The 52,422-nt window shown below is 67.9% G+C and carries 59 protein-coding genes and 2 tRNA genes; 51 read left to right on the forward strand and 10 right to left on the reverse strand.

Annotated elements, in window-relative coordinates:
- The first annotated feature begins 15 nt into the window (after positions 1 to 15).
- The 5 genes from ABZX96_RS18270 to ABZX96_RS18290 all read left to right on the forward strand — a co-directional run bounded on the left by ABZX96_RS18270 (position 16) and on the right by ABZX96_RS18290 (position 2,486).
- Positions 16 to 88, forward strand: a tRNA-Met gene (locus tag ABZX96_RS18270).
- 85 nt (positions 89 to 173) lie between these two features.
- Positions 174 to 338, forward strand: a complete 165-nt coding sequence (gene rpmG, locus ABZX96_RS18275; protein WP_004571794.1) for a 50S ribosomal protein L33 — start codon at positions 174 to 176, stop codon at positions 336 to 338.
- An 87-nt stretch (positions 339 to 425) separates the two neighbouring features.
- A complete protein-coding gene (locus ABZX96_RS18280) occupies positions 426 to 926 on the forward strand; it encodes a MaoC family dehydratase N-terminal domain-containing protein (RefSeq protein ID WP_355545465.1) in 501 nt (166 codons plus the stop codon).
- 1 nt (position 927) lies between these two features.
- Entirely contained in the window at positions 928 to 1,362 is a 435-nt protein-coding gene (locus ABZX96_RS18285; RefSeq protein ID WP_355545468.1) for a MaoC family dehydratase, read from the forward strand.
- 68 nt (positions 1,363 to 1,430) lie between these two features.
- Positions 1,431 to 2,486 carry a UDP-N-acetylmuramate dehydrogenase gene (locus ABZX96_RS18290; protein WP_355545471.1) on the forward strand — a complete coding sequence of 352 codons (1,056 nt, stop codon included), beginning with the start codon at positions 1,431 to 1,433 and terminating at the stop codon, positions 2,484 to 2,486.
- 153 nt (positions 2,487 to 2,639) lie between these two features.
- On the opposite strand, the gene ABZX96_RS18295 is transcribed toward ABZX96_RS18290, so the two are convergent.
- Together ABZX96_RS18295 and ABZX96_RS18300 are read right to left on the reverse strand one after the other, a co-directional pair.
- Positions 2,640 to 3,698, reverse strand: a complete 1,059-nt coding sequence (locus ABZX96_RS18295; protein WP_355545474.1) for an adenosine deaminase — start codon at positions 3,696 to 3,698, stop codon at positions 2,640 to 2,642.
- Positions 3,699 to 3,892: 194 nt separating this feature from the next.
- A complete protein-coding gene (locus ABZX96_RS18300) occupies positions 3,893 to 5,131 on the reverse strand; it encodes a pyridoxal phosphate-dependent aminotransferase (RefSeq protein ID WP_355545476.1) in 1,239 nt (412 codons plus the stop codon).
- Positions 5,132 to 5,311: 180 nt separating this feature from the next.
- Here ABZX96_RS18300 and ABZX96_RS18305 point away from each other — a divergent pair.
- From ABZX96_RS18305 to tuf, 15 genes are all read left to right on the forward strand, one after another.
- Positions 5,312 to 5,384, forward strand: a tRNA-Trp gene (locus ABZX96_RS18305).
- A gap of 107 nt (positions 5,385 to 5,491) precedes the next feature.
- On the forward strand, positions 5,492 to 5,788 hold the full coding sequence (secE, locus tag ABZX96_RS18310; RefSeq protein ID WP_355545479.1) for a preprotein translocase subunit SecE: 297 nt from the start codon (positions 5,492 to 5,494) through the stop codon (positions 5,786 to 5,788).
- A 72-nt stretch (positions 5,789 to 5,860) separates the two neighbouring features.
- Positions 5,861 to 6,763, forward strand: coding sequence for a transcription termination/antitermination protein NusG (nusG, locus tag ABZX96_RS18315; protein ID WP_355545482.1), 903 nt, complete (start codon positions 5,861 to 5,863; stop codon positions 6,761 to 6,763).
- 168 nt (positions 6,764 to 6,931) lie between these two features.
- Positions 6,932 to 7,366 carry a 50S ribosomal protein L11 gene (gene rplK / locus ABZX96_RS18320; RefSeq protein WP_355545485.1) on the forward strand — a complete coding sequence of 145 codons (435 nt, stop codon included), beginning with the start codon at positions 6,932 to 6,934 and terminating at the stop codon, positions 7,364 to 7,366.
- Between the two features lie 110 nt (positions 7,367 to 7,476).
- Positions 7,477 to 8,193 carry a 50S ribosomal protein L1 gene (gene rplA, locus ABZX96_RS18325; RefSeq protein ID WP_355545488.1) on the forward strand — a complete coding sequence of 239 codons (717 nt, stop codon included), beginning with the start codon at positions 7,477 to 7,479 and terminating at the stop codon, positions 8,191 to 8,193.
- A gap of 154 nt (positions 8,194 to 8,347) precedes the next feature.
- On the forward strand, positions 8,348 to 9,250 hold the full coding sequence (locus tag ABZX96_RS18330) for a hypothetical protein (protein WP_355545491.1): 903 nt from the start codon (positions 8,348 to 8,350) through the stop codon (positions 9,248 to 9,250).
- 341 nt (positions 9,251 to 9,591) lie between these two features.
- On the forward strand, positions 9,592 to 10,143 hold the full coding sequence (rplJ, locus tag ABZX96_RS18335) for a 50S ribosomal protein L10 (RefSeq protein WP_355545494.1): 552 nt from the start codon (positions 9,592 to 9,594) through the stop codon (positions 10,141 to 10,143).
- An 81-nt stretch (positions 10,144 to 10,224) separates the two neighbouring features.
- On the forward strand, positions 10,225 to 10,611 hold the full coding sequence (gene rplL / locus ABZX96_RS18340; protein ID WP_355545497.1) for a 50S ribosomal protein L7/L12: 387 nt from the start codon (positions 10,225 to 10,227) through the stop codon (positions 10,609 to 10,611).
- A gap of 631 nt (positions 10,612 to 11,242) precedes the next feature.
- Positions 11,243 to 14,725 (forward strand): DNA-directed RNA polymerase subunit beta, encoded by a 3,483-nt coding sequence (gene rpoB / locus ABZX96_RS18345; protein WP_355545499.1) that lies wholly within the window; start codon positions 11,243 to 11,245, stop codon positions 14,723 to 14,725.
- A gap of 158 nt (positions 14,726 to 14,883) precedes the next feature.
- Positions 14,884 to 18,783, forward strand: a complete 3,900-nt coding sequence (locus ABZX96_RS18350) for a DNA-directed RNA polymerase subunit beta' (protein WP_355545595.1) — start codon at positions 14,884 to 14,886, stop codon at positions 18,781 to 18,783.
- 288 nt (positions 18,784 to 19,071) lie between these two features.
- The gene (locus ABZX96_RS18355; protein WP_355545597.1) at positions 19,072 to 19,548 is read left to right on the forward strand and encodes a DUF1707 and DUF4190 domain-containing protein; all 477 of its coding nucleotides are present in this window, start codon (positions 19,072 to 19,074) and stop codon (positions 19,546 to 19,548) included.
- 537 nt (positions 19,549 to 20,085) lie between these two features.
- On the forward strand, positions 20,086 to 20,457 hold the full coding sequence (gene rpsL / locus ABZX96_RS18360) for a 30S ribosomal protein S12 (RefSeq protein WP_003948652.1): 372 nt from the start codon (positions 20,086 to 20,088) through the stop codon (positions 20,455 to 20,457).
- A 2-nt stretch (positions 20,458 to 20,459) separates the two neighbouring features.
- Positions 20,460 to 20,930, forward strand: coding sequence for a 30S ribosomal protein S7 (rpsG, locus tag ABZX96_RS18365; RefSeq protein WP_242583584.1), 471 nt, complete (start codon positions 20,460 to 20,462; stop codon positions 20,928 to 20,930).
- A gap of 39 nt (positions 20,931 to 20,969) precedes the next feature.
- Positions 20,970 to 23,090 carry an elongation factor G gene (gene fusA, locus ABZX96_RS18370; RefSeq protein WP_355545502.1) on the forward strand — a complete coding sequence of 707 codons (2,121 nt, stop codon included), beginning with the start codon at positions 20,970 to 20,972 and terminating at the stop codon, positions 23,088 to 23,090.
- A 158-nt stretch (positions 23,091 to 23,248) separates the two neighbouring features.
- Positions 23,249 to 24,442 carry an elongation factor Tu gene (gene tuf / locus ABZX96_RS18375; RefSeq protein ID WP_355545504.1) on the forward strand — a complete coding sequence of 398 codons (1,194 nt, stop codon included), beginning with the start codon at positions 23,249 to 23,251 and terminating at the stop codon, positions 24,440 to 24,442.
- Between the two features lie 139 nt (positions 24,443 to 24,581).
- On the opposite strand, the gene ABZX96_RS18380 is transcribed toward tuf, so the two are convergent.
- Positions 24,582 to 25,775 (reverse strand): protein TolB, encoded by a 1,194-nt coding sequence (locus ABZX96_RS18380; protein WP_355545507.1) that lies wholly within the window; start codon positions 25,773 to 25,775, stop codon positions 24,582 to 24,584.
- Positions 25,776 to 26,005: 230 nt separating this feature from the next.
- On the opposite strand from ABZX96_RS18380, the gene ABZX96_RS18385 reads away from it, so the two are divergent.
- Together ABZX96_RS18385 and ABZX96_RS18390 are read left to right on the forward strand one after the other, a co-directional pair.
- Positions 26,006 to 27,343 (forward strand): ATP-binding protein, encoded by a 1,338-nt coding sequence (locus ABZX96_RS18385; protein WP_355545510.1) that lies wholly within the window; start codon positions 26,006 to 26,008, stop codon positions 27,341 to 27,343.
- 35 nt (positions 27,344 to 27,378) lie between these two features.
- Positions 27,379 to 27,846, forward strand: a complete 468-nt coding sequence (locus ABZX96_RS18390; RefSeq protein ID WP_355545513.1) for a hypothetical protein — start codon at positions 27,379 to 27,381, stop codon at positions 27,844 to 27,846.
- A 139-nt stretch (positions 27,847 to 27,985) separates the two neighbouring features.
- Here the strand turns inward: ABZX96_RS18390 and ABZX96_RS18395 are convergent, their stop codons facing one another.
- The 6 genes from ABZX96_RS18395 to ABZX96_RS18420 form a co-directional block, all read right to left on the reverse strand.
- Positions 27,986 to 29,602 carry a M4 family metallopeptidase gene (locus tag ABZX96_RS18395; RefSeq protein WP_355545516.1) on the reverse strand — a complete coding sequence of 539 codons (1,617 nt, stop codon included), beginning with the start codon at positions 29,600 to 29,602 and terminating at the stop codon, positions 27,986 to 27,988.
- Between the two features lie 528 nt (positions 29,603 to 30,130).
- Positions 30,131 to 30,610: a hypothetical protein gene (locus ABZX96_RS18400; protein ID WP_355545519.1), complete on the reverse strand. Its 480-nt coding sequence runs from the start codon at positions 30,608 to 30,610 to the stop codon at positions 30,131 to 30,133.
- Positions 30,611 to 30,635: 25 nt separating this feature from the next.
- Positions 30,636 to 31,802 (reverse strand): polymorphic toxin type 44 domain-containing protein, encoded by a 1,167-nt coding sequence (locus ABZX96_RS18405; protein ID WP_355545522.1) that lies wholly within the window; start codon positions 31,800 to 31,802, stop codon positions 30,636 to 30,638.
- Between the two features lie 21 nt (positions 31,803 to 31,823).
- A complete protein-coding gene (locus ABZX96_RS18410) occupies positions 31,824 to 32,327 on the reverse strand; it encodes a hypothetical protein (protein ID WP_355545525.1) in 504 nt (167 codons plus the stop codon).
- A 121-nt stretch (positions 32,328 to 32,448) separates the two neighbouring features.
- Entirely contained in the window at positions 32,449 to 33,039 is a 591-nt protein-coding gene (locus ABZX96_RS18415; RefSeq protein ID WP_355545528.1) for a Uma2 family endonuclease, read from the reverse strand.
- Positions 33,036 to 34,526: a hypothetical protein gene (locus ABZX96_RS18420; protein WP_355545531.1), complete on the reverse strand. Its 1,491-nt coding sequence runs from the start codon at positions 34,524 to 34,526 to the stop codon at positions 33,036 to 33,038. The genes ABZX96_RS18415 and ABZX96_RS18420 overlap by 4 nt, the downstream gene beginning before the upstream one ends.
- Positions 34,527 to 34,921: 395 nt before the next feature.
- On the opposite strand from ABZX96_RS18420, the gene panD reads away from it, so the two are divergent.
- The 3 genes from panD (at position 34,922) to ABZX96_RS18435 (ending at position 37,358) form a co-directional block, all read left to right on the forward strand.
- Positions 34,922 to 35,347, forward strand: coding sequence for an aspartate 1-decarboxylase (panD, locus tag ABZX96_RS18425; protein ID WP_355545534.1), 426 nt, complete (start codon positions 34,922 to 34,924; stop codon positions 35,345 to 35,347).
- A gap of 281 nt (positions 35,348 to 35,628) precedes the next feature.
- Positions 35,629 to 36,198 (forward strand): DUF4365 domain-containing protein, encoded by a 570-nt coding sequence (locus tag ABZX96_RS18430; protein ID WP_355545537.1) that lies wholly within the window; start codon positions 35,629 to 35,631, stop codon positions 36,196 to 36,198.
- Entirely contained in the window at positions 36,195 to 37,358 is a 1,164-nt protein-coding gene (locus ABZX96_RS18435; RefSeq protein ID WP_355545540.1) for a hypothetical protein, read from the forward strand. The genes ABZX96_RS18430 and ABZX96_RS18435 overlap by 4 nt, the downstream gene beginning before the upstream one ends.
- Positions 37,359 to 37,363: 5 nt before the next feature.
- Here ABZX96_RS18435 and ABZX96_RS18440 read toward each other — a convergent pair whose 3' ends face one another.
- Positions 37,364 to 37,813: an ATP-binding protein gene (locus tag ABZX96_RS18440; RefSeq protein WP_355545542.1), complete on the reverse strand. Its 450-nt coding sequence runs from the start codon at positions 37,811 to 37,813 to the stop codon at positions 37,364 to 37,366.
- 244 nt (positions 37,814 to 38,057) lie between these two features.
- Between ABZX96_RS18440 and ABZX96_RS18445 the strand changes: the two genes are divergently transcribed.
- From ABZX96_RS18445 to ABZX96_RS18570, 26 genes are all read left to right on the forward strand, one after another.
- Complete coding sequence (locus ABZX96_RS18445) at positions 38,058 to 38,843, forward strand: helix-turn-helix transcriptional regulator (RefSeq protein ID WP_355545599.1); 786 nt, start codon at positions 38,058 to 38,060, stop codon at positions 38,841 to 38,843.
- Entirely contained in the window at positions 38,840 to 39,049 is a 210-nt protein-coding gene (locus ABZX96_RS18450; protein ID WP_355545544.1) for a DUF397 domain-containing protein, read from the forward strand. The genes ABZX96_RS18445 and ABZX96_RS18450 overlap by 4 nt, the downstream gene beginning before the upstream one ends.
- A 152-nt stretch (positions 39,050 to 39,201) precedes the next feature.
- Positions 39,202 to 39,807 (forward strand): Uma2 family endonuclease, encoded by a 606-nt coding sequence (locus ABZX96_RS18455; protein ID WP_355545546.1) that lies wholly within the window; start codon positions 39,202 to 39,204, stop codon positions 39,805 to 39,807.
- Between the two features lie 471 nt (positions 39,808 to 40,278).
- Positions 40,279 to 40,587, forward strand: a complete 309-nt coding sequence (rpsJ, locus tag ABZX96_RS18460) for a 30S ribosomal protein S10 (protein ID WP_003948644.1) — start codon at positions 40,279 to 40,281, stop codon at positions 40,585 to 40,587.
- Between the two features lie 14 nt (positions 40,588 to 40,601).
- Positions 40,602 to 41,246, forward strand: a complete 645-nt coding sequence (gene rplC, locus ABZX96_RS18465; RefSeq protein ID WP_355545549.1) for a 50S ribosomal protein L3 — start codon at positions 40,602 to 40,604, stop codon at positions 41,244 to 41,246.
- Positions 41,247 to 41,254: 8 nt separating this feature from the next.
- Positions 41,255 to 41,905 (forward strand): 50S ribosomal protein L4, encoded by a 651-nt coding sequence (gene rplD, locus ABZX96_RS18470; RefSeq protein ID WP_355545552.1) that lies wholly within the window; start codon positions 41,255 to 41,257, stop codon positions 41,903 to 41,905.
- Positions 41,905 to 42,240, forward strand: coding sequence for a 50S ribosomal protein L23 (gene rplW, locus ABZX96_RS18475; protein ID WP_355545555.1), 336 nt, complete (start codon positions 41,905 to 41,907; stop codon positions 42,238 to 42,240). Before rplD ends, rplW begins: the two co-directional genes overlap by 1 nt.
- A 39-nt stretch (positions 42,241 to 42,279) precedes the next feature.
- Positions 42,280 to 43,116, forward strand: a complete 837-nt coding sequence (gene rplB / locus ABZX96_RS18480; protein WP_355545558.1) for a 50S ribosomal protein L2 — start codon at positions 42,280 to 42,282, stop codon at positions 43,114 to 43,116.
- 12 nt (positions 43,117 to 43,128) lie between these two features.
- Positions 43,129 to 43,410: a 30S ribosomal protein S19 gene (gene rpsS / locus ABZX96_RS18485; RefSeq protein ID WP_014178772.1), complete on the forward strand. Its 282-nt coding sequence runs from the start codon at positions 43,129 to 43,131 to the stop codon at positions 43,408 to 43,410.
- A 44-nt stretch (positions 43,411 to 43,454) separates the two neighbouring features.
- Positions 43,455 to 43,802, forward strand: a complete 348-nt coding sequence (rplV, locus tag ABZX96_RS18490; RefSeq protein WP_009327087.1) for a 50S ribosomal protein L22 — start codon at positions 43,455 to 43,457, stop codon at positions 43,800 to 43,802.
- Positions 43,802 to 44,629, forward strand: coding sequence for a 30S ribosomal protein S3 (gene rpsC / locus ABZX96_RS18495; protein WP_355545562.1), 828 nt, complete (start codon positions 43,802 to 43,804; stop codon positions 44,627 to 44,629). Before rplV ends, rpsC begins: the two co-directional genes overlap by 1 nt.
- Positions 44,630 to 44,634: 5 nt before the next feature.
- Entirely contained in the window at positions 44,635 to 45,054 is a 420-nt protein-coding gene (gene rplP / locus ABZX96_RS18500; RefSeq protein WP_355545565.1) for a 50S ribosomal protein L16, read from the forward strand.
- Entirely contained in the window at positions 45,054 to 45,278 is a 225-nt protein-coding gene (gene rpmC / locus ABZX96_RS18505) for a 50S ribosomal protein L29 (protein WP_355545568.1), read from the forward strand. Before rplP ends, rpmC begins: the two co-directional genes overlap by 1 nt.
- Positions 45,278 to 45,559: a 30S ribosomal protein S17 gene (rpsQ, locus tag ABZX96_RS18510; RefSeq protein ID WP_019888756.1), complete on the forward strand. Its 282-nt coding sequence runs from the start codon at positions 45,278 to 45,280 to the stop codon at positions 45,557 to 45,559. Before rpmC ends, rpsQ begins: the two co-directional genes overlap by 1 nt.
- 99 nt (positions 45,560 to 45,658) lie before the next feature.
- Positions 45,659 to 46,027 (forward strand): 50S ribosomal protein L14, encoded by a 369-nt coding sequence (rplN, locus tag ABZX96_RS18515; protein WP_003998823.1) that lies wholly within the window; start codon positions 45,659 to 45,661, stop codon positions 46,025 to 46,027.
- A gap of 3 nt (positions 46,028 to 46,030) precedes the next feature.
- Positions 46,031 to 46,354 (forward strand): 50S ribosomal protein L24, encoded by a 324-nt coding sequence (rplX, locus tag ABZX96_RS18520; protein WP_065963007.1) that lies wholly within the window; start codon positions 46,031 to 46,033, stop codon positions 46,352 to 46,354.
- Positions 46,354 to 46,914 (forward strand): 50S ribosomal protein L5, encoded by a 561-nt coding sequence (gene rplE / locus ABZX96_RS18525; RefSeq protein WP_242583626.1) that lies wholly within the window; start codon positions 46,354 to 46,356, stop codon positions 46,912 to 46,914. Before rplX ends, rplE begins: the two co-directional genes overlap by 1 nt.
- Before the next feature lies 1 nt (position 46,915).
- A complete protein-coding gene (locus ABZX96_RS18530; protein ID WP_004571834.1) occupies positions 46,916 to 47,101 on the forward strand; it encodes a type Z 30S ribosomal protein S14 in 186 nt (61 codons plus the stop codon).
- A gap of 266 nt (positions 47,102 to 47,367) precedes the next feature.
- Entirely contained in the window at positions 47,368 to 47,766 is a 399-nt protein-coding gene (rpsH, locus tag ABZX96_RS18535) for a 30S ribosomal protein S8 (RefSeq protein WP_355545574.1), read from the forward strand.
- A 22-nt stretch (positions 47,767 to 47,788) separates the two neighbouring features.
- Positions 47,789 to 48,328 (forward strand): 50S ribosomal protein L6, encoded by a 540-nt coding sequence (gene rplF / locus ABZX96_RS18540; protein ID WP_355545576.1) that lies wholly within the window; start codon positions 47,789 to 47,791, stop codon positions 48,326 to 48,328.
- A gap of 3 nt (positions 48,329 to 48,331) precedes the next feature.
- The gene (rplR, locus tag ABZX96_RS18545; RefSeq protein ID WP_355545578.1) at positions 48,332 to 48,715 is read left to right on the forward strand and encodes a 50S ribosomal protein L18; all 384 of its coding nucleotides are present in this window, start codon (positions 48,332 to 48,334) and stop codon (positions 48,713 to 48,715) included.
- A gap of 46 nt (positions 48,716 to 48,761) precedes the next feature.
- Complete coding sequence (gene rpsE, locus ABZX96_RS18550; RefSeq protein ID WP_355545580.1) at positions 48,762 to 49,367, forward strand: 30S ribosomal protein S5; 606 nt, start codon at positions 48,762 to 48,764, stop codon at positions 49,365 to 49,367.
- Positions 49,367 to 49,549: a 50S ribosomal protein L30 gene (gene rpmD, locus ABZX96_RS18555; RefSeq protein WP_355545582.1), complete on the forward strand. Its 183-nt coding sequence runs from the start codon at positions 49,367 to 49,369 to the stop codon at positions 49,547 to 49,549. Before rpsE ends, rpmD begins: the two co-directional genes overlap by 1 nt.
- A gap of 1 nt (position 49,550) precedes the next feature.
- The gene (gene rplO, locus ABZX96_RS18560) at positions 49,551 to 50,006 is read left to right on the forward strand and encodes a 50S ribosomal protein L15 (RefSeq protein ID WP_355545584.1); all 456 of its coding nucleotides are present in this window, start codon (positions 49,551 to 49,553) and stop codon (positions 50,004 to 50,006) included.
- A gap of 202 nt (positions 50,007 to 50,208) precedes the next feature.
- Positions 50,209 to 51,522 carry a preprotein translocase subunit SecY gene (secY, locus tag ABZX96_RS18565; protein WP_355545585.1) on the forward strand — a complete coding sequence of 438 codons (1,314 nt, stop codon included), beginning with the start codon at positions 50,209 to 50,211 and terminating at the stop codon, positions 51,520 to 51,522.
- On the forward strand, positions 51,522 to 52,175 hold the full coding sequence (locus tag ABZX96_RS18570; protein ID WP_355545587.1) for an adenylate kinase: 654 nt from the start codon (positions 51,522 to 51,524) through the stop codon (positions 52,173 to 52,175). Before secY ends, ABZX96_RS18570 begins: the two co-directional genes overlap by 1 nt.
- The last annotated feature ends 247 nt before the right edge of the window (positions 52,176 to 52,422 follow it).

Genomic DNA, 52,422 nt, shown 5'->3' on the forward strand with positions numbered 1-52,422 from the left:
TGCTCCTCGCATCACAGCGGTGTAGCTCAGTCGGTAGAGCAAGCGGCTCATAATCGCTGTGTCACCGGTTCAAGTCCGGTCACCGCTACTCACAGTAGCCGATTGTTGGGTCGGTCCTTCGATCGGCTACTCTTTTATGCGTTCATCCGTCCGTACCGTCAAGGAGCACTCACGTGGCTGCCACCGACGTCCGCCCGAAGATCACGCTGGCCTGCGTGGAGTGCAAGGAGCGGAACTACATCACCAAGAAGAACCGGCGCAACGACCCGGACCGTCTTGAGATGAAGAAGCACTGCCCCCGCTGCAACGCGCACACCGCGCATCGCGAGACGCGATAAGTCAGGCTCGTTCACGAGGCCGCCCCCACTTCTGGGGGCGGCCTCGTAGCGTTATCACTGCACCAGTTTCAGGGAGGTTGCGAGCACATGGCGCTCGACCAGTCCTTTGTCGGGCGGTCCTACCCGCCCACAGCCCCTTATGAGGTCGGCCGGGAGAAGATCCGCGAATTCGCCGAGGCGATCGGCGACACGAACGCGGCGTACACCGATCCCGAGGTGGCCAGGGCGCTCGGGCACCCGGATGTGATCGCGCCGCCGACTTTTGTGTTCGCGATCACTTTCAAGGCCGCGGGGCAGGTCGTGGAAGATCCGCAATTGGGTCTGGATTACGACCGGGTGGTGCACGGCGACCAGAAGTTCTCCTACACCCGGCCGGTGCGCGCCGGTGACCGGCTGCGGGTCACCACGACCATCGAGGCCATCAAGTCCATGGCGGGCAACGACATCCTCGACATCCGGGGCGAGGTGCACGACGAGGCGGGCGAGCACGTCGTGACCGCCGTCACCAAGCTGGTGGCCCGGGCCGCCGAGCCCAAGGCGGACGAGGCCAAGGCGGACGAGCCGGCCGCGAACACCGGAGGTGCCTGAGATGGCCGCGAAGATCTCCTATGACGCCGTCGAGGTCGGCACCGAGCTGCCCGCCATGACGTTCCCCGTGACGCGCGCCACGCTGGTCCGGTACGCGGGCGCCTCCGGCGACTTCAACCCGATCCACTGGAACGAACGTTTTGCCAAGGAGGTCGGCCTCCCGGACGTGATCGCGCACGGCATGTTCACCATGGCCGAGGCCGCCCGGGTGGTCACCGACTGGACGGGTGACCCGGGTGCCCTGGTCGACTACGGCGTGCGCTTCACCAAGCCGGTGGTCGTGCCCAACGACGACGAGGGCGCGGTCATCGAGGTCAGCGGCAAGGTCGCGGCCAAGCTGGACGACGAGGCCCGCACGGTCCGGGTCGACCTGGTCGCCATGAGCGCGGGCCAGAAGGTGCTGGGCATGTCCCGCGCCGTGGTCCGGCTCGCCTGATCCACGGGCCCGGGTGCACGGGGGCGGTCCCGCCGGAGCGGCGGAACCGCCCCCGTACCCTTGTGCGCGTGCAGGAACTCCACGACGCGCCCCTGGCCCCGCTGACCACCTTCCGCCTCGGCGGACCGGCGACCCGCCTGGTCACCGCCACCACGGACGACGAGGTGACCGCGGCCGTCCGCGCGGCGGACGACGCCGGGACGCCGCTGCTGCTGATCGGCGGCGGCTCCAACCTCGTCATCGGGGACAAGGGCTTCGAGGGCACCGCCCTGCGCATCGCCACCCGCGGCTTCGAGCTCGACGGCACCACTCTGACGCTGGCCGCGGGCGAGAACTGGTCGGACGCGGTGGCCCGCACGGTCGCGGCCGGGCTGGCGGGCATCGAGTGCCTGGCCGGTATCCCCGGGTCCGCCGGTGCCACGCCGATCCAGAACGTGGGCGCGTACGGGCAGGAAGTGTCCTCGACCATCAGTGAAGTGATCGCGTACGACCGGCGGGCGGGCGAGACCGTCACCATTCCGAACGCGGAGTGCGGCTTCGCGTACCGCCACAGCCGCTTCAAGGCGGAGCCGGACCGGTACGTCGTCCTGCGGGTGCGCTTCGAGCTGGAGGACGCGGACGGGCTGTCCGCGCCCCTGAAGTACGCCGAGACCGCCCGCGCCCTGGGCGTGGAGGCCGGCGACCGGGTGCCCGTCGCCGCCGCCCGCGAGACCGTTCTGGCGCTGCGGGCGGGCAAGGGCATGGTGCTGGACCCGGAGGACCACGACACCTGGTCGGCCGGCTCGTTCTTCACCAACCCGATCCTCACCGGCGAGGAGCACGCCGCCTTCGTCCGCCGGGTCCACGACCGGCTCGGCCCGGACGTCACGCCGCCCGCCTACCCGGCGGGGGAGGGCCTGGTGAAGACCTCCGCCGCCTGGCTCATCGACAAGGCCGGGTTCGTCAAGGGCTACGGCACCGGCCCGGCCCGCATCTCCACCAAGCACACGCTCGCCCTCACCAACCGGGGCGCGGCCACCACCGAGGACCTGCTCGCCCTGGCGCGCGAGGTGCGCGACGGGGTGCACGCGGCGTTCGGTGTCACGCTCGTGAACGAGCCGGTGATGGTCGGGGTCGGGCTGTAGGGGGCGTCTGTCTGCCGATGCCGTCCTGTGGGTTGCTCGGGCGGGCGTCTGTCTGCCGACGCCGTCCCGTGGGCGGCCCGGACGGTCGCCCATCCGCCGGAGTCGCTGCCAGGTGGCCCGTCCGCCGACGTCACCCCCAGGCGTCCCGGTCGGTCAGCCGGCGCCCGGCGGCTCCGCCAGCCAGGCGTCGATGCCCGTCAGGAGCCGCGCGCGGACGTCCTGGGGCGCCCGTGAGGCGCGGACGGACTGGCGGGCCAGTTCGGCCAGCTCCGCGTCCGTGAAGCCGTGCGCGGCGCGCGCGAGCTCGTACTGGGCCGCCAGCCGCGAGCCGAACAGCAGCGGGTCGTCCGCGCCCAGCGCCATCGGGACGCCCGCCTCGTACAGGGTGCGCAGGGGGACGTCCTCGGGCTTCTCGTAGACGCCCAGCGCCACGTTGGACGTCGGGCAGACCTCGCAGGTCACGCCGCGATCGGCGAGGCGGCGCAGCAGTACGGGGTCCTCGGCGGCCCGCACGCCGTGCCCGACGCGGCCGGCGTGCAGGTCGTCCAGGCAGTCCCGGACGCTCGCCGGGCCGGCCAGCTCGCCGCCGTGCGGGGCCGCCAGCAGGCCGCCCCGGCGAGCGATGGCGAACGCGCGGTCGAAGTCGCGGGCCAGGCCCCGGCGCTCGTCGTTGGAGAGCCCGAAGCCGACCACGCCCTGGTCGGCGTAGCGGACCGCCAGCCGGGCCAGCGTGCGGGCGTCCAGGGGGTGCTTCATCCGGTTGGCGGCGACCAGGACCCGGATGCCCAGGCCGGTGTCGCGGGACGCGCTCCGCACCGCGTCCAGGATGATCTCCAGCGCCGGGATCAGCCCGCCCAGCCGGGGCGCGTACGAGGTCGGGTCGACCTGGATCTCCAGCCAGCCGGAGCCGTCGCGCACGTCCTCCTCGGCGGCCTCGCGGACCAGCCGCCGGATGTCGTCGGGGGTGCGCAGGCACGAGCGCGCGATGTCGTAGAGCCGCTGGAAGCGGAACCAGCCGCGTTCGTCCGTGGCGCGCAGCTTCGGCGGCTCGCCGCCGCTGAGGGCGTCCGGGAGGTGGACGCCGTACTTGTCGGCCAGTTCCAGGAGGGTCGCGGGCCGCATCGACCCGGTGAAGTGCAGGTGCAGGTGGGCTTTGGGCAGGCGACGCAGGTCTCGTTCGGCGGCCTCGCCGCGATCAGGAACACGCTCCATCCCAGGATCTTGCCGTACCCGCCGGGCCCCTCGGTAGGGCGTTTCCCGAACGGGGGCCCGTACGAAGGTGTGGTCGAAAGCCGCCGAGCAGGGCGTTCGGCGGCCGGGAGAGGGCGCGAAAACGCCCGAGGGTCCCCGGGCTCCGGGGACCCTCGGGCGGGCCGCAGACGGCGTGTGGCCGGTCCGTCGCGGACCTACGCCACGGCCTCCGCCAGCAGCTTCTGGATGCGGGACACGCCCTCGACGAGGTCCTCGTCACCCAGCGCGTACGAAAGCCGCAGGTAGCCCGGCGTGCCGAACGCCTCACCCGGGACGACCGCGACCTCGGCCTCCTCCAGGATCAGCTCGGCCAGCTCCACGCTGGTGCGCGGGCGACGACCGCGGATCTCCTTGCCCAGCACGCCCTTGACCGACGGGTACGCGTAGAACGCGCCCTCGGGCTCGGGGCACAGGACGCCGTCGATCTCGTTCAGCATCCGCACGATCGTCTTGCGGCGCCGGTCGAAGGCGACCTTCATCTCCTCGACGGCCGTCAGGTCGCCGGAGACCGCGGCGATGGCCGCCGCCTGGGCCACGTTGGAGACGTTGGAGGTGGCGTGCGACTGGAGGTTCGCCGCGGCCTTGATGACGTCCTTGGGCCCGATCGCCCAGCCCACCCGCCAGCCGGTCATCGCGTACGTCTTGGCCACGCCGTTGACGACGATGCACTTGTCGCGCAGCTCGGGCACCACGACCGGCAGCGAGGAGAACTCCGCGTCGCCGTAGACCAGGTGCTCGTAGATCTCGTCCGTCAGGACCCACAGGCCGTGCTCGGCGGCCCAGCGACCGACCGCCTCGACCTGCGCGCGGGTGTAGACCGCGCCGGTCGGGTTCGAGGGGGAGACGAACAGCAGGACCTTGGTGCGGTCCGTGCGGGCCGCCTCCAGCTGCTCCACCGAGACGCGGTAGCCGGTCGTCTCGTCCGCGACGACCTCCACCGGCACGCCGCCCGCCAGGCGGATCGACTCCGGGTAGGTCGTCCAGTAGGGGGCCGGGACGATGACCTCGTCACCCGGGTCGAGGATCGCCGCGAACGCCTCGTAGATGGCCTGCTTGCCGCCGTTGGTCACCAGGACGTTCGCGGCCTCGACCTCGTAGCCGGAGTCGCGCAGCGTCTTCGCGGCGATCGCGGCCTTCAGCTCGGGGAGGCCGCCGGCCGGGGTGTAGCGGTGGTTCTTCGGGTCGCGGCACGCCTGGACGGCCGCCTCGACGATGTAGTCCGGCGTCGGGAAGTCGGGCTCGCCCGCCCCGAAGCCGATCACCGGGCGCCCGGCGGCCTTGAGGGCCTTGGCCTTGGCGTCGACGGCGAGGGTCGCGGACTCGGAGATCGACCCGACGCGGACGGACACCCGCCGGTCGGCGGGGGACTGTGCGGGAGGAGTAGCAGCGCTCATGGGGGCATCGTCCCAGACCGCGCGAGGGCCCGGCACACGGGTTTGCGGAGGTCTCGAAGAGCTTCCTGTTCGACGCCGGGCCCAGGACCACGTACACTCGCTGACCGTTGGCCCCAACAGGCGATCATCGTCCGCTCCCTTAGTGCGGCCGGGCGGATGCGGTAGGTTGGGGAACCACAAAGGGTCGTAGCTCAATTGGTAGAGCACTGGTCTCCAAAACCAGCGGTTGGGGGTTCAAGTCCCTCCGGCCCTGCTACACGCACTTCTCACCAGGTGCGTGCACGCGTACGTACTGAAATGCACCGCCGTGCGGCTCTACCGGGCGCGGCACGGCCACGACCCGGATTCAGGTGAGGACGAGTGACGGACGCCCTGGGCTCCATCGACATGCCTGAGCGCGGTCGGTCCGCGGACGACACCGCGGAAAGCAAGAAGAAGCCCCGGCGTGGCGGCAAGCGCGGCAAGAAGGGCCTGTTCGCGCGTATCGCCCTCTTCTACCGTCAGATCATCGCGGAACTCCGCAAGGTCGTCTGGCCCACGCGCGGCCAGTTGTCGACGTACACCACTGTGGTGATCGTCTTCGTACTCATCATCATCGGTCTCGTAACCGTGATTGACTTGGGGTTCAACCAGGTCGTCAAGTACGTCTTCGGCTGATCCCGCGAAGGGCGCCTTCACGGGGCGCCCTTTGCCATGTTCAACCCCTTGAAGCCAGGAAGAAGCAGCCCAGTGTCTGACCCGAACCTGAACGAGCCCGCCGAGCCCGCCCGGGCCGCAGAGGCCGACGTTGACGCGGCCGTCCCGGCCGAGGTCGAGGGCGACGACACCGCCACGGAGGCCGTCGAGGCCGCGGAGCGCGACGAGACCGACGCCGCGGACGCTGCTGCCGCCGAGGCCGCGGACGAGACCGAGGCGGACGACGAGGCCGCCGAGGAGTCGGAGGGCGCGGACGAGTCCGAAGAGGCCGTCGAGGAGCCCGCGGACGAGGACACCGAGGACGAGGCCGAGGAGGCCGTCGACCCGGTCGCCGCGCTGCGCGAGGAACTGCGCACCCTTCCGGGCGAGTGGTACGTCATCCACACCTACGCGGGCTACGAGAAGCGCGTGAAGGCCAACCTGGAGCAGCGCGCCGTCTCGCTGAACGTGGAGGAGTTCATCTACCAGGCCGAGGTGCCTGAAGAAGAGATCGTCCAGATCAAGAACGGCGAGCGCAAGAACGTCCGGCAGAACAAGCTCCCCGGCTACGTCCTGGTCCGCATGGACCTGACGAACGAGTCCTGGGGCGTGGTGCGCAACACGCCGGGCGTCACCGGCTTCGTGGGCAACGCCTACGACCCGTACCCGCTGACCCTGGACGAGATCGTCAAGATGCTCGCCCCGGAGGCCGAGGCCAAGGCCGCCAAGGAGGCCGCCGAGGCCGAGGGCAAGCCGGCGCCGGCCCGCAAGCTGGAGGTCCAGGTCCTGGACTTCGAGGTGGGCGACTCCGTCACCGTCACCGACGGTCCGTTCGCGACGCTGCAGGCGACGATCAACGAGATCAACGCCGACTCGAAGAAGGTCAAGGGCCTCGTCGAGATCTTCGGTCGCGAGACCCCGGTCGAGCTGAGCTTCGACCAGATCCAGAAGAACTAGCTTCTTCGCACCACCAGCCACCGGACAGGTCAGACGCGCTCCTCGGAGCACGTCTGACCTGCTCGGTTTTTGGCCGCACGACCATACCCGTTATCGTTGTGCGGTATGCCTCCATCCGGATGGCCGGATGGACTGGCGAAACACCTCTCACTAGGACCCGGAGAGAGCATGCCTCCCAAGAAGAAGAAGGTCACGGGGCTGATCAAGCTCCAGATCCAGGCCGGTGCCGCGAACCCGGCTCCGCCGGTCGGCCCCGCGCTGGGTCAGCACGGCGTCAACATCATGGAGTTCTGCAAGGCCTACAACGCCGCGACCGAGTCGCAGCGTGGCATGGTCGTGCCGGTGGAGATCACGGTCTACGAGGACCGTTCCTTCACCTTCGTCACCAAGACCCCGCCGGCCGCGAAGCTGATCCTCAAGGCCGCGGGTGTGGAGAAGGGCTCCGGCGAGCCGCACAAGACCAAGGTCGCGAAGATCACGAACGACCAGGTCCGCGAGATCGCCACCACCAAGATGCCCGACCTCAACGCGAACGACATCGACGCCGCGATGAAGATCATCGCCGGCACCGCTCGTTCCATGGGCGTCACGGTCGAGGGCTGATCCCAGCCCCGTAACGGCCGTGCGGCATCCGCCGCGCACCGGTACCGCCCGTGGCAGGGCCAGGCGCTGGCCCGTACCACGACTCCACACCCATCCCCACAGGAGCAGCAGTGAAGCGCAGCAAGACTCTTCGCAACGCGGACGCGAAGATCGACCGGGAGCGTCTGTACGCCCCGCTTGAGGCCGTCCGTCTCGCCAAGGACACCTCGTCCGCCAAGTTCGACGCGACCGTCGAGGTTGCCATGCGTCTGGGTGTCGACCCGCGCAAGGCCGACCAGATGGTCCGCGGCACCGTGAACCTTCCGCACGGCACCGGTAAGACCGCCCGGGTCCTGGTCTTCGCGACCGGCGACCGTGCTGCGGCCGCGGAAGCCGCGGGCGCCGACATCGTCGGCTCCGACGAACTGATCGACGAGGTCTCCAAGGGCCGTCTGGACTTCGACGCCGTCGTCGCCACCCCGGACCTGATGGGCAAGGTCGGCCGCCTCGGCCGCGTGCTCGGTCCCCGTGGCCTGATGCCGAACCCGAAGACCGGCACCGTCACCCCGGATGTCGCCAAGGCTGTCACCGACATCAAGGGCGGCAAGATCGAGTTCCGCGTCGACAAGCACGCGAACCTCCACTTCATCATCGGCAAGGTCTCCTTCGACGAGGCCAAGCTGGTGGAGAACTACGCCGCGGCGCTGGAGGAGATCAACCGTCTGAAGCCGTCCGCCGCCAAGGGCCGCTACATCAAGAAGGCCACCATCACCACCACGATGGGCCCCGGCATCCCGCTGGACCCCAACCGCACCCGCAACCTCCTCGTCGAGGAGGAGGCCGTCTGATCTCCTGATCGACGCCTCGCGGCGCGGTAGCGCTGACGACATGGGCCGGGCCCCGCTCCTCTTCGGAGGGCGGGGCCCGGCTCTTGTGCTTTGGGGGCTGTCACAGGCGTGGGTTACGGTGCTAAGCGTTCGATCAGAAGATCAAGGGGTGGGTATGAAGAGCACCTTCGTGCGCCGGACCGGCGTCGCCGTGGCCGCGCTGGCACTCACGGCGGGCCTGTCGAGCTGTCAGAGCGGTTCGGACAAGGCCCAGGGCGACGAGGCGCGCCGCACGCCGGTCCAGGCCATCACGGCGACCTTCAAGAAGATGCAGTCGGCGAAGGCGGCCAAGGTCGATATGACCATGACGATGCCGGGCGCGTCCGGAGAGATGAAGATGTCGGGCGTCATGGGGTGGGACCCGCAGGCCATCGACATGACCGTGACCATGCCGGCCGCCGCCACGCAGGGCAAGGTCACCGCTCCGGTGCGCATGATCCAGGTCGACGGCGCCATGTACACGGAGCTGACCAGCATGAAGGAGGCGCTGCCCCCGGAGATGGCCGCCAAGAAGTGGGCCAAGATCGACATGGCGGCGATCGCGAAGAAGAGCGGCAACGAGAAGCTGCTCGCGCAGCTCACCGGTGGAGCGGGCACCACCCAGGACCCGGCCCAGCAGCTCGCGCCGCTGCTCGAATCGCCGAACGTCAAGCACGTCGGGACCGAGACGGTGAACGGCGTCTCCGCGGAGCACTACACGGGCTCCGTGAGCGTCGAGGAGGCGCTGAAGGAGCAGGAGGCCAGCAAGCTGGTCACGCCGGAGCTCCGCGAGCGGCAGCGGGAGTCGATCAAGAAGCTCGGCGTCAAGAAGTACGACATCGACATCTGGGTGAACAGCGACGACTACCCGGTGAAGATGAAGGTCGGCATGGACACGAAGACCGGCCCCATGAACCTGGTGGGGAACTACTCCGACTACGGCACCAAGGCGAACGTGCAGGCCCCGCCGGCCGCGGACACGCTCGACATCCTGAAGGAGATCGAGAAGCAGTTGGCGAAGGCGGACGCCAAGGCCTGATCGCCGGGTGGCGCGGGCGGATGGTCGTCCGCGCCTGCCCGGCCCGCCGGGCGGTGCCGGACCGGCCCCGCCCGGCGTCCGCACTGCCCGATTTGCCTCTGCGCAGGTCGTTCCCTTAATGTGTTCGGGAAGCCAAAGACCGCTGGTTGTCTCCGCATGCCCCCTGGGGCGTGTGGTGGCCGAAGGATCCGCTAGCTGCGGACGGCCTGCGCAGGTGAATGAGGAAGAGCTCCCGGTTTTGCGACCGGTTCGAGTTGTTGCCCCGTGCGCCTGCGCCGGGGCGTTTGTTTTGCCCAGCCCCTTCTGCGCGGTCCTCATCACCCGGAAGGAGGCCGAGGCTCATGGCGAGGCCCGACAAGGTCGCAGCCGCTGCGGAGATCACGGACAAGTTCCGTAACTCCAACGCCGCTGTTGTGACCGCGTACACCGGACTTTCCGTCGCGCAGCTCAAGGAGCTGCGCCGTTCGCTCGGTGACAACGCTCAGTACCGTGTGGTGAAGAACACGCTGACCAAGATTGCGGCCCACGAGGCCGGAATCACGCTGGACGAGCACCTCAAGGGCTCGACCGCTGTCGCCTTCGTGACCGGGGACCCGGTCGAGGCGGCGAAGGGTCTTCGTGACTTCGCCAAGGACAACCCGAATCTCGTCATCAAGGGCGGTGTCCTTGACGGCAAGGCGCTGACCGCCGACGAGATCAAGAAGCTTGCGGACCTTGAGTCCCGCGAGGTTCTGCTCGCCAAGCTGGCGGGTGCCATGAAGGGCTCGATGGCCAAGGCCGCCGCGACCTTCCAGGCCCCCCTCACGAAGTTCGTCCGCACCGCGGAGGCGCTTCGCAGCAAGGTGGAGCAGGGCGGTGCCGGTACGCCGGCTCCCGCCGAGGCCGCGGAGTAATCCACTCCGCAGTCCAGCGGGCCGGTACGCCCGCCGCAATGTACATCCGGCACCAGCCGATTTAGTGGAAGGACCGCCATCATGGCGAAGCTCAGCCTGGACGACCTGCTCGCGCAGTTCGAGGAGATGACCCTGATCGAGCTCTCCGAGTTCGTGAAGGCGTTCGAGGAGAAGTTCGACGTCGAGGCCGCCGCTCCGGTCGCCGTCGCCGCCGCCGGTGTCCCGGGTGCCCCGGCCGCCGCCGCCGAGGAGGAGAAGGACGAGTTCGACGTCATCCTCACCGGTGCGGGCGACAAGAAGATCCAGGTCATCAAGGTCGTGCGTGAGCTGACCTCCCTGGGCCTGAAGGAGGCCAAGGACCTGGTCGACGGCACCCCGAAGCCGGTCCTGGAGAAGGTCGCCAAGGACGCCGCCGAGAAGGCCGCCGAGGCCCTCAAGGGCGCCGGCGCCTCCGTCGAGGTCAAGTGACCTCACGGGTCGTCTGACCCCGCCCCGTGAGGGGCAGCCGGGACCCCGGTTCCGGAAGATCACGCCAAGGGCGATCACCCAAGCGGGTGGTCGCCCTCGGGCGTTCCTGGGGCGGCTGCGCCGCACCCTGCCGGCGTGCGAGTATGGTGATCTTCGTTGCCCGGACGTGCACCCCCGTGACGATCTCCCTGGGGTGGGGGGCCTTGACGAACCGCACGCAGCGCGCAATTCTCAGGGACGCGACGTCAGAAGCGATCCGAGGTCCGAGGCATGGATCGCCTGCGAAGAGGGAAGCATCGAGGTGCGCCTTGAGCGCGCGGACGGCGACAGGCGCTGGACGTGGAGTGGAAGAACGAGGGGTTCCTCCGTCGAGGAGGGTGCCGCCTCCCGGAGGGAGAAGATCGGTATCACGGTGCTGAACCGGTCCCCGGAAACTCGCTCTGGACATCAGTGTGCCAAGTGGCTACACTGACCCTTTGCGCTGCCTGTTAGCTGCTCCCTGCCCGTCACCAGGGGCATACCTGAGCCCGAGCACTGCTGAAAGAACCGCCCTACCAGGGCTTTCCCTCGGTGCGCTCGGATCAGGACCGGCACGCGCGTAGTGAGTCCGAGCCCTCGGAAGGACCCCCTCTTGGCCGCCTCGCGCAACGCCTCGACTGCCAATACGAACAACGGCGACAGCACCGCCCCGCTGCGCATCTCCTTTGCGAAGATCAAGGAGCCCCTCGGGGTTCCCAACCTCCTTGCGCTGCAGACCGAAAGCTTCGACTGGCTGCTCGGCAATGCCGCATGGAAGGGTCGCGTCGAGGCTGCGCTGGAAAGTGGTCAGGACGTCCCCACCAAGTCCGGTCTGGAAGAGATCTTCGAAGAGATCTCCCCGATCGAGGACTTCTCCGGGTCGATGTCGCTGACGTTCCGCGACCACCGATTCGAGCCTCCGAAGAACTCCATCGACGAGTGCAAGGAGCGCGACTTCACGTACGCGGCCCCGCTCTTCGTCACCGCCGAGTTCACCAACAACGAGACCGGCGAGATCAAGTCCCAGACGGTCTTCATGGGCGACTTCCCGCTCATGACGAACAAGGGCACCTTCGTCATCAACGGCACCGAGCGTGTCGTCGTCTCGCAGCTGGTCCGCTCGCCGGGCGTCTACTTCGATTCCTCGATCGACAAGACGTCCGACAAGGACATCTTCTCCGCCAAGATCATCCCGTCCCGGGGTGCCTGGCTGGAGATGGAGATCGACAAGCGCGACATGGTCGGTGTCCGCATCGACCGCAAGCGCAAGCAGTCCGTCACCGTCCTGCTCAAGGCCCTCGGTTGGACGACCGAGCAGATCCTGGAGGAGTTCGGCGACTACGAGTCGATGCGCGCCACCCTGGAGAAGGACCACACCCAGGGCCAGGACGACGCGCTGCTGGACATCTACCGCAAGCTGCGTCCGGGTGAGCCGCCGACGCGCGAGGCCGCGCAGACGCTGCTGGAGAACCTGTACTTCAACCCCAAGCGCTACGACCTGGCCAAGGTCGGCCGCTACAAGGTCAACAAGAAGCTCGGCGGGGACGAGCCGCTGGACGCCGGCGTGCTCACCGTCGACGACGTGATCGCCACCATCAAGTACCTGGTCAAGCTGCACGCCGGCGAGACCGAGACGATCGGTGAGAACGGTCAGTCGATCGTCGTCGAGACCGACGACATCGACCACTTCGGCAACCGCCGCCTGCGCAACGTCGGCGAGCTGATCCAGAACCAGGTCCGCACCGGTCTGGCGCGTATGGAGCGGGTCGTCCGCGAGCGCATGACCACGCAGGACGTCGAGGCGATCACGCCGCAGACCCTGATCAACATCCGGCCGGTCGTCGCCTCCATCAAGGAGTTCTTCGGCACCAGCCAGCTGTCCCAGTTCATGGACCAGACCAACCCGCTGTCGGGTCTGACGCACAAGCGTCGCCTCTCGGCCCTGGGTCCCGGTGGTCTGAGCCGTGAGCGGGCCGGTCTGGACGTCCGTGACGTGCACCCCTCGCACTACGGCCGCATGTGCCCGATCGAGACGCCCGAAGGCCCGAACATCGGTCTGATCGGTTCGCTGGCCTCCTACGGCCGGGTCAACGTCTTCGGCTTCATCGAGACCCCGTACCGCAAGGTCGTCGACGGCCAGGTCACCGAAGAGGTCGTCTACCTGACCGCCGACGAGGAGGACCGCTTCCTCATCGCGCAGGCGAACGCGCCGCTGACCGAGGACCTGCGGTTCGCCGAGCAGCGTGTGCTGGTCCGCCGCCGCGGCGGCGAGGTCGACCTCGTGCCGGTCGAGGACGTGGACTTCATGGACGTCTCGCCGCGCCAGATGGTGTCGGCCGCGACCGCGATGATCCCCTTCCTTGAGCACGACGACGCCAACCGCGCGCTCATGGGCTCGAACATGATGCGGCAGGCCGTTCCGCTGATCAAGGCCGAGGCGCCGCTGGTCGGCACCGGCATGGAGTACCGCTGCGCGGTCGACGCCGGCGACGTCATCAAGGCCGAGAAGGACGGTGTGGTCCAGGAGGTCTCCGCGGACTACGTCACCGTCGCCAACGACGACGGCACATACAACACCTACCGGGTGGCCAAGTTCACGCGCTCCAACCAGGGCACGTCCTTCAACCAGAAGGTCGTCGTGGACGAGGGCCAGCGGGTCATCGAGGGCCAGGTCCTCGCCGACGGCCCGTCCACCGACGAGGGCGAGATGGCCCTCGGCAAGAACCTGCTCGTGGCGTTCATGCCGTGGGAGGGTCACAACTACGAGGACGCGATCATCCTGTCGCAGCGCCTCGTGCAGGACGACGTCCTCTCCTCGATCCACATCGAGGAGCACGAGGTCGACGCCCGTGACACCAAGCTCGGCCCCGAGGAGATCACCCGGGACATCCCGAACGTCTCCGAGGAGGTCCTCGCGGACCTCGACGAGCGCGGCATCATCCGTATCGGTGCCGAGGTCGTCGCCGGCGACATCCTCGTCGGCAAGGTCACGCCCAAGGGTGAGACCGAGCTGACCCCCGAGGAGCGCCTGCTCCGCGCGATCTTCGGTGAGAAGGCGCGCGAGGTGCGCGACACCTCGCTGAAGGTGCCGCACGGTGAGACCGGCAAGGTCATCGGCGTGCGCGTCTTCGACCGCGAGGAGGGCGACGAGCTGCCCCCGGGCGTCAACCAGCTCGTCCGCGTCTACGTCGCGCAGAAGCGCAAGATCACCGACGGTGACAAGCTCGCCGGCCGCCACGGCAACAAGGGCGTCATCTCCAAGATCCTGCCGGTCGAGGACATGCCGTTCCTGGAGGACGGCACCCCGGTCGACATCATCCTCAACCCGCTGGGTGTCCCGTCCCGAATGAACCCGGGACAGGTCCTGGAGATCCACCTGGGCTGGCTCGCCAGCCAGGGCTGGAAGGTCGAGGGCGACGCCGACTGGCAGAAGCGCCTGCAGGCGATCGGCGCCGACGACGTGGCGCCGCGCACCAACGTCGCGACCCCGGTCTTCGACGGCGCGCGCGAGGACGAGCTGGCCGGTCTGTTCGACGCGACCATCCCCAACCGCGACGGCGAGCGGATGGTCAAGTCCTCGGGCAAGGCCCGGATGTTCGACGGCCGCTCCGGCGAGCCGTTCCCGGACCCGATCTCGGTCGGGTACATGTACATCCTCAAGCTCCACCACCTGGTCGACGACAAGCTGCACGCACGGTCGACCGGCCCGTACTCGATGATCACGCAGCAGCCGCTGGGTGGTAAGGCTCAGTTCGGTGGCCAGCGCTTCGGTGAGATGGAGGTGTGGGCGCTGGAGGCGTACGGCGCCGCTTACGCCCTCCAGGAGCTGCTGACCATCAAGTCCGACGACGTGACCGGCCGCGTGAAGGTCTACGAGGCCATCGTCAAGGGCGAGAACATCCCCGAGCCGGGCATTCCGGAGTCCTTCAAGGTACTCATCAAGGAAATGCAGTCGCTGTGCCTCAACGTGGAGGTGCTGTCCTCGGACGGCATGTCCATCGAGATGCGCGACACCGACGAGGACGTCTTCCGCGCCGCGGAGGAGCTCGGAATCGACCTGTCCCGGCGCGAGCCGAGCAGCGTCGAAGAGGTCTGACGGGTCTGACCGGGGCTCCCAGCCGGGAGCCCCGGTCCTCCCCCCGGGCCCGCGCGGCCCAGGGGGAGTGACCCCCATCCGGACCCCCAGACCACGATGAAGCGCCCCGATACTCGCCCTGGCGAGGGGCACAAACCCTGAAAGAGGGATTGACGACAGTGCTCGACGTCAACTTCTTCGACGAGCTGCGGATTGGCCTGGCCACCGCTGACGACATCCGTCAGTGGTCGCACGGCGAGGTCAAGAAGCCGGAGACCATCAACTACCGCACCCTCAAGCCCGAAAAGGACGGCCTCTTCTGCGAGAAGATCTTCGGCCCCACCCGGGACTGGGAGTGCTACTGCGGTAAGTACAAGCGCGTCCGCTTCAAGGGCATCATCTGCGAGCGCTGTGGCGTGGAGGTCACCCGCGCCAAGGTGCGCCGCGAGCGGATGGGCCACATCGAGCTGGCCGCCCCCGTCACGCACATCTGGTACTTCAAGGGCGTGCCGAGCCGGCTGGGCTACCTGCTGGACCTGGCCCCCAAGGACCTGGAAAAGGTCATCTACTTCGCCGCCTACATGATCACGTGGGTGGACGAGGAGCGCCGTACGCGCGACCTGCCCTCCCTGGAGGCGCACGTCTCCGTCGAGCGGCAGCAGATCGAGCAGCGCCGGGACGCCGACCTGGAGGCCCGCGCCAAGAAGCTCGAAACCGACCTGGCCGAGCTGGAGGCCGAGGGCGCCAAGGCGGACGTGCGCCGCAAGGTGCGCGAGGGCGCCGAGCGTGAGATGAAGCAGCTGCGCGACCGCGCGCAGCGCGAGATCGACCGTCTCGACGAGGTGTGGAGCCGCTTCAAGAACCTCAAGGTCCAGGACCTGGAGGGCGACGAGCTGCTCTACCGCGAGCTGCGCGACCGCTTCGGCACCTACTTCATGGGCGGCATGGGCGCGGCTGCGCTCCAGAAGCGCCTGGAGTCCTTCGACCTGGACGAAGAGGCCGAGAAGCTCCGCGAGATCATCCGTACCGGCAAGGGCCAGAAGAAGACCCGTGCGCTCAAGCGCCTCAAGGTCGTCTCCGCGTTCCTGCAGACCCGCAACAGCCCCAACGGCATGGTGCTGGACTGCATCCCGGTCATCCCGCCGGACCTGCGTCCGATGGTGCAGCTGGACGGTGGCCGCTTCGCGACCTCCGACCTGAACGACCTGTACCGCCGCGTCATCAACCGCAACAACCGCCTCAAGCGTCTCCTTGACCTCGGTGCCCCCGAGATCATCGTGAACAACGAGAAGCGGATGCTGCAGGAGGCCGTCGACGCGCTGTTCGACAACGGCCGCCGCGGTCGCCCCGTCACCGGCCCGGGCAACCGGCCGCTGAAGTCCCTCAGCGACATGCTGAAGGGCAAGCAGGGTCGTTTCCGTCAGAACCTGCTCGGCAAGCGTGTCGACTACTCGGCGCGTTCCGTCATCGTCGTGGGCCCGCAGCTCAAGCTGCACCAGTGTGGTCTGCCCAAGGCCATGGCGCTGGAGCTCTTCAAGCCGTTCGTGATGAAGCGCCTGGTGGACCTGAACCACGCGCAGAACATCAAGTCGGCCAAGCGCATGGTCGAGCGTGGCCGCACCGTCGTGTACGACGTCCTCGAAGAGGTCATCGCCGAGCACCCGGTGCTGCTCAACCGTGCGCCCACGCTGCACCGTCTGGGTATCCAGGCGTTCGAGCCGCAGCTCGTCGAGGGCAAGGCCATCCAGATCCACCCGCTCGTGTGCACCGCGTTCAACGCGGACTTCGACGGTGACCAGATGGCCGTCCACCTGCCGCTCTCCGCGGAGGCGCAGGCCGAGGCCCGCATCCTGATGCTGTCCTCGAACAACATCCTCAAGCCGGCCGACGGCCGTCCGGTCACCATGCCGACCCAGGACATGGTGCTGGGCCTGTTCTTCCTCACCACCGACGAGGAGGAGCGCGAGGTCATCGGCGAGGGCCGGGCGTTCGGTTCCGTCGCCGAGGCGATCATGGCGTTCGACGCCCGCGAGCTGTCGCTCCAGGCGAAGGTCGACATCCGCTTCCCGGTCGGCACCGTCCCGCCGCGCGGCTGGACCCCGCCGGCCGCCGAGGAGGGCGAGCCGGAGTGGCAGCAGGGTGACAGCTTCCGGCTGCGGACGACCCTGGGCCGCGCGCTCTTCAACGAGCTGCTGCCCGAGGACTACCCGTTCGTCGACTACTCGGTGGGCAAGAAGCAGCTCTCCGCGATCGTCAACGACCTGGCGGAGCGTTACCCCAAGGTCATCGTCGCGGCGACGCTGGACAACCTGAAGGCGGCCGGTTTCCACTGGGCGACCCGTTCGGGTGTCACCGTCGCGGTGTCCGACATCGTCGTGCCGGAGGCCAAGAAGGCCATCGTCGCGGGCTACGAGGCCCAGGACGAGAAGGTCCAGAAGCAGTACGAGCGCGGTCTGATCACCAAGGACGAGCGCACTCAGGAACTGATCAACATCTGGACCAAGGCGACCAACGAGGTCGCCGAGGCGATGAACGACAACTTCCCCAAGACCAACCCCATCTTCATGATGGTTGACTCGGGTGCCCGAGGAAACATGATGCAGATGCGGCAGATCGCCGGTATGCGTGGTCTGGTGTCGAACGCGAAGAACGAGACGATCCCGCGTCCGATCAAGGCGTCGTTCCGCGAGGGTCTGTCCGTGCTGGAGTACTTCATCTCCACGCACGGTGCCCGTAAGGGTCTGGCGGACACCGCGCTGCGTACCGCCGACTCGGGTTACCTCACCCGTCGTCTGGTGGACGTCTCGCAGGACGTCATCATCCGCGAGGAGGACTGCGGCACCGAGCGCGGTCTGAAGCTGCGGATCGGCAGCAAGGGCGCCGACGGCGTGCTGCGCAAGGCCGACGACGTCGAGTCCAGCGTGTACGCGCGGATGCTCGCCGAGGACGTCGTGGTGGACGGCAAGGTCATCGCCTCCGCCAACGTCGACCTGGGCGACGTCATGATCGACCAGCTCATCGCGCACGGCGTGGAGGAGGTCAAGACCCGCTCCGTCCTGACCTGTGAGTCCGCGGTCGGCACCTGCGCCTACTGCTACGGCCGCTCGCTGGCCACCGGCAAGCTGGTCGACATCGGTGAGGCGGTCGGCATCATCGCCGCCCAGTCCATCGGTGAGCCCGGTACCCAGCTGACGATGCGTACCTTCCACACCGGTGGTGTGGCCGGTGACGACATCACCCTGGGTCTGCCGCGTGTCGTCGAGCTCTTCGAGGCCCGTACGCCCAAGGGTGTCGCCCCGATCTCGGAGGCGGCCGGCCGCGTCCGCATCGAGGAGACCGAGAAGACCAAGAAGATCGTCGTCACCCCGGACGACGGCAGCGACGAGACCGCCTACGGCGTCTCCAAGCGCGCCCGTCTCCTGGTGAGCGAGGGCGACCACGTCCAGGTCGGCCAGCCGCTGACCGTGGGTGCCATCAACCCGCACGACGTGCTGCGCATCCTCGGCCAGCGGGCCGTCCAGGTCCACCTGGTGGGCGAGGTCCAGAAGGTCTACAACTCGCAGGGTGTGGCCATCCACGACAAGCACATCGAGATCATCATCCGGCAGATGCTGCGCCGCGTGACGATCATCGAGTCGGGCGACGCGGAGCTGCTGCCCGGCGAGCTGGTGGAGCGCTCGAAGTTCGAGAGCGAGAACCGTCGCGTCGTGGCGGAGGGTGGCCACCCGGCCTCCGGCCGTCCGCAGCTGATGGGTATCACCAAGGCTTCGCTGGCCACCGAGTCCTGGCTGTCGGCGGCGTCCTTCCAGGAGACGACCCGGGTTCTGACCGACGCGGCGATCAACGCCAAGTCGGACTCCCTGATCGGCCTCAAGGAGAACGTCATCATCGGTAAGCTCATCCCGGCCGGTACGGGCCTGTCCCGCTACCGCAACATCCGGGTCGAGCCGACCGAGGAGGCCAAGGCCGCGATGTACTCGGCCGTCGGTTACGACGACATCGACTACTCGCCCTTCGGCACCGGCTCCGGCCAGGCGGTTCCGCTGGAGGACTACGACTACGGTCCGTACAACCAGTAGGCACCTGTGCCGCACGCGGGGCGGCCATCCCTTCGGGGGTGGCCGCCCCGCGGCGTTTCTGGCGTGTCCACGGGGGCGCGCTCCGGGCCCGGGCTGACTTACTGTGGTCGGACGAACGGTCCCTCGGGGCGGACGATCGGTTCCCCGGGGAACCGATCGGTCATCTCGCGCGTACTGATGGATGGGTGCACTGGCCTCTAGAGGTTGGGGGAGGTGGTCGGGGTGGCATTCGAGCCGTGGCAGGGCGGCAAGCCCGTTCAGCCGTCGGGACAGGGACAGACGCCGGCGATGCGTGCCTCGCACGCGGACCGCGAGCGCGCGGTGGACGTGCTCAAGGCGGGGTTCGCCGAGGGGCGCCTGACGCAGCAGGAGTACGAACTGCGGATGGGGCGCGCCTACGAGGCGCAGACGCACGGCGAGCTGCAGAGCCTGGTGGGCGACCTGCCGGTGGGGCCGGCGTCGGCGCCGTTCACTCCGCAGCAGCCGGCGGTACCGGCGACGTTCGCACCGGTGGCGCCGGTGCTCCCGCCCGTCAACGGGACGGCGACGGGGGCCCTGGTCTGCGGCATCCTGGTGCCGATCGTCGGGATCTCGGCCATTCCGGCGGTCATCCTGGGCCACAAGGCACGAGCCGAGATCCGCCGGACGGGTGAGCGCGGGGACGGCTTCGCGCTGGCCGGGCTGATCATGGGGTGGCTCGGCATCGGCGCGGGTGCGCTGATCGTCGTGATGCTGATGGTGGCGGTGATGTTCAGCGTGCGGTGAGGCTGGACGGGGCCGACGCGTCGTTCGGTGAGCGGGTGTGTACGGAGTGCGCCTGAACCGGATGTGTGGTAGGGGAGCGGCTTCCGGGGTGCGGCGCCAAGGCCCGGGCCGGTCGCCGTGAGCGGCCGGTGGTGGCGCTCAACGGCCCCGTCGGCGCGTTCGGGCTCCCCGCGGCGCGCCCTCGCGGGCCTGGGGCGTACGGTGTGCGCCGGAGGTTTTCCCGTGTCGTCGCCTCCTTCCGTAAGGGACCTTTGTCCCACTACGGTGGCCGCAGCGCCGGGGGGTCCGGCGTCTCCTTCGCATGTGCATTTGTTTTGACCGCAGCCCATGCGGTAGGTACGCTCTGACCTTGTGCCTGGGGTGTCCCCTCATGCTGCCGTGCGTGCATTCGTCCGCACGAAAGCGGGCTCCGACACCGCAATCCGCCGCCTTCCTCGCCGGCGCGAGGGGTCTGCGGTATTCGACACACCCGACCGCGTGGGTCGGCGAAGTTCCAGGTTAGCTTTACCGAGACGGCACACAGAAACCGGAGAAACGGTGCCTACGATCCAGCAGCTGGTCCGCAAGGGCCGGCAGGACAAGGTCGAGAAGAACAAGACGCCCGCACTGGAGGGTTCGCCCCAGCGCCGCGGCGTCTGCACGCGTGTGTTCACGACCACCCCGAAGAAGCCGAACTCGGCCCTGCGTAAGGTCGCGCGTGTGCGTCTGACCAGCGGGATCGAGGTCACCGCTTACATTCCGGGTGAGGGCCACAACCTGCAGGAGCACTCGATCGTGCTCGTGCGTGGCGGCCGTGTGAAGGACCTGCCGGGTGTTCGTTACAAGATCATCCGCGGCTCCCTCGACACGCAGGGCGTCAAGAACCGCAAGCAGGCTCGCAGCCGCTACGGCGCCAAGAAGGAGAAGTAAGAATGCCTCGTAAGGGCCCCGCCCCGAAGCGCCCGGTCATCATCGACCCGGTCTACAGCTCTCCTCTGGTGACCTCCCTCATCAACAAGGTCCTGCTGAACGGCAAGCGCTCCACCGCCGAGCGCATCGTTTACGGCGCCATGGAGGGTCTGCGCGAGAAGACCGGCAACGACCCGGTCATCACGCTCAAGCGCGCGCTGGAGAACATCAAGCCGACCCTTGAGGTCAAGTCCCGCCGTGTCGGTGGCGCCACCTACCAGGTGCCGGTCGAGGTCAAGCCCGGCCGTGCGTCCACCCTGGCGCTGCGCTGGCTGGTCGGTTACTCCCGCGCCCGTCGCGAGAAGACCATGACCGAGCGCCTCATGAACGAGCTGCTGGACGCCTCCAACGGCCTCGGCGCTTCCGTCAAGAAGCGTGAGGACACCCACAAGATGGCCGAGTCCAACAAGGCCTTCGCGCACTACCGCTGGTAGTCGCTACCCACATCGAGACCGAGAGAAGACTGAGCCACTATGGCCACCACTTCGCTTGACCTGGCCAAGGTCCGCAACATCGGGATCATGGCCCACATCGACGCGGGCAAGACGACCACCACCGAGCGGATCCTGTTCTACACCGGCGTCAGCTACAAGATCGGTGAAGTCCACGACGGCGCTGCCACGATGGACTGGATGGAGCAGGAGCAGGAGCGCGGCATCACGATCACGTCTGCCGCGACGACCTGCCACTGGCCGCTGAACGACGTTGACCACACCATCAACATCATCGACACCCCGGGGCACGTCGACTTCACCGTCGAGGTGGAGCGCTCGCTGCGCGTCCTCGACGGTGCCGTGACGGTGTTCGACGGCGTCGCCGGTGTTGAGCCGCAGTCCGAGACCGTCTGGCGTCAGGCGGACCGCTACGGCGTCCCGCGTATCTGCTTCGTCAACAAGCTCGACCGGACCGGCGCGGAGTTCCACCGCTGCGTCGACATGATCGTGGACCGCCTGGGCGCGGTGCCGCTGGTCATGCAGCTGCCGATCGGCACCGAGGCGGACTTCAAGGGCGTCGTCGACCTGGTCCGTATGAAGGCCCTGGTGTGGTCCGCCGAGGCCGCCAAGGGCGAGATGTACGACGTCGTCGACATCCCCGAGACGCACGTCGAGGCCGCCGACGAGTGGCGCGGCAAGCTGCTTGAGGCCGTCGCCGAGAACGACGAAGACATGATGGAGCTGTACCTGGAGGGCCAGGAGCCCACCGAGGAGCAGCTGTACGCGGCGATCCGCCGTATCACCATCGCTTCGACCGGCAAGGGCACCACCACGGTCACCCCGGTGTTCTGTGGTACCGCGTTCAAGAACAAGGGCGTGCAGCCCCTGCTCGACGCGGTCGTGCGCTACCTCCCGTCGCCGCTGGACATCGGCGCCGTCGAGGGCCACTCGGTGAAGGACTCCGAGGAGGTCGTCAAGCGCGAGCCCTCCGACGAGGCCCCGTTCTCCGGCCTGGCCTTCAAGATCATGAGCGACCCGCACCTCGGCAAGCTCACGTTCGTCCGCGTGTACTCCGGCCGCATGGAGACCGGCACCCAGGTGCAGAACTCCGTGAAGGGCAAGAAGGAGCGCATCGGCAAGATCTACCGGATGCACGCGAACAAGCGTGAGGAGATCGAGTCGGTGGGTGCCGGTGACATCGTCGCCGTCATGGGTCTGAAGCAGACCACCACCGGTGAGACCCTCTGCGACGCGTCCGACCAGGTGATCCTGGAGTCGATGGAGTTCCCGGCCCCGGTCATCCAGGTCGCCATCGAGCCCAAGTCGAAGGGCGACCAGGAGAAGCTGGGCATCGCGATCCAGCGCCTCGCCGAGGAGGACCCGTCCTTCCAGGTCCACACCGACGAGGAGACCGGCCAGACCATCATCGCGGGTATGGGCGAGCTGCACCTCGACGTGCTGGTCGACCGTATGAAGCGCGAGTTCAAGGTCGAGGCCAACGTCGGCAAGCCGCAGGTCGCGTACCGCGAGACGCTGCGCAAGACCGTCGAGAAGGTCGACTACACGCACAAGAAGCAGACTGGTGGTTCCGGCCAGTTCGCCAAGGTGCAGATCTCGATCGAGCCGCTTGAGGGCGACGGGTACGAGTTCGAGAACAAGGTCACCGGTGGCCGCATCCCGCGGGAGTACATCCCCTCGGTCGACGCGGGCTGCCAGGAGGCCATGGAGTTCGGTGTTCTCGCCGGCTACCCGCTGACCGGCGTGAAGGTCACCCTTCACGACGGCGCGTACCACGAGGTCGACTCGTCCGAGATGGCCTTCAAGATCGCCGGTTCGATGGCCTTCAAGGAGGCCGCCCGCAAGGCCAGCCCGGCCCTGCTGGAGCCGATGATGAAGGTCGAGGTGACGACGCCCGAGGACTACATGGGTGACGTCATCGGCGACATCAACTCGCGCCGCGGTCAGATCCAGTCCATGGAGGACCGCAGCGGCGCCAAGCTCGTCACGGGCCTGGTTCCGCTCTCGGAGATGTTCGGCTACGTCGGAGACCTCCGCAGCAAGACGTCGGGTCGCGCGAGCTACTCGATGCAGTTCGACTCCTACGCCGAGGTTCCGCGGAACGTCGCCGAGGAGATCATCGCGAAGGCCAAGGGCGAGTAGTCCCGTCTCCCCCGAGTCGGAACACGCTTTAGGCTTGACACCGTCCGCCGGGGCCAACCCCGCCATCCGTGAGGATGGCCCCGGCGGCCGGCACCCCAGCAAAGATCACCTGGCGCCGATGAGTAAGGCGTACAGAACCACTCCACAGGAGGACCCCAGTGGCGAAGGCGAAGTTCGAGCGGACTAAGCCGCACGTCAACATCGGCACCATCGGTCACATCGACCACGGTAAGACCACCCTCACGGCGGCCATTACCAAGGTGCTGCACGACGCGTACCCGGACCTGAACGAGGCCTCGGCGTTCGACCAGATCGACAAGGCTCCTGAGGAGCGCCAGCGCGGTATCACCATCTCCATCGCGCACGTCGAGTACCAGACCGAGTCGCGTCACTACGCCCACGTCGACTGCCCCGGTCACGCGGACTACATCAAGAACATGATCACCGGTGCCGCCCAGATGGACGGCGCGATCCTGGTGGTCGCCGCGACCGACGGCCCGATGCCGCAGACCAAGGAGCACGTGCTCCTGGCCCGCCAGGTCGGCGTTCCCTACATCGTTGTCGCCCTGAACAAGGCCGACATGGTGGACGACGAGGAGATCCTGGAGCTCGTCGAGCTCGAGGTCCGTGAGCTCCTCTCCGAGTACGAGTTCCCCGGCGACGACGTTCCGGTCGTCAAGGTCTCCGCTCTGAAGGCCCTGGAGGGCGACAAGGAGTGGGGCCAGTCGGTCCTCAACCTGATGGCCGCCGTCGACGAGTCGATCCCGCAGCCGGAGCGCGACGTCGACAAGCCGTTCCTGATGCCGATCGAGGACGTCTTCACGATCACCGGTCGTGGCACCGTCGTCACCGGTCGTATCGAGCGTGGTGTCCTGAAGGTCAACGAGACCGTTGACATCATCGGCATCAAGCAGGAGAAGACCACCACCACGGTCACCGGCATCGAGATGTTCCGCAAGCTGCTCGACGAGGGCCAGGCCGGTGAGAACGTCGGTCTGCTGCTCCGCGGCATCAAGCGCGAGGACGTCGAGCGCGGCCAGGTCATCATCAAGCCGGGCTCGGTCACCCCGCACACGGAGTTCGAGGCGCAGGCGTACATCCTGTCGAAGGACGAGGGTGGCCGCCACACCCCGTTCTTCAACAACTACCGCCCGCAGTTCTACTTCCGTACCACGGACGTGACCGGCGTCGTGACCCTCCCCGAGGGCACCGAGATGGTCATGCCGGGCGACAACACCGAGATGTCGGTCCAGCTGATCCAGCCGGTCGCCATGGAGGAGGGCCTGAAGTTCGCCATCCGTGAGGGTGGCCGGACCGTGGGCGCCGGCCAGGTCACCAAGATCGTCAAGTAATCACCTGACGGTTTGACCTGGTAGCTCGCTGAGCTGCTTCGAGGGACCCCGTTCACCTTTTGGGTGAGCGGGGTCCCTTTTTGTTTTCACGGGGTTTCTTCGGGGCCTTTTGTTTTCGGGTTCGCCGTGCGGGGTCGGATCACCGCCGGCGCCGGACGAAGACGTCGGCGGCGTTGTTGGTGTCCGAGGGCACCAGATCGTCGGCGGCGGAGGCGAAGACGGCCATCCGGCCGTGTGCGGTCAGTGCGCCCGGCTCGGCGCCCCCGTGCGGGGCGACGAAATGGTCGGCGCCGGACCGCAGGTCGCGCAGGCGCACGGTCCCGGTGGCGCCGTCGGTGTAGAGGAGGTGCCCGCCGTCCGGGCTCAGGGCCCGGCCCCGGGCATCGTCCAGCCGCTTCGTGCGCCCGGTGCGCAGATCGTGCACGTACGCGTCCGTGCCGACGTTGTAGGCCACCGCCCGTCCGTTGGCGCTGAGCTGGACGAGGCCGGCGGTGGCGTCGTCGTGCGAGCCATCAAGCTGCTGGCGCTGCCCGGTGCGCAGGTCCACGACGATGATGTCGTCGCGGTCGGGGCCGTCGCCGAGGCGGCGGTGGGCGCGGTAGGCGAGGACGCGTCCGTCGGCGCTGAGCGAGCCGTCGGCCATGTCGTACTGCTCGGGTGTCGGCTCGTGGCTGACGACGGTGTTCTCGCCGGTCGTGCGGTCGCGCAGGTGGACGCGCTGCGGGTCGGCGGGGTGGTTCGGGTAGGCGGTGTAGACGGCGTACCGGCAGTCGCCGCTGAGCGCGGTGATCCGGCTGCCGCCGTGGGCGGAGCCGAGCGCTTCCCGGGTGCCCGCCTGCAGGTCGTTCACGAAGCCCTGGATGTCGCGGGCCCCGAAGTCGTTGGTGCCCACGCACCGCCCGTCCGCGCTGATCCGCACACCGCTCAGCCCGTCGCGGACGAAGGTGACGGCGCCGGTGTGCAGGTCCTTGACGTAGGTGGCGGGGAGGTGCGGGTTGTGCGGGTCCGGCGTCAGGTTGGTCGCGTTCGAGGTGAAGGCGACGTACCGGCCGTCGGCGCTGATCACCGCGCCACGGGAGGCGCCGTTGGCTTCGGCGTTGGTGGGGGTGGTGCTGACGCGCTCGGTGCGGGGCTTGGTCGTCCTGGTGCCGTGCCGCGTTTCGGGTCTGTCCGGGCTCGCGGTGGCCGGAGTGCCCGGCAGGAGGGCGAGGGCGAGCGCGCCGATCAGGGCGGCGAGGGTGGGGCGGACGGTGTTTCGTGTTGTGCTCGGGCGGCCGGTCGTCGCGGTGGCGCGGCGGGCGTCGTTGGCGGTCGTACGGCGCGGAGCGGTCATGTTTCCCCCCGGAGACCCGTGTGCCCCGGCCCTGCGCCGGAGGCCCGTAAGGATGCAAACGCACCACCTTCGGGCGGGTCAATGCGTCCGAAGGCGTACAACCTGGGTGGGTGATCGGGAGTCCGCGCGGGGGTGGGGGGCGGCGTTGGACGGGGCCGGGCGGGTGGGGTTAGCTGAGGGAGCGCCGCCGTGGCGGCCCCGGCGTGCGGTACGAGGGAGAGAGGTACGCGGTGCAGACGCCCCGACTGGAGGAAGTCCGCCTGACGTCATTCAAGAGCTTCACCGGGCAGCGCCTCCCTCTTCAGGACCTCACCGTGCTGATCGGCCGCAACGGCAGCGGCAAGTCCAACGCCCTCGACGCGCTGATGGTCCTGTCCCGGCTGGCGTCCGGCGAGCCGCTGCGGGAGGCCCTGGACGGGACGCGCTCGGGTGCGGACCAGATCCGGGGCGGGGCCGTGGGGTGTGCGCCGTTGGAGGAGACGGAGTTCGCCGTCGGCTGCCGGGTGCGCTCCGGTGAGGCGGTATACGACCTGGACGTACGCGTCGGCGTCCATCCGGAGCTGCGGATAGTGAGCGAACGGCTGACCGCGGTGGAAGGGGTCCGCTACGCGGGGCGACGGCTCGCGCGTGGCGTGGTGCTGCTGGACTTCGAACCCTCGGACGAGGGAACAGCGGGCCAGGTGGAAGCGCGGCACTTCAACGGCAGGCGCGGTGTGGAGCCGGCCGTGCCGTTCGCCGCCGACCGGCTGCTCCTCGGCCAGGTGCCGGTCCGGATCCCCCTCACCAGTGAGGCGACCCGCTTGGTCCACCAGGCGGCGGGCGAGGTGCTCGGTGTGCTGCGGGACGTGTTCCTGCTGGACCCCGTCCCACACCTGATGCGGCAGTACGTCAACGCGCAGGACTCCGAACTCCGCCGCAACGCCGACAACCTCAGCGCCGCCGTAGCCGGCCTGGAACACGCCGACCCGGACGCCTTCGCCCGGCTCACCGAGCTGGTCGCGGGCATGCCGGAGTACCCGGTCCGCGCGGTGGACAAGGTGGGAACGGCGCTGGGCGACGTGCAGCTCGTGCTGCGGGAGGCCGGTTTCCACGGCAGGGAGCACGACGTTCCCGCCCGCCTGCTCAGTGACGGCATGCTGCGCTTCCTCGCCTTCGGTACGGCCCTGCTCAGCACGGCCCCGGAAGACGGCGGGGACGGCATGGCGGCACGGCGCCACCTGGTGATCGAGGAGATCGAGAACGGCCTCTATCCCACCCAGGCCGCCCGGGTCCTTCGACTGATGCGAGAGGAGTCCCGGCGGCGACGGGTGGATGTCCTGTTCACCACCCACAGCCCGGCCCTGCTCAACGCGCTCACCGCCCAGGACCACGGGGGAGTGGTCGTATGCACCCGCGACGGCGACACCGGCGAGAGCAGACTGACGCCGCTGACGGAACTGCCGGGGTACGTGGATCTGCTCGCCGCGGGTGATCTGGGAGATGCCGTGTCCAAGGGGCGGCTGCCTCAGGCCGTGCGGCCGAGAGACGCGGGGCCGGTCAGCGTTGAGGACTTCTTGAGGGAGCTGTGAGCAGGCAACGACAGGCGGGCTTACCGCTACCGGTCGTGGATTTCCTCGACACATCCGTCTTCGTGGAGATCCTCGACGTCCCCCACATGAACGCTCACCGGTCTGCCGTACTGGCGGAGATGGACGCCAGGCTGGCGGCGGGTGTGCGGTTCGTCCTGCCGACCGCCACCCTTGTCGAGACCGGCAACCACGTCTTCCAGGTCAAGGACGGCGCGGCCCGCCGCCGCTGCGCCACCGCCTTCATGAAGATGCTGCGGAAGACCGCCAGGGGCGAGGCCCCGTGGGTGCTGCACGAGCGAACGTGGGGCGGCGCCTTCCTGTCCTCCCTGTGCGACGGAGGAAGCACGGGCATGGATCTGGCCGAGCACGCCGTGCGGCAGCAGCTCGGCACCGGCGATCTGACGATCGTGGCCGAACGGGACCTCTACGCCTCCCGTGCGCGGGCCCGGGTTCGTATCTGGACACTGGAGGCCACCATGGGGACGTGGGCCGAGCTGCCCTGACAGCCTCCGCACGCCCGCGGCCCCGCCGGGCGATGCCGGCGGGGCCGCGATGCTGCCGCCATTGAGCGCGCCCATGACCACCAGGTGACGCGCTCGGGACGGTGGATCGGCTGGTCGGCCGATCAGTGATCCGAATGGATCACTTCACGTTGATCGCGGTCCAGGCCGCCGCGACCGTCTTGTACTCGGTGCTGTTGGCGCCGTACAGGTCGGCAGCCGCCTTCAGGGTGCCGGTGCGGGCGCCGGCGTACTTCGTGGTGGAGGTGAAGTACGTGGTCAGGGCGCGGTACCAGATCTTCTCGGCCTTGGCGCGGCCGATGCCGGTGACCTTGGAGCCGTCGTAGGTGGGGCTGTTGTAGCTCACGCCGTTGATGGTCTTGGCGCCGCTGCCCTCGGAGAGCAGGTAGAAGAAGTGGTTGGCCGGGCCCGAGGAGTAGTGGACGTCCACGTTGCCGAGCGAGGAGGACCAGTAGTCCTTGGACGCGCCGTCCTTGGAGGGCTTGTCCATGTAGCGCAGCGGGGTGCCGTCACCGTTGATGTTGATCTTCTCGCCGATGAGGTAGTCGCCCTTGTCGACGCTGTTGTTGGCGTAGAACTCGGTCGCCGTGCCGAAGATGTCGGACGTCGCCTCGTTCAGGCCGCCGGACTCACCGCTGTAGTTCAGGTTGGCGGTGGCCGAGGTGACGCCGTGGCTCATCTCGTGGGCGGCCACGTCCAGCGCGGTCAGCGGGTTGGCGTTGTTCTGGCCGTCGCCGTACGTCATGCAGAAGCAGGAGTCCTGCCAGAAGGCGTTGACGTAGCTGTTGCCGTAGTGAACCCGCGAGTACGCGCCGCGTCCGTCGTTGCGGATGCCGTTCCGGCCGAGCACGTTCTTGTAGTAGTCCCAGGTCACGGCCGCGCCGTAGTGCGCGTCCACGCCCGCGGTCTGCCGGCCGCCGCCCCACACGTCGTCCGCGTCGGTGAACAGCGTGCCGGTGCCGGAGCTGCCCTGCCGCAGGTCGTACGTCTTGTGACCGCCGCGCGCACCGTCGGTCAGGTTGTAGGTGGTGCCGCTCTTGGTGGTGGTCAGCGGGACCGTGCCGCTGTAGGTGCTGGTGCCGGTACCGGTGTGCACCCGCTCGTTCTGGAACAGCTTCTTGCCGGTCTTGGCGTCGGTGACGACCTGGAGCTCGCTCGGCGTGCCGTCCTTCTGGACGCCGGTGACGACGGTCTCGTACGCGAGGACGGGCTTGCCGGAGGCGGCCCAGATGACCTTGCGCGGCGACTTGGAGTCGGCCTTGGTGGTCTTCTCCGCCTTGGCGGCGGCCAGCGCGCTCTTCTCCGCGGACGCGGTCGGCTGGGCGGCGGCGGTGGTCGGCACGGCTATCTTCGCGCTCGTCGCCTTGTCGACGGAGTGCGAGCCGTTCTTCTTCTCGTGCACGACGAGGTCGCCGCCGAGGACGGGCAGGCCCTCGTAGGTGCGCTCGTAACGGGTGTGCACGGTGCCGTCGGCGTCCTTGATGACGTCCTTGGCGACCAGCTTCTCCTTGGCGCCCAGGCCGAGCTTGCCGGCGGTGTCACCGGCATCGGCCTGCGCGGCCTTGATGGCGGTCACGCGCTGCGACGCGGAGAGCGGGAGGGCGAAGGCGTCGCTCGCCGCGTCCGGCTGCGCGGTCGCCGAGCCGCTCTGGAAGGCGACCGCGACCATTGCGGCGGAGGCGACGAGCGCGGCGGCACGCAGGCCGTTCTTGCGGGGGGTGGCAGACAGTCGTCTCAACTCAATCTCCTTGCGCGGGCCGCCGGGTGAGGCGGCCTGTCCAGAGGGGGGCCGGGCGACCGGTGCTGGACCGCCCGGTGAAGCAGGAGTGAATCGAGAGGAGAGGGTGCCAGTTCCTGATCGGTTTTGACAGGTCTGCAACAAGGATTTGACAGTTGGTTTTACGAATGCCGGTCGTTCGACACCGATTTGCGGTGAAGTGGGGGTGGTGCGGGGGGTGGGTGGAATGAAGGTTTGAAGGCGGGGTGCGGCGTGCGGGTCGCCGTGCCGCCATGGCGGCTTTCCGCTGCCGTCTCCGGTGCCGTTCCCTCCGTCACCGCCGCGCCATCGAGCCGTCATCCGCGTGGTCTGTCCGTCCGCGTCGTCAGCCCGTCCGGGCTGTGTGTCCGTCCGCGTCGTCTGTCCGTCCGGGCTGTCAGTCCCTCCGCCCCGTCGGTCCGTGTCCGCGCCGTCGGTCCGTCACCCGCGCGGGCGGGCTGGGTTGGGGAACGCGAGGACGGTGCGGAAGCCCGGGCCCGGCGCGTCGCGTCACACCGGAAGCCACCCGGGCCACCACCGGGGCACGTTGTCCGGTGCGCAGGATGCCTGGCTGACGGGATAGCTCCCGCCCGGTTCGTGCTGCCAGGCCACCAGCCCCCAGACGACCGCCAGCGACCCGAGCACCGCCAGGACCAGCGCCGCGGCCTTGCTGCGCCTGCCCACCACCAGCAGGGACATCCCCCACCAGGCAGTGGCCAGCGCCCAGGCCGGGACGAAGGCGAGGAGCAGCCCGAACCCGTTCGCCGCGGCGTTGACCCCGATGTCACAGGCCTGCCAGATACGGCCGAGGAGGAAGGTCCCCACCAGGGCGACGAGGCCGCCGACGAGCGGGGCGATCACGCATCCGCCGAACCTGGTGCGGGACTGGGGGGCCGTCGCGGGCTCCGCCGGGCTTCCTGACATCCGGTGCTCCTGTATCTGCTGTAGTTCCTGTACGAGGGTGACGAACGACTGAGGGAGCGAAGGCATGGCACGGGGCTCCGGGCCGTAGCCGCTATTTGACGTCCCGGATCTGCGGGACGTCCTTTCCTTCCGCCTTCGCCTTCTCCATGCGGGTCATGGCGTCCTGTATTCCTTGGTGCAGTTGTTCCTGCGTCATGTTCTCGCCGTACTTGTCGTACAGCTCCATGCCGACGCGCATGGTGATCTGGTCGCCTTCGTCGTCATCACCGGTGAACATGCTTTCGCCCACCGAGGCTCCCTCGATCAGGGTTTTCTGGTCGAAACCGGCCGCCCTTCCCACGTACCCGTAGTGGATGTTGGAATAGATGTCGTAGAAGACCTCCTTCTGAGAGTTCGGCTGCTTGAAGTAGAAATCGTCGGACTTCTTCAGGTCGTACCGTTCGGTGAGTTTGGGCTTGTGGTCCCAGTCCTGGTGCGGCGCGACTTTCGCGAACCACATGGTGAGGGCGGCCGTGGTCTCGCTGCCGGGATTCCTGCCGATCTCGTACCATTTCGGCGGACGCAGAAGAGCCTGGATGGCACGCACCTCGTCCGACTTCATATTGGTCTTCATCTCGCTGAAGATGTAGGTCTCCGCATCGGTGAAGCGCTTTTCGCTCTTCATATACTTCTCGGCTTCGTCGATCCGGGTGACGACGGTCGGGTTGAAATCGGACTTGTTCCCTCCCGCGTTGTTCTTGAGGGCCCAGGACGCCTGGGTGTCCACCTGGCTCGCACGGTCCAGCACCTTCGTGAGGCGAGCCGCGAAGTCCTCGCACTTGCGTTGCTGCTCCTGGATGGCTCGCGGGCCATCGGGGTCGTGCAGGGTTCCCGGGTCCCGGGAGAGGTCGAAGCGCGGTTTCACCTCGCCGGTGCCGGTGACAAGCAGGCCCTGGCTCTGTGCCTCGGAATCGGCGAGCTGTAGAAGCTCGTCCTTGCACTTCTTTAGTTCGTCGTGCGCCTGGGACAGGGCGGAGTGGATTCCCCGGGCCTCGGCGGCGGCGTCCCGGAACTCCTGCGACATGTCCGCGAGGAGCTTGCCGGCCGTCTCGGACGAGGAGTCGGAGCTGGACCAGCCGGCGGCCCGGAACGGCTTGTCCACGGTGTCGGAGAGGGTGGTGCCCAACTCGGTCAATTTCCTGACCGCCGTCTCCCATGCTTCCGCGGCCTTGCTGAGCGCATCCAAATTCGCGTGGTACAGCTGCTCGTATTTGATCACTGCGCCGCTTCTCCCTGTTCCTCAGCCGAACGGTGAGTCGTCAGGGCGTACGTTTTTCATCGCGCCCACGTTGGCGTGCTCGGACTGTAGATAGTTGTCCGATGTCGCGACACACTTGTCATGCAGATCGCGGCACTTGTTGACCAGGGCCGTTGTCTGGCTCTGCCACGTGGAGAGAACGGATTCGATGGAAACGCCCAGGCTGCCGTACCAGAAGTCCATTTTGAAGGCTCCGGACGCCGATTTCGTTTCGTCGTCGACGGCCGCCGAATGGGTTTTCAAGAGGCCCGCTAATTCGTTGGCGCCGTTCCCGGATCGTTTCAGCGATTCCGGGTCGTCCAGCCGTGTGGTGCCCGTCCCCGTTCCTTCGTTTGGTGCGACCATCAGAGCATCCCGCCTTTCCCGGCGTTCAATTCGTGGAGCGCAAATCCTTGGCGGGAGGGTAACAGTGAGGCAGGCCGGTGTCTCGGGGTTCGGCGGGAAAAGGGTCTTGACGCGGGAGGAAAGCGACGCCTTGCCGTTCATGCCCTGAAAGTTTGCGTATGCCGCTCATGGGTGGTCGGGAGCGGGGCGGGGTGAGCGGGCGGACGGATTCCGGTTTCCAGGATTCCGGTTTCCGGGACCCTGTTTTCCAGGACTCCGTTTTCTACGAGTACCGGGGCAGGCCACCGGTCGGAATCGTCCATTCCGCGATCGTGACGTCCTCGCCGTAGACGAAGTCCTTGCGCATCGCATAGCGAGGGCCGGACGGGGTGGGGCGGATATCGGACAGCACCGCACCCGAGCCGGTCCGCAGATCGAAGATCGCGTAGACGGGGACGCCGAGCAGCGGATAGTCCCGGATCTTGCCAACCCAGTCGTTGCCGGGGTTCGAACGGGAGACGACCTCGATGGCGGCGATGAGGGCGCGGGGATCGAGCGGCCCGTCGGCCGCCATGTCAGCCTCGGCAATGACCGTGACGTCGGGGTGGCGCAGCACGCCTTGCAGCACGTCCTCGACATCGGGTGCTGTGCCGGTGTGGGCCAGCAGACCTTCCGGCATGACCTTTTCCAGGCGTCGGCTGATCCGGGCCGCTGTCAGCTCATGCAGGCCATTCGGCGCGGCCGGGTCGTGGACGATCACGCCGTTGGAGATCTCCAGTTTGCCGGGGACGTTCTCCCGTATCCGTATGACGTCGTCTCGGAGGTCTCGGTACGAACGAACGCCGTTGCCTGGGGGCTCTGCCGGACTGGTCACGGACTCTGTTCGTCATGGGGGACGACGACGGGCGGCGCGTCGCCGTGTTCCTCGCGGCAGTCGCGGCAGCGTTTCGGGCCGTTGGCGCGGATGGCCCGGTCGCACATGTCGCAGTTGTCGAAGGGATGGCCGGATGGCTGCGAGGGCGCCGGTGGGGTCGGGGTCGGGGTGGGGGCCGGTGGCAGCAAGGCGGTGAGGCGGTGGCCGAGTAGGGCGGCCGGTTGGCGCAGGTCACCGGGGAGTGCCGTGATCAGGACACCTCGTACGGCGTCGGGTGCGGCGCCGCGCTCCAGCCAGGCCGCGACGGCCGGGGCCAGGCGGCGAACGTCCCGTTCGGAGAGCAGGAGGCGGCGGTCCGCGTGGCGGAGGTTGATGAGCAGGGCGGTGGCGGTGTCGGCGCGGTCCTGGTCGGGGGTGCTGGGGCGGGGGAGGGGTGACGAAGCCCGGCGGGGAGGGGGAGCGGGGGCGGGGGTGCTGGGTGGTGTCGGCGGTCGGGTGTCGGGCGGCTCGGGCGGTGCGAACGGCATGGAGGGTGCGAAGTCGGACGGGGCCGGGCCGGGTGACGTGCGGCTGTCGTCGAGCGCGGACGGGGGATCGGCTTGCGGGTGGGGCGACTCGCCGTTGTTGGTGAGCGTCGTACGAGGCGCCGCGCTGGACGGGGCCTCCGGGGCTTCCGAAACGGAGGGCTGTGAGCTGGGCGAATGCCCGGGCGGTGCGGGCGGCGGCGGGGGAGGGGCCGCGTTGGTGGGCCGAGAGGGCCGGTGGGGCGTATCCGCCATCGGGGCCGGGAGATGGCCGGGGGCCGGGCGCTCCGGCTTGCCGCCCGTCCCCGGCCGTTCCGGTACGTGCGGCTCCCCGGCGCGCCGGGCGCGGGTGGCCTCCGGGTGGTTGTAGTAGGTGGTGCGGGTGACGATGCGGCCGTCCGGGGTGCGTTCCCGGGCGCGTTCCAGGTAGCCGCAGTCCTCAAGCTGCCGCAGCGCCGCCGCGATCAGCCGGCGCCCCTGCGGGAAGCGGGCCGCCAGCGTCTTGATGTCCACCGGCGAACCGGGCGGCAGGGACTGGATGTGCACCCCCAGCCCGATGGCCAGGAGATCGAGTTCCGGGTGCCTGCTGAGGTGGTGGCCGACGATCTCGTACCGGTCGTGGTGGTACTCGGTGACCTTCTCGACGCCCCCGGCGGACGGCCTGCGTACGGGGGCATGCGTGCGGGGCGGCCGGTGCCCATGTCCGGGTGTTCGGGTGGGGCGGCGTGGGCGATCGGAGACGGTTGCGGAGGGACGCGCCGGTGCGGGCCGCGGGATACGGGCTTCGCGTACGTGGTCGCCGCTGCCGCCTGTCGGCCGGAGCGAGGCCCGGACCAGGGACGCGAGGGGAATGGGGCCGGACGGCGGCATCAAGGCCGCTTCGGCTCGGTCAAGGGACTGGTGGATCACCCGGCGAATGCCGGAAAGGGCGGGCTCTGGCCCGCTAAGCTGCGGCTCAGCCATCTAGGGAAGTCCTGATCTTCCTTGGCGGTCAGGCCCTCGTTCGGGATTGCTCGTCCCGGCGGGGGCCGTCGCATGTCTGGTGTTGTCGGGGGCGAGCCTGCCGCCCGGACCGCGCCCTCCGCCACCGCTGCGGGGCGGTATCACCCAAGCGGGTGACCTGTGCGGTGGGGTGGGTGGGAGGGGTTCTCCAGCACCAGTGCTGGGGTGGGTTTACGTCCCGAGACGCCGCCGCCCGGTCCGTCGCGGGCCGGTTCACCGAGGCCCGACGAACCGGGCCCCGGTGCCACCTCTTGATCAACTCACGCCCGTACGTAAACCTTTGGCCCTAGCATGGGCGGGCCGGCGCGCACCTCGACGACCCGAGGGCGCGACCTTCTTCCCTCAGGAGTGACGCCATGCTGCGCACCATGTTCAAGTCCAAGATCCACCGCGCCACCGTGACGCAGGCGGACCTGCACTACGTCGGTTCGGTGACGGTGGACGCCGACCTGCTGGACGCCGCCGACCTGCTCCCCGGCGAACTCGTCCACATCGTCGACATCACCAACGGCGCCCGCCTGGAGACGTACATCATCGAGGGCGAACGCGGCTCCGGGATCATCGGCATCAACGGCGCCGCCGCCCACCTCGTCCACCCCGGCGACCTGGTGATCCTCATCAGCTACGCCCAGGTGGACGACACCGAGGCCCGCACACTGCGCCCGCGCGTGGTGCATGTCGATGCGGCGAACCGCATCGTGGGCGTGAGCTCCGACGCTTCGGAACCGGTACCGGGCGGGGACGCGGTGCGGGGGCCGGGGGCGGTGGCTGCGGCGGGGTGAGGGGTAGGGGCGGCCAGGCCTGAGAGGTCGGCTGCCCTGTGCGCCAAGGACGGTCGCGTCCTCACGGCCATACGGCACAGGGCCTACGTCACCTCTTTTGCCATGAATGGCCACCGGGCAAGTCTTTCGTGCGCAGGTGCGTGCTGACCGCCAGAGTGGATACACTCCGTAGTCGTACGAGTGCGCTGTGGCGTGGGGGGCTTATGGGGGATCAGCCGAAGAGGGACGAGAGCGCCCGAGGCTCGGCCGACGGTTGCCTTCCCGCAATTCCGTCCCCGCGAATGGATGGCGTAAGCAACATCGGTGAAGGCCGGTGGCTGGAGCCGCTCCCCCTGGGTGACAGCGGACACAAGGGGGACTTCGGCGAGCAGTTCGTGCAGGCGCTGGCATGCGCAGCGAACTTGAACGTGGGGAAGTCCCGCGATCGACTGGGCTTCGACTGGGAGCTGACGTATCCAGGCCGCAGCGGCAACATGAAACAACCGAAGATCGTTGCCCAGGTGAAGTGCTGGAGTCGCCCCGGCCACGTCAAGGCTGACGAAGACCATTGGCATTACCCGCTCCGAGTGCGCAACTTCAACCTTCTGTCGGGCCGTGACTGGTACGACCCTCGGTTTCTCTTCCTCGTTGTCGTGCCGGAAGACATGAACCAATGGATCGATGTAGACCATGAAGGGCTTTTGCTGAGGTACGCGGCCTACTGGGCATGTTTCCACGACTGCGCACCACTGGAGGGCCGTCACCAGGACAGCAAGGTCCCGGTGGTTGTTCCGAAAGCGAATCTGCTGACCATCCCGGCCCTGCACAACCTCTTCGTCCCGGAATTCCGCGACAAGTTGGAGGCGCGATGATCGTCATCTCGGATGTGGAGTTCGATCAGGCGGCCACGATGGTGCCTGCGGATATTCTTCGCTACTTGCGAGGTCACGGCTGGTCCGCGCAACGCGACTACGGGCGTGGTCAGATCTGGGCACTGCCGACCCCTCCTGGTGTTTCTGGCCCGCCGTACGAGGTGATGGTTCCGCTGGACCGTCGGCCCCGTGACTACGCCAATCGTGTCGCCGACCTACTGGAGACCCTTGCAGTAGTGGAGAACCGCCGTCCGGGTGAGGTGCTGCGGGAGATGACGCTGCCACCCGCAGATTGGCAATATCTGCGTCTTCTCCCGCAAGGCCCGCCCGGCACGGCGCTCCTGGTCGATCTCGTCCCGGCTCTCGTCGGGCTGAGGGACTTGATGGTGGCAGCTGCGGCGGCAGCCGCTGGTGCCTCGGATCCGCAGTCCGTGCAGCCCGCCCAGAAGTCACAGCGGGTGAAAGACTTCGTGAGCACAGTGCGGCTGGACCAGACCCGGCCCGGAAGCTACGTCATCGCGGCCCAGACGCCGCTCGCCGGGCCGAATGGTGAAGTGCCAGTTGATGCACCCGCGGCTGAGCCATTCGCGCGGCAGGTCTCGCGCCGTCTGTACACGGGTGTCCGGTGCGCCGGCCAGGCGGCACGCGAGTCCCTGCGCCGCGACAGCCTGGTCGATTTCGCTCAGTACGCCGCCGAAGGTGTGTCCGCGAACCTTTGCGAAGCGCTCGTCCGGATGGCGGGCGAAGAGCGCAACCCCTATGAGTTCAGCTTCGCCTGGGCGCCCGAGTTGCGCGTGAACCGGGACACGCCCCCCCTCGACTTTCCCCGGGCGCTTCTTGATCCCTTGCAGGAGGGCGCCCGCGACCTGCGGGCGCGCCTCGGCCGACGTGGCGCGTTTCTGCGCGGCACGGTCGTCCGTCTGAACCGCTCCCGTCCGCATGGCCCGGGGGAGGTCACCGTGCTGGCGGCCGTCGAAGGCGAGGAGCACGGCCGGCTCCGGCGTTACCGGATGGTGCTGAGGCAGGAGGACTACTCGCAAGCCGCGCTGGCACACGATCAGGGCCATGAGATCACGGTCCGGGGAGACGTTGCCATGCGTGGCGGCCAAGCGCGGGTGGAGCCGGTCACCGGCTTCACGGTGCACCGAGTCAAGGTCTGACCTGTTCAGCAGGATCGGTACAAGGCACATTCGGCCCACACGGTCTTGGACAGGCTTGTGGGCTGGCTGACGCCCCAGCGCTCGGCCAGTTCCTCCACGAGCAGTAGGCCGTACCCCGACTCGGCGCCGGTCGGACTGTCCGGCCGTCGGCGGGCCGGGACGCGGTCCACCCGGGCGTCCGTCACCTCGATACGCAGCGTGTCCGCGTCCACGACCGACAGGCTCAGGCGGAAGTCCCGGCCCTGTACGCGGCCGTGCAGTGCCGCGTTCGAAGCCAGTTCCGCGATCACAAGCGTGGCCGTGTCGAGGGGCAGGCCCCAGGACCGCAACTGCTCGGTCGCGAGCAGACGGCCGAGACGTGCGCCCCTGCGCGTGGCGGACAGCAATACGGTGAACTGGCGCTCCGAATCAGGCGAGTTGGAGCAGCTTTTCGTTCGGGTGATTTCTTTTTCCACGCCACCCAGCGTGTCGGGACAGCCCTAATCTGGCCAGTATTCAAGCCCGTACGGAGAGTGACTGTCCGCTGGTGGGATAGGGGCGTTTCTGGGCCGTACGGCACCGATTCGCGGGAATTCCCGGAGGTGAACGCGGGTGAGTGCGGACGAGGACGACGCGGGACGTGAGACCCGTACGAATGGCGCGACGGACAGGACGGACGGAGGAGGCTGGGATCCGGGCCTTGAGGACGAGTCCGGGGCGGTGGCCAGGGCGGTCGGCCGTCAGGTGAAGCTCTGGCGGGAGGCCGCCGGAATGACCCAGCCGGAATTCGGCGAGGCCATCGGGTACAGCCACGAGATGGTGTCCTCTGTGGAACGCGGGCGCCGGGTCCCGAAGCCGGAGTTCCTGGACCGTGCGGACGACGTACTCGGCGCGGAGGGCAAGCTCGCCGCGATGAAGAGCGACGCCGCCGAGGCCAAGTACCCGAAGAAGGTCCGCGACCTGGCCAAGCTGGAGGCCGAGTCGGTGGAGATGGGAGCCTACAGCAACCACACGGTGCACGCGCTACTCCAGACGGAGGAGTACGCGCGGGCGTTGTTCGGAATGTGGCGCCCCTTGCTGATGGAAGAGGCGGTGGAGCGGCAAGTGGCGGCCAGGGTGGCTCGCCAGGAGGTCATCGCGGACCAACCTACTTCGCTGTTCAGCTTTGTGCAGGAAGAGGTGACATTGAGGCGCCCGACCGGCGGCAGGTCCGTACACCGGCGGCAACTGGAGCGATTGTTGGAGCTCGGACAGCTCCGCAATGTAGAGATCCAGGTCATGCCGACCGACCGGGATGACCACGCAGGCTTGAGCGGTGCTCTCCGAGTGCTGAAGCTTCGTGGTGGCAAGACGGTTGGCTATGTGGAAGTGCAGCGCTATGGCCGACTGATCTCCGAGCCTGCGGAAGTGCAATACCTGGAGATGCAGTACGGCATCATCCGGGCACAGGCTCTCACTCCCCGGGAGTCGTTGATCCTCATCGAGAAGATGCTGGGAGAGACATGATCTGCGAGCACTCAGCCGAGCGCGGTGCGGTACTGGAGTGGATCAAGAGCAGTCACAGCAGTAGTGCGCCGGATTCCGACTGCATTGAGGTGGCAGCCATCCCCGGCACCGTCCACGTCCGGGACTCCAAGAATGCGGACGGCCCCCACCTGGCCTTCGCGGCTCCTGCTTGGGCCGAGTTCGTCGCGTACGCCACCGGGCGCTGACCGTAGCCACGCACGCGAGGCCGTGCCCCGCCACCAGCGATACCGGTGACGGGGCACACCCACGTCAAACCCGCGCACCCGTTCCCCTCCCTTCGGGCGCCCCTGGGCCGTTCGGCGGACGTGGTGGCGGCATCGCCGTCAGGCTCCCCGCCATGACCTACACACCCATCGACGAATGGATCCTCTTCAATCATCGCCGCCCGCCCCAGGGCGCCGGCTTCACCGTCGAGGATCTCTACAAGCTGCCCGACCTGCCCCGGCACACCGAGCTGATCGACGGGTGCCTGATGCGGGCGGATCCACAGACGGACTTCCACTCGGTGGTCCTGTGCATGTTGTACGGCGTGCTGCGCCGCAGTGCGACGGACGGCATGTGGGTGATCCAGCAGATGACCGTCGTGCTGGACCGGTACAACGCGCCGGAGCCGGACCTGTCCGTCGTCCACGCGAAGGCGGTGCGGGACAGGACGCAGGACCGCTTCGAGGCGGAGGATGTCGTGCTCGCCGTGGAGGCCGTGGCGCGGGACACGCGGGAGCGGGACGAGCGGGTGAAGGCGCGGAAGTACGCGGCGGCCGGGATTCCGTACTTCTGGCTGGTGGAGCCGACGGGGCGGCGGTGGCGCCCGCAGGTGCGGACGCACGAGCTGGATGCGCAGAAGGGGTGCTACGTGCCGACCGGGACGTATCGTGGGCGGCTGCACGCGGCGCGGCCGTTTACCATCGATGTCGATCTCGATGTGCTGCTCGACCGGTTGTGAGAGTCCGGGCGCCGCGTTCTGTAGTCGGGATCGTGCGGATGCGTGACCGATCCCGCCCCTGTACGCCGTCCAGGCGCCCCGGGTGTACGATCTTGCGCCCCGATTGGCCTGGTCTCCCCGTGCTATGGCACACTATCCAGGTTGCTCGGTTGAGTGCCGATGCTGCGCGCCTCCCGCCGGGAGGACTGGAAGCGAGTCCCAGGTATTCGTCGCCTCTTATCAGGGGCGGAAGTACGGGAATCTTCCGGGAAGCGTGGGCGGGGTACCAGCCAGGCGCCCGGTGGGTGTCCTTCCCCCACGTACTCCTTTTCAGGGGCTCCTCCAGTGGAGATCGACGAAGCTGGTGGAGAACTGCGAGAAGGGGCGCGACACGCCCGACCGCGTGGGTCGGAGGAGGGGCGGCCGTCTCTGCGAAGGGGCGGGACGCACCGGGTCCCAGAGCGTTACGAGAGACAGGACTACTGAGTAGCCATGGCGGGACAGAAGATCCGCATCCGGCTCAAGGCCTACGACCACGAGGTCATCGACAGCTCGGCGAAGAAGATCGTCGAGACGGTGACCCGCACTGGTGCGTCGGTCGCGGGCCCGGTGCCGCTGCCCACTGAGAAGAACGTGTACTGCGTCATCAAGTCGCCGCACAAGTACAAGGACTCGCGCGAGCACTTCGAGATGCGCACGCACAAGCGCCTGATCGACATCCTCGACCCGACCCCGAAGACCGTTGACTCGCTGATGCGCCTGGACCTTCCGGCCGGCGTTGACATCGAGATCAAGCTCTGAGAGGCGCGGTAGAGATGGCTAAGCAGATCAAGGGCATCCTGGGCGAGAAGCTCGGCATGACCCAGGTCTGGGACGACAACAACCGTGTCGTTCCGGTGACCGTGGTGAAGGCCGGCCCCTGCGTCGTTACCCAGGTGCGCACCAATGACAAGGACGGCTACGACTCCGTCCAGATCGCCTTCGGCGAGATCGACCCGCGCAAGGTGAACAAGCCCCTCAAGGGCCACTTCGCGAAGGCCGACGTCACTCCCCGTCGTCACCTCGTCGAGGTCCGTACTCCCGACGCGAGCGAGTACACCCTCGGCCAGGAGCTGACCGCTGAGACCTTCGAGTCCGGCGTCAAGGTGGACGTGACCGGCAAGAGCAAGGGCAAGGGCTTCGCCGGTGTCATGAAGCGTCACGGCTTCGGCGGCGGCAAGGCCTCGCACGGTGCCCACAAGGTGCACCGCAAGCCGGGCTCCATCGGTGGCTGCGCCACCCCGGGCCGCGTGTTCAAGGGCATGCGGATGGCCGGCCGTATGGGCAATGAGCGGGTCACCACCCAGAACCTGACCGTCCACGCCGTTGACGCGGAGAAGGGTCTGCTGCTCATCAAGGGCGCAGTTCCCGGTCCGAACGGCGGCCTCGTCCTGGTCCGTACCGCGGCCAAGGGGGCCTGAGGTAACCGATGAGCACCATTGACATCCTTTCGCCGGCAGGCGACAAGGCCGGGACCGTCGAGCTCCCCGCGGAGATCTTCGACGCGAAGGTCAGCGTTCCGCTGATCCACCAGGTCGTCGTCGCGCAGCTGGCCGCTGCCCGTCAGGGCACGCACAAGACCAAGACTCGCGGCGAGGTCCGCGGCGGTGGCAAGAAGCCGTACCGCCAGAAGGGCACCGGCCGCGCGCGCCAGGGTTCGACCCGTGCGCCGCAGTTCGCCGGCGGTGGCGTCGTCCACGGCCCCGTGCCGCGTGACTACTCGCAGCGGACCCCGAAGAAGATGAAGGCCGCCGCCCTGCGCGGTGCCCTCACCGACCGGGCCCGTCACAGCCGTATCCACGTCGTCTCCGGCGTGGTCGAGGGCGCGATCTCCACCAAGGCCGCCAAGGCTCTGTTCGGCAAGATCAGCGAGCGCAAGAACGTGCTCCTGGTCGCCGACCGCGCCGACGAGGCCGCGTGGCTCTCCGCTCGCAACCTGCCCCAGGTCCACATCCTGGAGCCGGGCCAGCTGAACACGTACGACGTCCTCGTCTCCGACGACGTGGTCTTCACCCAGACCGCGTTCGAGTCCTTCGTGTCTGGCCCCAAGGCCGTTGAGACCGAAGGGAGCGACGCCTGATGGCTGACATCGCCGAGCAGGTCACCGTTACCAGCAAGACCTTCACGGACCCGCGCGACATTCTCGTCAAGCCGGTTGTTTCCGAGAAGAGCTACGCGCTGCTGGACGAGAACAAGTACACGTTCATCGTCGACCCGCGCGCCAACAAGACCCAGATCAAGCAGGCCGTCGAGGCGGTCTTCTCGGTCAAGGTCACCGGGGTCAACACGATCAACCGGCAGGGCAAGCGCAAGCGGACCCGCACCGGTTTCGGCAAGCGCGCGGACACCAAGCGCGCCATCGTGACCCTTGCCGAGGGCAACCGTATCGACATCTTCGGCGGCCCGACCTCCTGACGGAGGTCGAGTCGTCCGGAATCGGACGAGGACTGAGAAATGGGTATCCGCAAGTACAAGCCGACGACCCCGGGCCGCCGTGGCTCCAGCGTCGCCGACTTTGTCGAGATCACGCGGTCCACGCCGGAGAAGTCGCTGGTCCGCCCGCTGCACAGCAAGGGTGGCCGTAACAACGCCGGTCGTGTGACCGTTCGCCACCAGGGCGGTGGCCACAAGCGCGCCTACCGTGTGATCGACTTCCGTCGTCACGACAAGGACGGCGTGCCGGCCAAGGTCGCGCACATCGAGTACGACCCGAACCGCACCGCGCGCATCGCGCTGCTGCACTACGTGGACGGCGAGAAGCGCTACATCATCGCCCCCCGCGGCCTGTCGCAGGGCGACCGGATCGAGAACGGCCCTGGCGCCGACATCAAGCCGGGCAACAACCTGCCGCTGCGCCACATCCCCGTGGGTACGACCATCCACGCCATCGAGCTGCGGCCCGGCGGCGGCGCGAAGTTCGCCCGCTCCGCGGGTGCCTCCGTGCAGCTGCTGGCGAAGGAGGGCTCCATGGCCCACCTTCGTATGCCGTCCGGTGAGATCCGCCTGGTCGACGTGCGCTGCCGCGCCACCGTCGGCGAGGTCGGCAACGCCGAGCAGTCGAACATCAACTGGGGCAAGGCCGGCCGTATGCGCTGGAAGGGCGTCCGCCCGACCGTGCGTGGTGTCGTGATGAACCCGGTTGACCACCCGCACGGTGGTGGTGAGGGCAAGACCTCCGGTGGTCGCCACCCGGTCTCGCCCTGGGGCAAGAAGGAGGGTCGTACTCGCTCGCCGAAGAAGGCCAGCAACAAGTACATCGTCCGCCGCCGCAAGACGAACAAGAAGCGCTAGGAGCGGGTTTAGATGCCGCGCAGTCTCAAGAAGGGGCCCTTCGTCGACGACCACCTGATCAAGAAGGTGGATGTCCAGAACGAAGCCGGCACCAAGAACGTCATCAAGACCTGGTCCCGCCGCTCGATGATCGTCCCGGCCATGCTCGGCCACACGATCGCGGTGCACGACGGCCGCAAGCACGTCCCGGTGTTCGTCACCGAGTCGATGGTCGGCCACAAGCTCGGCGAGTTCGCGCCGACCCGCACCTTCCGCGGCCACGAGAAGGACGACCGCAAGTCGCGGCGTCGCTGATCGGCGGAGTGCGAAGACCTATGACTGACACCGAAGGGACAACCATGGAAGCCAGGGCCCAGGCGCGGTACATCCGCGTCACGCCCATGAAGGCCCGCCGCGTGGTGGACCTCATCCGTGGCATGGATGCCACGGAGGCTCAGGCGGTCCTGCGTTTCGCCCCGCAGGCCGCGAGCGTGCCCGTGGGCAAGGTGCTTGACAGCGCCATTGCCAACGCGGCGCACAACTACGACCACACCGACGCGTCCAGCCTCTTCATTTCCGAGGCGTACGTCGACGAGGGCCCGACCCTGAAGCGGTTCCGTCCGCGCGCCCAGGGCCGTGCCTACCGGATCCGCAAGCGGACCAGCCACATCACCGTGGTCGTCAGCAGCAAGGAAGGGACCCGGTAATGGGCCAGAAGGTTAACCCGCACGGGTTCCGGCTCGGCATCACCACGGACTTCAAGAGCCGCTGGTACGCCGACAAGCTGTACAAGGACTACGTCAAGGAAGACGTCGCCATTCGTCGCATGATGACGAAGGGCATGGAGCGCGCCGGTATCTCGAAGGTTGAGATCGAGCGCACCCGTGAGCGCGTCCGCGTTGACATCCACACCGCTCGCCCGGGCATCGTCATCGGCCGCCGCGGCGCCGAGGCCGACCGCATCCGCGGTGAGCTGGAGAAGCTGACCGGCAAGCAGGTTCAGCTGAACATCCTTGAGGTCAAGAACCCGGAGACGGACGCTCAGCTGGTGGCCCAGGCCGTCGCCGAGCAGCTGTCCTCCCGCGTCTCCTTCCGTCGCGCCATGCGCAAGAGCATGCAGTCGACGATGAAGGCCGGCGCCAAGGGCATCAAGATCCAGTGTGGTGGCCGTCTCGGCGGCGCCGAGATGTCCCGCTCGGAGTTCTACCGCGAGGGCCGCGTGCCCCTGCACACGCTCCGCGCGAACGTCGACTACGGCTTCTTCGAGGCCCGTACGACCTTCGGCCGCATCGGCGTGAAGGTCTGGATCTACAAGGGCGACGTCAAGAACATCGCCGAGGTCCGCGCCGAGAACGCCGCCGCCCGTGCGGGCAACCGCCCGGCCCGCGGTGGCGGCAACGACCGCCCGCGTCGCGGTGGCGAGCGCGGTGGCCGCGGCGGTCGCAAGCCGCAGCAGAACGCCGCTGTCGAGGCTCCCAAGGCCGAGGCCGCTGCCGCTGCTCCGGCTGCTGAGAGCACCGGAACGGAGGCCTGACCGACATGCTGATCCCTCGTAGGGTCAAGCACCGCAAGCAGCACCACCCCAAGCGCAACGGCATGGCCAAGGGTGGCACCGAGCTGGCCTTCGGTGAGTACGGCATCCAGGCCGTGACCCCGGCCTACGTGACGAACCGGCAGATCGAGTCCGCTCGTATCGCCATGACCCGTCACATCAAGCGTGGCGGCAAGGTGTGGATCAACATCTACCCCGACCGTCCGCTGACGAAGAAGCCGGCCGAGACCCGCATGGGTTCCGGTAAGGGTTCTCCGGAGTGGTGGGTCGCGAACGTCAAGCCCGGTCGGGTGATGTTCGAGCTGTCCTTCCCGAACGAAAAGGTTGCTCGCGAGGCGCTGACCCGCGCCGCGCACAAGCTTCCGATGAAGTGCCGCATCGTGCGGCGCGAGGCAGGTGAGTCGTGATGGCGGCCGGTACCAAGGCGACCGAGCTGCGCGAGCTGAAGGACGAGGACCTCGTCGCGAAGCTTCGTGAGGCCAAGGAGGAGCTGTTCAACCTCCGCTTCCAGGCGGCAACCGGACAGCTTGAGAACCACGGCCGGCTGAAGGCCGTCCGCAAGGACATCGCCCGGATCTACACCCTGATGCGGGAGCGCGAGCTCGGCATCGAGACGGTGGAGAGCGCCTGATGAGCGAGAAGAATGTGACTGAGACGAACGAGCGCGGCTTCCGCAAGACCCGTGAGGGTCTGGTCGTCAGCGACAAGATGGACAAGACCGTCGTCGTCGCCGTCGAGGACCGCGTCAAGCACGCGCTGTACGGCAAGGTCATCCGCCGTACGAACAAGCTCAAGGCGCACGACGAGCAGAACGCCGCGGGTGTCGGCGACCGCGTCCTCCTGATGGAGACCCGGCCGCTGTCCGCGACGAAGCGCTGGCGCGTCGTCGAGATCCTCGAAAAGGCCAAGTAATTACCTGAGGGCAGCAGCCCTCAGGCCAGTTCCGCCAGGCTCGGCAGGGACTCCCCAGGGAGTCCCTGCCGGGAACCGGCAGACGATCAGGAGATAGACGTGATCCAGCAGGAGTCGCGACTGCGCGTCGCCGACAACACTGGTGCGAAGGAGATCCTTTGCATCCGTGTTCTCGGTGGCTCCGGTCGCCGCTACGCGGGCATCGGTGACGTCATCGTCGCCACCGTCAAGGACGCGATCCCCGGTGGCAACGTGAAGAAGGGTGACGTCGTCAAGGCGGTCATCGTTCGCACCGTCAAGGAGCGCCGCCGTCCGGACGGCTCGTACATCCGCTTCGACGAGAACGCGGCCGTCATCCTCAAGAACGATGGCGACCCCCGCGGCACCCGTATCTTCGGCCCCGTGGGCCGGGAGCTGCGCGAGAAGAAGTTCATGAAGATCATCTCGCTCGCGCCGGAGGTGCTGTAACCGATGAAGATCAAGAAGGGCGACCTGGTCCAGGTCATCACCGGTAAGGACAAGGGCAAGCAGGGCAAGGTCATCCAGGCCTTCCCCCGCGAGGACCGCGTCCTGGTCGAGGGTGTCAACCGGGTCAAGAAGCACACCAAGGCCGGCCAGACCGCTCGTGGCTCGAAGACCGGCGGCATCGTGACGACCGAGGCCCCCATCCACGTCAGCAACGTGCAGCTGGTCGTGGAGAAGGACGGCAAGAAGGTCGTCACCCGCGTCGGGTACCGCTTCGACGACGAGGGCAACAAGATCCGCGTTGCCAAGCGGACCGGTGAGGACATCTGATGACTGCCACCACCAACGCGCCGCGTCTGAAGACGCGCTACCGCGAAGAGATCGCCGGGAAGCTGAAGGACGAGTTCTCCTACGAGAACGTCATGCAGATCCCCGGTCTGACCAAGATCGTGGTCAACATGGGTGTGGGCGACGCCGCCCGCGACTCCAAGCTGATCGAGGGCGCCATCCGCGACCTCACCACGATCACCGGCCAGAAGCCGGCCGTCACCAAGGCCCGTAAGTCCATCGCGCAGTTCAAGCTGCGTGAGGGCCAGCCGATCGGTGCCCACGTCACCCTCCGCGGTGACCGCATGTGGGAGTTCCTGGACCGCCTGCTGTCGCTGGCGCTGCCGCGCATCCGCGACTTCCGGGGTCTGTCCCCGAAGCAGTTCGACGGCCGGGGCAACTACACCTTCGGTCTCACGGAGCAGGTCATGTTCCACGAGATCGACCAGGACAAGATCGACCGGGTCCGGGGCATGGACATCACCGTGGTGACGACCGCCCAGAACGACGACGAGGGCCGTGCCCTGCTTCGTCACCTCGGCTTCCCGTTCAAGGAGAACTGACGTGGCGAAGAAGGCTCTGATCGCTAAGGCGGCTCGCAAGCCGAAGTTCGCTGTCCGCGCGTACACGCGTTGCCAGCGCTGCGGCCGGCCGCACTCCGTCTACCGCAAGTTCGGCCTGTGCCGCGTGTGCCTCCGTGAGATGGCTCACCGCGGCGAGCTGCCGGGCGTCACCAAGAGCTCCTGGTAATTCCTCCGGGCGCCGCCCGACGACCGTCCCCTCGGGGCGCGTTGTCCAAGGGCGGGGCATTCCGGCAGGGATTGTCAAGAGGCTCTCGGTAAGCATCTGGTCGGCGGGCTCCCACCTCGTATGCCGTAGGCTTGCGGGGTTGGGCGCCCGCCGCCCTGACCGACTTACTACGCCGAAGGTCCCCGCGCCGCACCCGTCCCGACTCTGATCGGGGAGAGGGATGGCGCATACAGGAAACCCCGGCGAGAGAGGCCGAAGGCCAATTCATGACCATGACTGATCCGATCGCAGACATGCTCACGCGTCTGCGTAACGCGAACTCGGCGTACCACGACACCGTCGTGATGCCGCACAGCAAGATCAAGTCGCACATCGCGGAGATCCTCCAGCAGGAGGGTTACATCACCGGCTGGAAGGTCGAGGACGCCGAGGTCGGCAAGAACCTCGTCATCGAGCTGAAGTTCGGCCCCAACCGCGAGCGCTCGATCGCCGGCATCAAGCGCATCTCGAAGCCGGGTCTGCGGGTGTACGCGAAGTCCACCAACCTGCCGAAGGTGCTCGGCGGCCTGGGCGTGGCCATCATCTCCACGTCCCACGGTCTGCTCACCGGCCAGCAGGCCAGCAAGAAGGGCGTAGGCGGAGAAGTTCTCGCCTACGTCTGGTAATCAGGGAACGGAGGAATAGCTAATGTCGCGCATTGGCAAGCTGCCCATCCAGGTTCCCGCTGGTGTGGACGTCACCATCGATGGCCGTACGGTCCAGGTGAAGGGCCCCAAGGGTTCCCTGAGCCACACCGTCGCCGCGCCCATCGAGGTCGCCAAGGGTGAGGACGGCGTCCTGCACGTCACCCGCCCGAACGACGAGCGTCAGAACAAGGCCCTGCACGGCCTGTCCCGCACGCTGGTGGCGAACATGATCACCGGCGTGACCCAGGGTTACAGCAAGGACCTTGAGATCAGCGGTGTCGGTTACCGCGTGCAGGCGAAGGGCTCCAACCTGGAGTTCTCGCTCGGTTACAGCCACCCGATCGTGGTCGAGGCGCCCGAGGGCATCTCCTTCAAGGTCGAGTCGCCCACGAAGCTCAGCGTCCTGGGCATCGACAAGCAGAAGGTCGGCGAGGTCGCCGCGAACATCCGCAAGCTGCGGAAGCCCGACCCGTACAAGGCCAAGGGCGTGAAGTACGCCGGCGAGGTCATCCGCCGCAAGGTCGGAAAGGCTGGTAAGTAAGCCATGGCATACGGTGTGAAGATCGCGAAGGGCAACGCCCGCAAGGGTGCCGCCCTCAAGCGGCGCCACATCCGCATCCGCAAGCGGATTTCGGGTACGCCGGAGCGTCCGCGTCTGGTCGTGACGCGGTCCAACCGCCACATGGTGGCGCAGGTCATCGACGACATCGCGGGCCACACGCTGGCCTCGGCGTCGACCCTGGACGTTTCGATCCGCGGTGGCGAGGGCGACAAGAGCGCCCAGGCCAAGCAGGTCGGCGCCCTGGTTGCCGAGCGGGCCAAGGCCGCCGGTGTCGAGGCCGTCGTGTTCGACCGTGGTGGCAACCAGTACGCCGGGCGGATTGCCGCTCTGGCCGACGCCGCCCGCGAAGCCGGGCTGAAGTTCTAAGCCCCGGTTCCGTAGCTAGCGGACGTAAACGAGAGAGGTAAATCCAATGGCTGGACCCCAGCGCCGCGGTGGCGGCGCCGGTGGCGGCGAGCGGCGGGACCGTAAGGACCGGCGGGACGGTGGCGCTGCCGCCGAGAAGACCGCCTACGTCGAGCGCGTTGTCGCAATCAACCGCGTCGCCAAGGTTGTGAAGGGTGGTCGTCGCTTCAGCTTCACCGCGCTGGTCGTGGTGGGCGACGGTGACGGCACCGTGGGTGTCGGTTACGGCAAGGCCAAGGAGGTGCCGGCCGCCATCGCCAAGGGCGTTGAGGAGGCCAAGAAGCACTTCTTCAAGGTTCCCCGTATCGCCGGCACCATCCCGCACCCGATCCAGGGCGAGAAGGCCGCGGGCGTCGTCCTGCTCAAGCCGGCTTCCCCCGGTACCGGTGTGATCGCCGGTGGCCCGGTGCGCGCCGTTCTGGAGTGCGCGGGCATCCACGACGTGCTGAGCAAGTCGCTCGGTTCGTCGAACCCGATCAACATCGTGCACGCCACGGTGACCGCGCTCCAGGGGCTGCAGCGTCCCGAGGAGATCGCGGCCCGTCGTGGCCTGCCGCTGGAGGACGTTGCTCCCGCCGCACTGCTGCGGGCGCGGGCTGGGGTGAGCGCGTAATGGCTCGCCTTCAGATCACGCAGGTCAAGTCCTACATCGGCAGCAAGCAGAACCACCGTGACACCCTGCGTTCGCTGGGCCTCAAGGGCATCAACGACGTGGTTGTCAAGGAGGACCGCCCCGAGTTCCGCGGCATGGTGCACACCGTCCGCCACCTCGTGACGGTCAAGGAGGTCGACTGACATGGCGGAGAACAACCCGCTGAAGGTCCACAACCTCCGTCCTGCCCCGGGCGCCAAGACCGCCAAGACCCGTGTCGGTCGTGGTGAGGCGTCCAAGGGTAAGACCGCTGGTCGTGGTACCAAGGGCACCAAGGCCCGCTACCAGGTTCCGGAGCGCTTCGAGGGTGGGCAGATGCCCCTCCACATGCGCCTCCCGAAGCTGAAGGGCTTCAAGAACCCCGCCCACAAGCAGTTCCAGGTCGTGAACCTGGAGAAGCTGGCCGCGCTGTACCCGCAGGGTGGCGAGGTCACGGTGGCCGACCTGGTCGCCAAGGGCGCGGTGCGCAAGAACGAGCTCGTCAAGGTCCTGGGCCAGGGCGAGATCTCCGTGGCGCTGCAGGTGACGGTCGACGCCGTCTCCGGCTCCGCCAAGGAGAAGATCACCGCTGCCGGCGGCAGCGTCACCGAACTCGTCTGAGTTCACCGGTGAACGGACCGGGGATGCTCCCTTGCTGGGGCATCCCCGGTTGGTCGTTCCAAGGGAGGCACGGTCGCCGGTAAGGTGGCGTGCATTGTTATCTCCGCGCGTCCTGATGGCTGCGCGGTTTTTGCCCGCTTTGTATTCGTCGATCCTCAAGACCGTCCCCTCCCGCCTGTCCGCGGGGGGCGCAGGAGGCACCGTGCTCACCGCGTTCGCCCGAGCGTTCAAGACGCCCGACCTGCGCAAGAAGCTGCTGTTCACGTTGGGCATCGTGCTGGTCTACCGGCTCGGGTCACAGATCCCCGTACCGGGCGTGAGCTACACGAATGTCGACATCTGCATGAAGCAGGCCGGGGCCAACGGCGGGCTCTTCGGTCTGGTGAACATGTTCAGCGGCGGCGCGCTGCTCCAGATCACAATCTTCGCGCTGGGGATCATGCCGTACATCACGGCGAGCATCATCCTCCAGCTCCTGACCGTGGTCATTCCCAAGCTGGAGGCCCTCAAGAAGGAGGGGCAGTCCGGCCAGGGCAAGATCACGCAGTACACGCGGTACCTGACGGTGGGACTCGCCGTGATGCAGGGCGCGGGCGTGGTCGCCGCGGTGCAGAGCGGCGCGCTGTTCCAGGGCTGCCCGGTGGCCTCGCAGGTCATCCCCGACCCCTCGATCTTCACCACCATCACCATGGTCATCACGATGACCGCCGGTACCGCCCTGGTCATGTGGCTGGGTGAGCTGGTGACCGACCGCGGCATCGGCAACGGCATGTCGATCCTGATGTTCGTCGGCATCGCCGCGACGTTCCCGGGCGCGCTGTGGCAGATCAAGCTGTCCGGCAAGCTGGCCGACGGCTGGATCGAGTTCTTCACCGTCATCGTCGTGGGTCTGGCGATGGTCGCGCTGGTGGTCTTCGTCGAGCAGGCGCAGCGGCGGATCCCCGTCCAGTACGCCAAGCGGATGATCGGCCGTCGCTCCTACGGCGGTACGTCCACCTACATCCCGCTCAAGGTGAACCAGGCGGGCGTCATCCCCGTCATCTTCGCCTCGTCGCTGCTGTACATCCCGGCGCTGGTGGCGCAGTTCAGCGGATCCCAGGCGGGGTGGGCGACCTGGATCGCCGCCAACTTCACCAAGGGCGATCACCCGGTCTACATCGTCGCCTACTTCCTCCTGATCGTCTTCTTCGCCTTCTTCTACGTGGCCATCTCCTTCAACCCCGAAGAGGTCGCCGACAACATGAAGAAGTATGGTGGCTTCATCCCGGGTATCCGGGCTGGTCGTCCCACGGCCGAGTACCTCAGCTACGTGCTCAACCGGATCACGTGGCCGGGATCGCTGTATCTGGGGCTGATCGCGCTTGTGCCAACAGTGGCGTTGGTGCTGTTCAAGGCGAACCAGAACTTCCCGTTCGGCGGGACGAGCATCCTGATCATCGTGGGTGTGGGTCTGGAGACCGTGAAGCAGATCGAGAGCCAGCTCCAGCAGCGCAACTACGAAGGGTTCCTCCGCTGATGCGAATCGTCCTCGTCGGGCCCCCGGGTGCCGGCAAGGGTACGCAGGCCGCGTACCTTGCCCAGAACCTCGGCATCCCGCACATCTCCACGGGCGACCTCTTCCGCGCCAACATCAGCCAGGGCACGGCCCTCGGCAAGCAGGCCAAGTCCTACATGGACGCGGGCAACCTGGTCCCGGACGAGGTCACGATCGGGATGGCCAAGGACCGCATGGAGCAGCCCGACGCCGAGGGCGGTTTCCTCCTCGACGGGTTCCCGCGCAACCTGAAGCAGGCCGAGGCGCTGGACGAGAACCTCAAGGCCGCCGGGCTGAAGCTGGACGCGGTCCTGGACCTGGAGGTCCCCGAGGACGAGGTGGTCAAGCGCATCGCCGGCCGCCGCATCTGCCGCAACGACTCCTCGCACGTCTTCCACGTCGCGTACAAGAAGCCCGCCCAGGAGGGCGTGTGCGACGTGTGCGGCGGCGAGCTGTACCAGCGTGACGACGACCGCGAGGAGACCGTCCGCAAGCGGCTGGAGGTCTACCACACGGAGACCGAGCCGATCATCGACTACTACAAGGCGCAGGACCTGGTCGTCACGATCCCTGCCCTGGGCGCGGTCGAAGAGGTGACCCAGCGCGCCATGGCGGCGCTGGGCCGCGGGGAGTAGTCCCCGCCATCGCACCGGGGCCGCGGCCTGCGGCCCGGTGCGGGATCGGGGGGCGTTCGGCATCCTGGTCCGCGACCGGGGCGTACGCCGTTCCGGTCCGTGACCGGGGGTGCGTGCGCCCGGGTCCCCACAGCACGCATACGGCCGCGGCACCCGGGCGGGGGGGGCGGCGGGGGGTCGGCGGACGACCAGGAGGGAAATCACTAAACGAGCACAGCAACTCCGTCTGCGTCGTGGGGGGGTTAAA

This window comes from Streptomyces sp. NPDC003077 (assembly GCF_040611095.1).
In the GTDB taxonomy this organism is placed as follows: domain Bacteria; phylum Actinomycetota; class Actinomycetes; order Streptomycetales; family Streptomycetaceae; genus Streptomyces.

What these genes read in the sequence shown, in the direction of transcription:
- rplC (WP_355545549.1), top strand. Translation starts at nt 40,602, where the DNA reads ATGGCTAAGCAGATCAAGGGCATCCTGGGCGAGAAGCTCGGCATGACC.
- rpmC (WP_355545568.1), top strand. Translation starts at nt 45,054, where the DNA reads ATGGCGGCCGGTACCAAGGCGACCGAGCTGCGCGAGCTGAAGGACGAG.
- rpsS (WP_014178772.1), top strand. Translation starts at nt 43,129, where the DNA reads ATGCCGCGCAGTCTCAAGAAGGGGCCCTTCGTCGACGACCACCTGATC.
- rplV (WP_009327087.1), top strand. Translation starts at nt 43,455, where the DNA reads ATGGAAGCCAGGGCCCAGGCGCGGTACATCCGCGTCACGCCCATGAAG.
- panD (WP_355545534.1), top strand. Translation starts at nt 34,922, where the DNA reads ATGCTGCGCACCATGTTCAAGTCCAAGATCCACCGCGCCACCGTGACG.
- rplL (WP_355545497.1), top strand. Translation starts at nt 10,225, where the DNA reads ATGGCGAAGCTCAGCCTGGACGACCTGCTCGCGCAGTTCGAGGAGATG.
- ABZX96_RS18570 (WP_355545587.1), top strand. Translation starts at nt 51,522, where the DNA reads ATGCGAATCGTCCTCGTCGGGCCCCCGGGTGCCGGCAAGGGTACGCAG.
- ABZX96_RS18280 (WP_355545465.1), top strand. Translation starts at nt 426, where the DNA reads ATGGCGCTCGACCAGTCCTTTGTCGGGCGGTCCTACCCGCCCACAGCC.
- rplF (WP_355545576.1), top strand. Translation starts at nt 47,789, where the DNA reads ATGTCGCGCATTGGCAAGCTGCCCATCCAGGTTCCCGCTGGTGTGGAC.
- rplJ (WP_355545494.1), top strand. Translation starts at nt 9,592, where the DNA reads ATGGCGAGGCCCGACAAGGTCGCAGCCGCTGCGGAGATCACGGACAAG.
- ABZX96_RS18455 (WP_355545546.1), top strand. Translation starts at nt 39,202, where the DNA reads ATGACCTACACACCCATCGACGAATGGATCCTCTTCAATCATCGCCGC.
- ABZX96_RS18330 (WP_355545491.1), top strand. Translation starts at nt 8,348, where the DNA reads ATGAAGAGCACCTTCGTGCGCCGGACCGGCGTCGCCGTGGCCGCGCTG.
- ABZX96_RS18420 (WP_355545531.1), bottom strand. Translation starts at nt 34,526, where the DNA reads ATGGCTGAGCCGCAGCTTAGCGGGCCAGAGCCCGCCCTTTCCGGCATT.
- ABZX96_RS18400 (WP_355545519.1), bottom strand. Translation starts at nt 30,610, where the DNA reads ATGCCTTCGCTCCCTCAGTCGTTCGTCACCCTCGTACAGGAACTACAG.
- rplE (WP_242583626.1), top strand. Translation starts at nt 46,354, where the DNA reads ATGACTGCCACCACCAACGCGCCGCGTCTGAAGACGCGCTACCGCGAA.
- ABZX96_RS18410 (WP_355545525.1), bottom strand. Translation starts at nt 32,327, where the DNA reads ATGAACGGCAAGGCGTCGCTTTCCTCCCGCGTCAAGACCCTTTTCCCG.
- fusA (WP_355545502.1), top strand. Translation starts at nt 20,970, where the DNA reads ATGGCCACCACTTCGCTTGACCTGGCCAAGGTCCGCAACATCGGGATC.
- rplR (WP_355545578.1), top strand. Translation starts at nt 48,332, where the DNA reads ATGGCATACGGTGTGAAGATCGCGAAGGGCAACGCCCGCAAGGGTGCC.
- rpsQ (WP_019888756.1), top strand. Translation starts at nt 45,278, where the DNA reads ATGAGCGAGAAGAATGTGACTGAGACGAACGAGCGCGGCTTCCGCAAG.
- ABZX96_RS18380 (WP_355545507.1), bottom strand. Translation starts at nt 25,775, where the DNA reads ATGACCGCTCCGCGCCGTACGACCGCCAACGACGCCCGCCGCGCCACC.
- rplD (WP_355545552.1), top strand. Translation starts at nt 41,255, where the DNA reads ATGAGCACCATTGACATCCTTTCGCCGGCAGGCGACAAGGCCGGGACC.
- rplX (WP_065963007.1), top strand. Translation starts at nt 46,031, where the DNA reads ATGAAGATCAAGAAGGGCGACCTGGTCCAGGTCATCACCGGTAAGGAC.
- rplO (WP_355545584.1), top strand. Translation starts at nt 49,551, where the DNA reads ATGGCGGAGAACAACCCGCTGAAGGTCCACAACCTCCGTCCTGCCCCG.
- ABZX96_RS18295 (WP_355545474.1), bottom strand. Translation starts at nt 3,698, where the DNA reads ATGGAGCGTGTTCCTGATCGCGGCGAGGCCGCCGAACGAGACCTGCGT.
- ABZX96_RS18285 (WP_355545468.1), top strand. Translation starts at nt 928, where the DNA reads ATGGCCGCGAAGATCTCCTATGACGCCGTCGAGGTCGGCACCGAGCTG.
- rplP (WP_355545565.1), top strand. Translation starts at nt 44,635, where the DNA reads ATGCTGATCCCTCGTAGGGTCAAGCACCGCAAGCAGCACCACCCCAAG.
- rplW (WP_355545555.1), top strand. Translation starts at nt 41,905, where the DNA reads ATGGCTGACATCGCCGAGCAGGTCACCGTTACCAGCAAGACCTTCACG.
- ABZX96_RS18435 (WP_355545540.1), top strand. Translation starts at nt 36,195, where the DNA reads ATGATCGTCATCTCGGATGTGGAGTTCGATCAGGCGGCCACGATGGTG.
- ABZX96_RS18300 (WP_355545476.1), bottom strand. Translation starts at nt 5,131, where the DNA reads ATGAGCGCTGCTACTCCTCCCGCACAGTCCCCCGCCGACCGGCGGGTG.
- rplB (WP_355545558.1), top strand. Translation starts at nt 42,280, where the DNA reads ATGGGTATCCGCAAGTACAAGCCGACGACCCCGGGCCGCCGTGGCTCC.
- rpsC (WP_355545562.1), top strand. Translation starts at nt 43,802, where the DNA reads ATGGGCCAGAAGGTTAACCCGCACGGGTTCCGGCTCGGCATCACCACG.
- ABZX96_RS18450 (WP_355545544.1), top strand. Translation starts at nt 38,840, where the DNA reads ATGATCTGCGAGCACTCAGCCGAGCGCGGTGCGGTACTGGAGTGGATC.
- ABZX96_RS18355 (WP_355545597.1), top strand. Translation starts at nt 19,072, where the DNA reads ATGCGTGCCTCGCACGCGGACCGCGAGCGCGCGGTGGACGTGCTCAAG.
- rpsH (WP_355545574.1), top strand. Translation starts at nt 47,368, where the DNA reads ATGACCATGACTGATCCGATCGCAGACATGCTCACGCGTCTGCGTAAC.
- rpmD (WP_355545582.1), top strand. Translation starts at nt 49,367, where the DNA reads ATGGCTCGCCTTCAGATCACGCAGGTCAAGTCCTACATCGGCAGCAAG.
- ABZX96_RS18430 (WP_355545537.1), top strand. Translation starts at nt 35,629, where the DNA reads ATGGATGGCGTAAGCAACATCGGTGAAGGCCGGTGGCTGGAGCCGCTC.
- rpsE (WP_355545580.1), top strand. Translation starts at nt 48,762, where the DNA reads ATGGCTGGACCCCAGCGCCGCGGTGGCGGCGCCGGTGGCGGCGAGCGG.
- rplK (WP_355545485.1), top strand. Translation starts at nt 6,932, where the DNA reads ATGCCTCCCAAGAAGAAGAAGGTCACGGGGCTGATCAAGCTCCAGATC.
- rpsG (WP_242583584.1), top strand. Translation starts at nt 20,460, where the DNA reads ATGCCTCGTAAGGGCCCCGCCCCGAAGCGCCCGGTCATCATCGACCCG.
- rpsJ (WP_003948644.1), top strand. Translation starts at nt 40,279, where the DNA reads ATGGCGGGACAGAAGATCCGCATCCGGCTCAAGGCCTACGACCACGAG.